Annotated in this window: 38 protein-coding genes and 1 pseudogene; 26 read left to right on the forward strand and 13 right to left on the reverse strand. The window is 68.6% G+C overall.

Annotation, left to right across the window (positions count from 1 at the left end):
• On the reverse strand, positions 1-854 hold an 854-nt coding region (locus tag ACEU5R_RS20570; protein ID WP_392411440.1), incomplete at its 3' end, for a ThiF family adenylyltransferase.
• A gap of 224 nt (positions 855-1,078) precedes the next feature.
• On the opposite strand from ACEU5R_RS20570, the gene ACEU5R_RS20575 reads away from it, so the two are divergent.
• The 5 genes from ACEU5R_RS20575 to ACEU5R_RS20595 all read left to right on the forward strand — a co-directional run bounded on the left by ACEU5R_RS20575 (position 1,079) and on the right by ACEU5R_RS20595 (position 6,404).
• Complete coding sequence (locus tag ACEU5R_RS20575) at positions 1,079-1,810, forward strand: ABC transporter ATP-binding protein (protein WP_392411441.1); 732 nt, start codon at positions 1,079-1,081, stop codon at positions 1,808-1,810.
• Positions 1,803-3,002 carry an ABC transporter permease gene (locus ACEU5R_RS20580; RefSeq protein WP_392411442.1) on the forward strand — a complete coding sequence of 400 codons (1,200 nt, stop codon included), beginning with the start codon at positions 1,803-1,805 and terminating at the stop codon, positions 3,000-3,002. Before ACEU5R_RS20575 ends, ACEU5R_RS20580 begins: the two co-directional genes overlap by 8 nt.
• Positions 2,995-4,476: a TolC family protein gene (locus ACEU5R_RS20585; RefSeq protein WP_392411443.1), complete on the forward strand. Its 1,482-nt coding sequence runs from the start codon at positions 2,995-2,997 to the stop codon at positions 4,474-4,476. The genes ACEU5R_RS20580 and ACEU5R_RS20585 overlap by 8 nt, the downstream gene beginning before the upstream one ends.
• On the forward strand, positions 4,469-5,743 hold the full coding sequence (locus ACEU5R_RS20590; RefSeq protein ID WP_392411445.1) for an HlyD family secretion protein: 1,275 nt from the start codon (positions 4,469-4,471) through the stop codon (positions 5,741-5,743). Before ACEU5R_RS20585 ends, ACEU5R_RS20590 begins: the two co-directional genes overlap by 8 nt.
• A gap of 241 nt (positions 5,744-5,984) precedes the next feature.
• The gene (locus ACEU5R_RS20595; protein WP_392411446.1) at positions 5,985-6,404 is read left to right on the forward strand and encodes a hypothetical protein; all 420 of its coding nucleotides are present in this window, start codon (positions 5,985-5,987) and stop codon (positions 6,402-6,404) included.
• Positions 6,405-6,447: 43 nt separating this feature from the next.
• Here ACEU5R_RS20595 and ACEU5R_RS20600 read toward each other — a convergent pair whose 3' ends face one another.
• Genes ACEU5R_RS20600 through ACEU5R_RS20610 form a run of 3 tightly spaced genes read right to left on the reverse strand, consistent with a single transcriptional unit; the run spans position 6,448 to position 10,990 of the window.
• Positions 6,448-7,842 (reverse strand): efflux transporter outer membrane subunit, encoded by a 1,395-nt coding sequence (locus ACEU5R_RS20600; RefSeq protein WP_392411447.1) that lies wholly within the window; start codon positions 7,840-7,842, stop codon positions 6,448-6,450.
• The gene (locus tag ACEU5R_RS20605) at positions 7,839-9,797 is read right to left on the reverse strand and encodes a MacB family efflux pump subunit (protein WP_103272598.1); all 1,959 of its coding nucleotides are present in this window, start codon (positions 9,795-9,797) and stop codon (positions 7,839-7,841) included. Before ACEU5R_RS20605 ends, ACEU5R_RS20600 begins: the two co-directional genes overlap by 4 nt.
• Before the next feature lie 2 nt (positions 9,798-9,799).
• Positions 9,800-10,990 (reverse strand): efflux RND transporter periplasmic adaptor subunit, encoded by a 1,191-nt coding sequence (locus ACEU5R_RS20610; protein ID WP_103276322.1) that lies wholly within the window; start codon positions 10,988-10,990, stop codon positions 9,800-9,802.
• A 468-nt stretch (positions 10,991-11,458) separates the two neighbouring features.
• On the opposite strand from ACEU5R_RS20610, the gene ACEU5R_RS20615 reads away from it, so the two are divergent.
• The 6 genes from ACEU5R_RS20615 to purU all read left to right on the forward strand — a co-directional run bounded on the left by ACEU5R_RS20615 (position 11,459) and on the right by purU (position 16,801).
• Positions 11,459-12,670: an MFS transporter gene (locus ACEU5R_RS20615; protein WP_369869757.1), complete on the forward strand. Its 1,212-nt coding sequence runs from the start codon at positions 11,459-11,461 to the stop codon at positions 12,668-12,670.
• A gap of 2 nt (positions 12,671-12,672) precedes the next feature.
• Positions 12,673-13,332, forward strand: coding sequence for a gamma-glutamylcyclotransferase (locus ACEU5R_RS20620; RefSeq protein WP_103272596.1), 660 nt, complete (start codon positions 12,673-12,675; stop codon positions 13,330-13,332).
• Between the two features lie 160 nt (positions 13,333-13,492).
• Positions 13,493-14,122 (forward strand): pyridoxamine 5'-phosphate oxidase, encoded by a 630-nt coding sequence (gene pdxH, locus ACEU5R_RS20625; protein WP_392411448.1) that lies wholly within the window; start codon positions 13,493-13,495, stop codon positions 14,120-14,122.
• A 102-nt stretch (positions 14,123-14,224) separates the two neighbouring features.
• Positions 14,225-14,749, forward strand: a complete 525-nt coding sequence (locus tag ACEU5R_RS20630) for a flavin reductase family protein (RefSeq protein WP_103272594.1) — start codon at positions 14,225-14,227, stop codon at positions 14,747-14,749.
• A gap of 49 nt (positions 14,750-14,798) precedes the next feature.
• Positions 14,799-15,911, forward strand: a complete 1,113-nt coding sequence (locus ACEU5R_RS20635; RefSeq protein WP_103272593.1) for an NAD(P)/FAD-dependent oxidoreductase — start codon at positions 14,799-14,801, stop codon at positions 15,909-15,911.
• Positions 15,912-15,946: 35 nt separating this feature from the next.
• Positions 15,947-16,801, forward strand: a complete 855-nt coding sequence (purU, locus tag ACEU5R_RS20640) for a formyltetrahydrofolate deformylase (protein ID WP_103272592.1) — start codon at positions 15,947-15,949, stop codon at positions 16,799-16,801.
• Between the two features lie 45 nt (positions 16,802-16,846).
• Here the strand turns inward: purU and ACEU5R_RS20645 are convergent, their stop codons facing one another.
• On the reverse strand, positions 16,847-17,752 hold the full coding sequence (locus ACEU5R_RS20645) for a LysR family transcriptional regulator (RefSeq protein ID WP_392411449.1): 906 nt from the start codon (positions 17,750-17,752) through the stop codon (positions 16,847-16,849).
• A 127-nt stretch (positions 17,753-17,879) separates the two neighbouring features.
• On the opposite strand from ACEU5R_RS20645, the gene ACEU5R_RS20650 reads away from it, so the two are divergent.
• From ACEU5R_RS20650 to ACEU5R_RS20660, 3 genes are all read left to right on the forward strand, one after another.
• Positions 17,880-19,568, forward strand: a complete 1,689-nt coding sequence (locus ACEU5R_RS20650) for an acyl-CoA dehydrogenase family protein (RefSeq protein WP_392411460.1) — start codon at positions 17,880-17,882, stop codon at positions 19,566-19,568.
• 58 nt (positions 19,569-19,626) lie between these two features.
• The gene (locus ACEU5R_RS20655; protein WP_392411450.1) at positions 19,627-20,604 is read left to right on the forward strand and encodes a Bug family tripartite tricarboxylate transporter substrate binding protein; all 978 of its coding nucleotides are present in this window, start codon (positions 19,627-19,629) and stop codon (positions 20,602-20,604) included.
• A 180-nt stretch (positions 20,605-20,784) separates the two neighbouring features.
• Positions 20,785-21,915, forward strand: a complete 1,131-nt coding sequence (locus tag ACEU5R_RS20660) for a CaiB/BaiF CoA transferase family protein (RefSeq protein WP_392411461.1) — start codon at positions 20,785-20,787, stop codon at positions 21,913-21,915.
• 45 nt (positions 21,916-21,960) lie between these two features.
• On the opposite strand, the gene ggt is transcribed toward ACEU5R_RS20660, so the two are convergent.
• Positions 21,961-23,715 (reverse strand): gamma-glutamyltransferase, encoded by a 1,755-nt coding sequence (ggt, locus tag ACEU5R_RS20665; RefSeq protein WP_392411462.1) that lies wholly within the window; start codon positions 23,713-23,715, stop codon positions 21,961-21,963.
• A gap of 146 nt (positions 23,716-23,861) precedes the next feature.
• Between ggt and ACEU5R_RS20670 the strand changes: the two genes are divergently transcribed.
• On the forward strand, positions 23,862-24,758 hold the full coding sequence (locus ACEU5R_RS20670; protein WP_103272586.1) for a LysR family transcriptional regulator: 897 nt from the start codon (positions 23,862-23,864) through the stop codon (positions 24,756-24,758).
• A 109-nt stretch (positions 24,759-24,867) separates the two neighbouring features.
• Here ACEU5R_RS20670 and ACEU5R_RS20675 read toward each other — a convergent pair whose 3' ends face one another.
• Positions 24,868-25,860 carry a tripartite tricarboxylate transporter substrate binding protein BugE gene (locus ACEU5R_RS20675; RefSeq protein ID WP_103272585.1) on the reverse strand — a complete coding sequence of 331 codons (993 nt, stop codon included), beginning with the start codon at positions 25,858-25,860 and terminating at the stop codon, positions 24,868-24,870.
• Positions 25,861-26,104: 244 nt separating this feature from the next.
• On the opposite strand from ACEU5R_RS20675, the gene ACEU5R_RS20680 reads away from it, so the two are divergent.
• Positions 26,105-26,998 (forward strand): AEC family transporter, encoded by an 894-nt coding sequence (locus ACEU5R_RS20680; protein WP_103272584.1) that lies wholly within the window; start codon positions 26,105-26,107, stop codon positions 26,996-26,998.
• Between the two features lie 177 nt (positions 26,999-27,175).
• Here ACEU5R_RS20680 and fumC read toward each other — a convergent pair whose 3' ends face one another.
• Positions 27,176-28,570, reverse strand: a complete 1,395-nt coding sequence (gene fumC / locus ACEU5R_RS20685) for a class II fumarate hydratase (protein WP_103272583.1) — start codon at positions 28,568-28,570, stop codon at positions 27,176-27,178.
• 170 nt (positions 28,571-28,740) lie between these two features.
• On the opposite strand from fumC, the gene tsaE reads away from it, so the two are divergent.
• Both tsaE and ACEU5R_RS20695 read left to right on the forward strand, forming a co-directional pair.
• Positions 28,741-29,289: a tRNA (adenosine(37)-N6)-threonylcarbamoyltransferase complex ATPase subunit type 1 TsaE gene (gene tsaE / locus ACEU5R_RS20690; protein ID WP_392411451.1), complete on the forward strand. Its 549-nt coding sequence runs from the start codon at positions 28,741-28,743 to the stop codon at positions 29,287-29,289.
• A complete protein-coding gene (locus tag ACEU5R_RS20695; protein WP_158658328.1) occupies positions 29,220-30,602 on the forward strand; it encodes an N-acetylmuramoyl-L-alanine amidase in 1,383 nt (460 codons plus the stop codon). Before tsaE ends, ACEU5R_RS20695 begins: the two co-directional genes overlap by 70 nt.
• 82 nt (positions 30,603-30,684) lie before the next feature.
• Here the strand turns inward: ACEU5R_RS20695 and ACEU5R_RS20700 are convergent, their stop codons facing one another.
• Positions 30,685-31,320, reverse strand: a complete 636-nt coding sequence (locus ACEU5R_RS20700; RefSeq protein WP_103272581.1) for a VTT domain-containing protein — start codon at positions 31,318-31,320, stop codon at positions 30,685-30,687.
• A gap of 77 nt (positions 31,321-31,397) precedes the next feature.
• Between ACEU5R_RS20700 and mutL the strand changes: the two genes are divergently transcribed.
• On the forward strand, positions 31,398-33,464 hold the full coding sequence (mutL, locus tag ACEU5R_RS20705) for a DNA mismatch repair endonuclease MutL (RefSeq protein ID WP_392411452.1): 2,067 nt from the start codon (positions 31,398-31,400) through the stop codon (positions 33,462-33,464).
• Between the two features lie 2 nt (positions 33,465-33,466).
• A complete protein-coding gene (gene miaA, locus ACEU5R_RS20710; protein ID WP_392411453.1) occupies positions 33,467-34,432 on the forward strand; it encodes a tRNA (adenosine(37)-N6)-dimethylallyltransferase MiaA in 966 nt (321 codons plus the stop codon).
• Between the two features lie 116 nt (positions 34,433-34,548).
• Here miaA and purM read toward each other — a convergent pair whose 3' ends face one another.
• On the reverse strand, positions 34,549-35,598 hold the full coding sequence (gene purM / locus ACEU5R_RS20715; RefSeq protein WP_103272579.1) for a phosphoribosylformylglycinamidine cyclo-ligase: 1,050 nt from the start codon (positions 35,596-35,598) through the stop codon (positions 34,549-34,551).
• 443 nt (positions 35,599-36,041) lie between these two features.
• Between purM and hda the strand changes: the two genes are divergently transcribed.
• From hda to ACEU5R_RS20735, 4 genes are read left to right on the forward strand one after another with little or no spacing between them, the layout of a single operon-like run.
• Positions 36,042-36,743, forward strand: a complete 702-nt coding sequence (gene hda, locus ACEU5R_RS20720) for a DnaA regulatory inactivator Hda (RefSeq protein WP_103272578.1) — start codon at positions 36,042-36,044, stop codon at positions 36,741-36,743.
• The gene (locus ACEU5R_RS20725) at positions 36,740-37,438 is read left to right on the forward strand and encodes an HAD family phosphatase (protein WP_103272577.1); all 699 of its coding nucleotides are present in this window, start codon (positions 36,740-36,742) and stop codon (positions 37,436-37,438) included. The genes hda and ACEU5R_RS20725 overlap by 4 nt, the downstream gene beginning before the upstream one ends.
• A 6-nt stretch (positions 37,439-37,444) precedes the next feature.
• Positions 37,445-38,812 carry a polynucleotide adenylyltransferase PcnB gene (pcnB, locus tag ACEU5R_RS20730; RefSeq protein WP_103272576.1) on the forward strand — a complete coding sequence of 456 codons (1,368 nt, stop codon included), beginning with the start codon at positions 37,445-37,447 and terminating at the stop codon, positions 38,810-38,812.
• Positions 38,813-38,815: 3 nt separating this feature from the next.
• Positions 38,816-39,298 carry a 2-amino-4-hydroxy-6-hydroxymethyldihydropteridine diphosphokinase gene (locus tag ACEU5R_RS20735; protein WP_392411455.1) on the forward strand — a complete coding sequence of 161 codons (483 nt, stop codon included), beginning with the start codon at positions 38,816-38,818 and terminating at the stop codon, positions 39,296-39,298.
• 160 nt (positions 39,299-39,458) lie between these two features.
• Here ACEU5R_RS20735 and ACEU5R_RS20740 read toward each other — a convergent pair whose 3' ends face one another.
• Positions 39,459-40,349, reverse strand: coding sequence for a sugar kinase (locus tag ACEU5R_RS20740; RefSeq protein WP_392411457.1), 891 nt, complete (start codon positions 40,347-40,349; stop codon positions 39,459-39,461).
• Between the two features lie 299 nt (positions 40,350-40,648).
• Between ACEU5R_RS20740 and nadA the strand changes: the two genes are divergently transcribed.
• Positions 40,649-41,776 (forward strand): quinolinate synthase NadA, encoded by a 1,128-nt coding sequence (gene nadA / locus ACEU5R_RS20745; RefSeq protein WP_103272573.1) that lies wholly within the window; start codon positions 40,649-40,651, stop codon positions 41,774-41,776.
• Positions 41,777-41,786: 10 nt separating this feature from the next.
• Complete coding sequence (gene nadB / locus ACEU5R_RS20750; RefSeq protein ID WP_392411458.1) at positions 41,787-43,376, forward strand: L-aspartate oxidase; 1,590 nt, start codon at positions 41,787-41,789, stop codon at positions 43,374-43,376.
• A gap of 130 nt (positions 43,377-43,506) precedes the next feature.
• Here nadB and ACEU5R_RS20755 read toward each other — a convergent pair whose 3' ends face one another.
• Together ACEU5R_RS20755 and ACEU5R_RS20760 are read right to left on the reverse strand one after the other, a co-directional pair.
• Positions 43,507-44,334, reverse strand: a complete 828-nt coding sequence (locus ACEU5R_RS20755; protein WP_392411459.1) for an HpcH/HpaI aldolase/citrate lyase family protein — start codon at positions 44,332-44,334, stop codon at positions 43,507-43,509.
• Positions 44,331-44,537: pseudogene (locus tag ACEU5R_RS20760) on the reverse strand (CoA transferase); the annotation flags it as partial. The gene ACEU5R_RS20755 and the pseudogene ACEU5R_RS20760, both read right to left, overlap by 4 nt.

A 44,537-nucleotide genomic window follows, 5' to 3' on the forward strand; every position in this document is an offset into this window, starting at 1 on the left:
GCCGACGCCGGCGCGCTCAGCGCCAGGCGCAGCGCCTCGTTGGCGGCGGCCATGCCCATGGCCGCCGTCACCGTGACCACCGAGCCGTAGCCGGCGCAGGACAGGCCCTGCGGCGCGATGGCCTGGCCGGCAGAGCCCACCGCGTCCTCGCCTTCGGTCGGACGGGTCCAGGCGTCGGGCAGGATGGCCGGCTGGTCGAACCACAGCGCATGCACGCCCATCTTCGGCACCCGCTTGAGCGCCTTGCCGTTGCGATCGGACGCGCGCGCAAAGCCGTGCTCCTTGCGCAGCTTGTTGCGCAGCTTGGACAGCAGCGCGTCGTTCACCGCCGCCGACAGGTCGCCGGCGCGCAGCGCCAGCGGATCGGTCTTGCCGCCCGCGCCGCCGCATAGCAGCATGGGCGCGCCCAGCGCGCGCGCGTGCAGGATCATGGCGATCTTCGCCGCAGCCTGGTCGGTGCAATCGATGATGACGGTATAGGGGCCGGGCAGCACCTGCGCCACATTCTCGGGCGAGACGAAATCGTCGACCAGGGTCAGCACGCATTGCGGATTGATGGCCTGAACCCGCTCGGCCATGGCCTGGACCTTGGACTGTCCCAGCGTCTGCGTCAACGCATGGATCTGCCGGTTGACGTTGGATTCGGCGATGTGGTCCAGGTCGATCAGCGTCAGCGCGCCGACGCCGCAGCGCGCCAGCGCCTCCACCGTCCACGAGCCGACGCCGCCCAGGCCGGCCACGGCGACGTGGGCATCCTGAAGGCGCGCGGGCGCCTGCTGTCCATACAAACGAGAAAGACCGCCGAAGCGGCGGTCGAGGTTGGCGGTATCGCCGGGGGATTCGAGCGAGGTCATGGGCCTATTTTAGGGCAGACGGCAGCCACTCCCCCACGGGACCACGCAATATGCACCGGGATTATGTTCCAGCGCCTGCCAGCATTTATTGTTCAAACCATATTGTCGAACGCAGATAATCCACTGCCACTGCAAAAACGGCCGAACTTTGCCGCACTTCCGCCGATTGTGGCGCGCGCCCCGCGGTTATCGTTGGCGCAACGCCTTAACGCGTGGGACAGACTTTGACCGGCACGCAAAGAATCCTTGACCAACCCGCCCTGATTGCATTGGAGGCCATAGGCAAGTCTTACCGGATGGAAAACCGGCTCGTCCCGGTCCTCCACAATGTGAGCCTGACCATCCACAGGGGACAGACTTGCGCATTGCTCGGATCTTCCGGATCGGGCAAGAGCACGCTGCTGAACATACTCGGGCTGTTGGATCCCCCATTGTCTGGCCGTTTCCATTTCAACGGCCAGGATATGCTGCGCGCTGCGCCGGACGAACGGGCCCGGATCCGCAATCAGCACATCGGCTTTGTATTCCAGGCATTCAACCTGCTGCCGCGCCTCACCGCGCTGGAAAACGTGGCCTTGCCCCTGGCCTACCGCGGCATGCCCCGTGGCCAGGCCCGCGAACTGGCGACGGAGCAATTGGAACGGGTCGGACTGGCCGACCGTTCGGGCCACCGCCCCGCCGACCTGTCCGGCGGCCAGCGCCAACGGGTGGCGATCGCCCGCGCGCTGATCTGCAATCCCTCCGTGATCCTGGCGGACGAGCCCACGGGGAACCTGGACAGCGCGACCGCCCATGACATCATGACATTGCTGCTCGACCTGAACAGGGAGCATGCCGTCACGCTCATCATGGTCACGCACGATGCCGGGCTCGCCAGCCTGTTCCAGAGACGGCTGCAGGTCAGGGCCGGAGCAGTGCTTGAAGCCGGCCAGGCGCCGGTCGCCGCCCATGCCTGACATCACGCATGGCCCGTCCTTCGCATGGTTGCTGGATGAGGCCGTCCACAGCCTGCGGTCGCTGGGCCGGCGGTCCATTCTCGCCTTGCTGGGCATCATGGTAGGCAGCGCGGCGATCATCGCGCTGCTCAACATCGGACACAATGCGGCCGAAGACGTCATGCGCGCGTTCAGGCAGATGGGCACCGACAGGCTGGTGGTGAACTTTCCCATCGTCCAGAACGCGCGCCCGCTACCAGCCACATTGGATACCGCCGCCTTGCGCCAAGCGGTGCCGGCGCTGTCACGTGTCGCGCCATTATCCTTTTTCGCGACTACCGTCCGCCATGGCGGCAAGACCGCGCACGCCAGGCTGATCGGCGCGACCGCGGATCTGGCGCCGGTCATCAATCTGACCATGGCAACGGGACGCTTCTTGTCCGAATTCGACCAAAAGAGCACCTTCGCCGTCGTCGGGGCGCAACTCGCGCGGGAGCTCGGAGGAGAAGGCCGCCCGCTGCAGCCTGGCGACCGCCTGCAGATCGGATCCTATCTTTTCGACGTCATCGGCGTCACCCGCAATCTCGCCCCCAATTCACTGATACCGATCATGGCGGACCTGTCCATCATGGTGCCCATCGATGGACTCCGACGCCTGCATTCCTCGCCGGAGGTCGGCAGCATCCTGGCCAGAGCCGACCCCGCCGCGGATCTGGCGGTGACGGCCCATGATCTTCAACAGTATCTGCAAGACCAGCTGGGAGGCCGCCCGGTGGATGTGCAGATACCCAGGCAGCTGCTGGACGGCCTGAAGCATCAGGCCGATACGTTTTCATACCTGCTCGCCGGACTGGGCGGCATCTCCTTGCTGGTGGGCGGTGTGGGAGTCATGAATGTCATGCTGATGAACGTCGCGGAACGACGCCGGGAAATCGGTGTCCGTCTGGCGCTGGGCGCGCGCCCCAGGGACATCCGTGCCTTGTTCCTGCTCGAGGCGGGCGCCCTGTCCATTGCCGGCGCGCTACTCGGCGCCTTGCTGGGACTATTGAGCGCCTATGCTTTCTCGCGGTACTCGGGCTGGACGTTCTCACTGGCCCCCTACTCCCTGCCCCTTGGGGTGGGAAGCTCGCTCCTGATTGGTGTTTTCTTCGGGATTCACCCCGCGGTATCCGCGGCAAGGCTCCATCCGGTCGAGGCGCTGCGCGATGCTTGAAGTCCGACTGCTTTGCGGCTGCCTGCTTGCCGGCGCAACGATCCTGCATCCGGCCTGGGCAGAAGATGCCTTTACCCCTTCGCGCGCGACGTTGCGCCAGCCCGCGACGACATCGTTGAACGGAAGGCTGATAGACCTCAGCCTGAGCGACGCTGTGTTTCTCGGATTGCGTGGCAATCGCACCATACAGAGCGCTTACCTGGACCGCATCGCCCAAAAGTACGATCTGCGCGTCGCCGAAGACTATTTCAATCCCAAGCTGGTACTCGGCGGGCGGTATGTGGCGACCAAAGGCAGCGATGACGGCACCCGCGAGGGCGTGATCGCGCCGGTCGCCCGCATGGTCAGCCCGATCGGCACGCAATTCAGCCTGAGCTGGAACTCCCAGATCAATCGCTCCGACCGGTACGGCAATCAGCGCAGGAACGGCGTGACCTTCACCGTAATACAGCCCTTGCTACGCGGCGCGGGCCACGACGTGGCAACCGCGCCCGTCCGGCTGGCGCGCCTGATGGAACAGAACAATCGGCTGGGGCTGCAGGCCACGGTTTCCCGGACGGTCACCCGCATCATCCTTGCGTATCGCGACCTGCTGCGCACCCAGGAACAATTGACCATCGCCAGCGATTCCCTGGCCAGGTCCCGGCAACTGCTGGACATCAACAAGGCGCTGATCGCCGCCGGCCGCATGGCGCAATTCGAGATCATCCAGACAGAGGCGGACACCGCGAATCAGGAACTGGGGGTGGAAGAAGCTCGCAATCAGGTGGAGGCAAGCCGGCTGGCGTTGCTGCAATTGCTCGCGCTCGATTTGAGCAATCCCGTCAAGGCCAGCGACACCCCGAAAGCAGAACCCTTGCAGATCAACGAGCTGGAAGCGCAGCGACTCGCACTGGAACACCAACCGGACTATCTCAGCCAGGTCATCGCGGGAGAGCAGGCGGAAATCAATCTGACTGTGGCGCGCAACAACAGCCTGTGGGATGTCTCGTTGGTGGGCGGCGCGAATCAGGCGCGGGACCAGTTCAGTGGAGGATACGAGGGCCGCGCCAATCGGAATTGGCAAAGCTATGCCGGCATTCAGATCGAGGTTCCCATCGGCAACCCCGCCACGCGCCAAGGCGAAGTGCAGGCGAAAGTCAACGTGGACACCCAGGCTGTCCGCATCAAGGAAGCGCAACAGCAACTGGAGCGCGAGGTGGCAAATGCGATCCGCGATGTACGGTCGCGCTGGCGACAGTACGAGATTGCCGGGCGCGCACGCGACCTGTCGAGAAAGAAACTGGAGTTTGAACGCGAGAAGCTCCAGGCGGGCCGCTCCAGCAACTTTCAGGTGCTCAGCTTTGAAACCGACCTGCGCAACGCCGAAAATGCGCGGTTGAACGCCCTGATTGGTTATCTGAATGCGCAGACGGAATTGGATCAGCGGCTGGGCATGACGTTGAAGAGCTGGGATATCGCACTCAATGACTAAGTCTCGATTCGACTGGCAACGAACCGCCGCGATCGGTGCCGCCGCCGCGGCACTCTGCGGACTCGCCTTGGCCGCCTGGTCGCCCTGGCGCCCGGCCCTCCCGGCAACCGCGCCCGGAACGCATTGGCAACTGGTCCGGCCCGAACCGTTGACCCTGCGCCTGGGCTTGGTCGGACGGCTGGAGGCGGACATGACTCTGACCGTCAGCGCCCCCTTCGACGGCACCATCCAGGACAAGCGGATCACGGTGGGACAGCGTGTGGAGCGCGATCAGCTCCTGTACACCCTGGACACCGCCCAGCTGGACGTGCAGGTGCGCCAGGCGCTGGCGGAGCTGTTGAAGGCGAAGCGCGCCGTCCAGGATCTCGCAAGCTGGGAGAGTGGCCAGGAAGTGGGCCGCGCACGGCGCGCCGTGGCGACGGCGCGCATGGGCCTGGCCGATACCGAACGCAAGCTGGCCGAAACCAGAAGCCTACTGGATCGCGGCATCGTGCCTCGCATGGAAGTCGACGCGCTGGACCAGCAGGCGAGGCAACAGCGGCTGGACCTGGCGTCGGCGCAGGCCGAACTGACAAGCACGCTGGCGCGCGGCCAGGGCGAGAACCTCCAGATTGCCGATATGGAATTGACCAACGCCACCGCCAAACATGGCGATCTGGCGGCTGCCCGCGAACGGCGCACGATCAAGGCTCCCTTTGCCGGCGTCGCGGTGAACGTGCCCGGCCCCGCGACCGCCGCGCCGATGGCGCCGGTCCAGGTCGGCTCCCGCGTCACGCCCGGCCAACCGCTCATTGGCCTGGCCAGCGTCGAACACCTGAAGGCGATCGCCAAGGTCGACGAAGCGGACGTCAATCAACTGCGAGAGGGACTGCCCGTGGAAGTCAGCGGCGATGGCTTCGAGGGCCTTGTCCTGCAAGGAAGCATCTCGGCAGTGGGCCGGCAGTCCATCACCAACGACACGCAGGGCGTTGGCGCCTCGTACCTGGTCACCGTGAGCCTTCCCCTCTTGACCATCGAGCAGCAAGCTAAGGTACGGCTGGGAATGAGCGCCCGGCTGTCGATCATCACCTACCGGAACGATCAGGCCGTGGTCGTGCCCGCTGCAGCGCTGGCCCGCATTGGCGACGACCTGACGGTGGTTCACCGCGACACCGCGGAACAGCCAGGCCGCCGGATCGCCGTGACGGCAGGACGGGCTACTACCGCGGGCGTCGAAGTATTCGGCGTTCCTGCCGGCTACGTCGAAGTACCCGATGACGCCGAATGAACGAGACGTTAATCGCGGCGGCGCTTAGCACCATGCGAGAACATATTGTCGACTGAGCACATTGAATAATCCAAAAAAATTACTGACCCATTTAATATTGCCGTGCGATCTAAATAATTCCAGATAAGCGCCGTTATCAATTGAGGAATACCGCAACCGCATACGCCAGGCAGCATCTGGATATCGGACGATGTTCCTGCATTTGCGCGCCTCACCTATAAACTAGCAACTGGAATATAGAATGAAGAAAATCGTCGCACTCTCGCTTGGCATCCTTTTTGCAGGCGTTTCCCTGCCTGCCTCCGCCGGCAATTGGGTGATGTTGAATCCGGCCCCCGTCGTCAACACTCCCAACACCTACGTCAACAGCTCCAATTTCTTCGCGTCCTACACGCCGCCGGCCAACGCGGTCATCACGTATCTGTCGTGGGACCTGAGCCCGTACGGCAACGGCAATACCAGCGCGACCTACGAAATTTGCATGCTGCCGGGCACGTCGCGCTGCTTTGACGTCTCCAAGAATCTCCAGTCCCGCACGACTCACTTCGGTGGCTACAAGGCCTCCAGCTCCTTCATCGTCCGGGTCAAGCTCAATGGCGGCACCTACCCCGCCCAGCCCACGTATACGGGCAACCACATGATCTACGTGGAATGGGAGTAAATCCGCCTGTGGGATTCCCGGCGGAGCGCGTCCCGGCTCAGGCCTAGACGTCGTCTCCGCCGAGCGCCTGGTAAACCGTCACCTGGTTCACCAGGCGGTTCAACTGATTTTCGTCCCTGGCAATCTCCGCCGTGCGGCGCTTTTCCTGCGCGTCGAGCCAGTCCTTCAGCGGCACCGCACCCGCGCGGTATCTCACCTCGTACAGGCGCTCGGCCTCGCGCGCGGCGTGCAAGGACGCCTCCAGTTGTTCGGCCTGCAAGCGCAGCTGCGTGCGGTTGGACAATGCGGTTTCCACATCCGCCATCGCCTGATACAACGCCTGGCGGAATTTGACGACTCGCTCTTCGTAGTTTGTCTTGGAAATCTTGATGTTCAGCTGCATCTGATTCCATTGCAGGAACGGCAGCGTCAGCCCCACACCCAGCGAGGCGACCGGGTTTTGCAGCATATTCGACAGGGTCGGGCTCGCGCTGCCTATCGCGCCTGTCAATGTCACGGGCGGATAAAGGCTGGCGCGGCTGGCATCCACGTTCGCCAGCGCTTCGCGCAGGCGCAACTCCGCCGCGCGCAGATCAGGGCGGCGGCCCAGCAGATCGGCGGGCACGCCGGCGCGCGCCTCGGGCAGCGGGTACCGTGGGAGGCGAGTCGGGTCGGCCATGCTGCGATCGGGCGGGCCGTCAAACAGTATCGTCAGCGAATTGGTGAATTCCACGCGTTGCTGCACCAGCAAGGCATGCGCGGCCTGCTGGCTAGCCACGGCCTGCTCCGCCTCAGCCAGCTCAAGCGCCGACGCGCCGCCCGCCCGATACTGCGCACGCACCAGGTCTTGAGTGCGGCGGGCATAGGCGATGCTCTCTTCGCTGGTGGAGATGCGCTGATTGATGAACGCCGTCCGCCAATACAACGTGGCGGTGGTGCCAACCAACGAAAGCGCCGTCGATTCGCGGTCCTGTCCGGTAGCCAGCGCCTCCCATTGCGCGGCATCGCGCTGGCGCGACAGCTTGCCCCACAGATCGACTTCATAGCTGACGGTCAGCTCGACGCCATTGCTTCGAGAGATGGCCCGGTCCCCGTACAGGTTGCGGTTTTGACTCAGCTTGGCGGACGCGCCCGGTTGCGGGATCAGCTTGTCCTCGGCCAGGCCGGCCTGATACTGCGCGCGCCGTAGCCGGATCGCGGCGGCAGCCAGGTCGTTGTTGCGCGCCAGCGCCAGCTCGACCAGCCGGTTCAGTTCGGGATCGTTGAAATTGCGCCACCAGGCGCCGCCCTCGGCCAGCGCGCCAGCGGCGGACTCACCCGACGCCCGCGTCCAGGCCGCGGGTTCCCGGACCTCGGGTCGCTGGTAGTCGGTGCGCAGCAGGCCGCCACAACCCGACAGGGCCAGCAGCAGCGCCAACGCCGCCGGTTTGTGCATCATGGAAACTCTCATCGTCCTCATTCCCGGGCCAGGGCCTCTACGGGGTCCAGGCGCGCCGCGTTGCGCGCCGGCAGGTAGCCGAACAACACGCCGATCAGGGTGGAGCAGGTGAACGCCGCCACCATCGACGCCGAGGAATAAATCATGCGGAACGAGCCGCCCGTGGCCTTGGACACCAGCACGCCCAGCCCCAGCGACAGCGCGATGCCGACCATGCCGCCGATCAGGCAGACCAGCACGGCCTCGATCAGGAACTGCTGCATGATGTCGCCGCGCCGCGCGCCGACCGCCATGCGCACGCCGATCTCGCGGGTGCGCTCGGTAACGGACACCAGCATGATGTTCATGACGCCGATGCCGCCGACCATCAGCGAAATCAGCGCGATCATGGACACCAGCAGCGTCATGGTCGCCGTGGTGCGCTCGATGGTCTTGCGCACGGCGTCCGTGTTGAACACGAAGAAATCCTTGGTCACGTGCCGGCGCGTCAGCACCTGCACGATGGCCTTCTCGGCGGCGACCGGCGGCACGTCGTCCTTGACCCGCACCGTGATGCTGCGCAGATGGCGCTGGCCCAGCACGCGCGACAGCGCCGTGGTGTAGGGAATCCAGACGTTCAGCGTCTCGTTGCTGCCGAATACCGTGTCCTTTTTCTGCGTCACGCCGATCACGCGCGCCGGCATCGAGCCCAGGAAGATCACCTGGCCGATCGGGTCGGTATGCGAGCCGAACAGCTTGCGGCGCGTGCTGTCGTCGATCACGACCTCCTGGGCGCGGCGCGCCACGGCGGTCTCGTCGAAGAACTTGCCCTGGGCCAGCTTGAATGCGCGCACGCGGAAGAACTGCTCGCCCACGCCCTGGATCGAGCCGTTGACCGAGACATTGCGATAGCGCACCGTGCTGGTGGTGCCGACTTCCGGCGTCACGCTGTCGACGTAGCTCTCGCGCGCCAGCGCGTCGGCGTCCGACGGCAGCAGGGTATGGATCTGCGCCGCCTTCTCGTCGCCGAAGTCCTTGCCGGGGAAGACCTCGACGGTGTTGGTGCCGATCTCGGCGATGTCGTCCATGATCTTGCGTCGCGAGCCCTCGCCCAGCGCCACCACCGACACCACGGCGGCGATGCCGATGATGATGCCCAGCATGGTCAGCGAGGTGCGCAGCCGGTGCGCGTTCATGGCCAGCAGCGCCATGCGCAGCGCTTCGCCGCAGCGATCCAGGTAAGCCTGCCAGCCGGGCCGGCGCGGCATGGCCGCAGGCGCCTCGCGCTCGGCCTCGCGCCGCGGCGCATCGGGATTGCGGCGGTCGGACACGATCTCGCCGTCGCTGATCTCGATGATGCGCTGGGCATGGCGGGCCACGTTCATGTCGTGCGTGACCAGGATGATGGTGTGGCCGGCGGCATTCAGCTCTTCCAGGATGCGCAGCACTTCCTGGCCGGTGTGCGTGTCCAGCGCGCCGGTCGGCTCGTCGGCCAGGATGATCTCGCCGCCGTTCATCAGCGCCCGCGCGATGCTGACGCGCTGCTGCTGGCCGCCCGACAGCTGGCCGGGGCGGTGATCGGTACGGTCGCCCAGGCCCAGGCGCCCGAGCAATTCGCCGGCGCGCTGGTGGCGCGCCTCGCGCCGCTTGCCGGCGTAGACCGCCGGCACTTCCACGTTGCCCGTCGCGCTCAGGTCCGCCAGCAGGTGGTAGCGCTGGAAGATGAAGCCGAAGTGCTCGCGGCGCAATTCGGCCAGCTCGTCGGGGTCGAGTTCGCCGGTGCTGCGCCCGCTCACGCGGTAGTCGCCGCTGGTGGGGCGGTCCAGGCAGCCCAGGATATTCATCAGCGTGGACTTGCCCGAGCCGGACGCGCCAACGATGGCCACCATCTCGCCGGCCTCGATGGTCAGGTCGACGTTCTTGAGCACCGCGATGGTCTGCTCACCCGCCGGGAACTCCCGGCGCACGCCAGACAGGGAAATCAGGGGACTGCCCATGATCAATGGCCCGCGGCCGCCGGATCGGCCGCCGCGACCGAATCGACCGTGACCACGCGCTCGCCGGGCTGCAGCCCTTCCAGCACCTCGGCGCGCACATTGTTGTTCATGCCGATGCGCACCTGGCGCTCCTCGGTCTTGTTGTCCTTGCCGACCACGCGCACGGCGTAGCGCCCGTCCTGGCCGCGCTTGCCCAGCGCCGAGGACGGCACCACGATGGCGTCCTTGGCCTCGCCGCGCACGATGAAGACCTGCGCCGTCATGGAGATCCGCAGCCGCTCGTCGGGATTGGGCACGTCGAACAGGCCGTTGTAGTAGATCGCCGCGCTGGTCGCGCTGCCGGAGGCGGACGTCAGTGACGCCGTCGTCTCGTCCTTCTGGATCGAGTCCGGCGCCGGCTCCACCGCGCGCAGCGTGGCGTGATAGCGCTCGTCCGGCTCGCCCAGGATGGTGAAGTACACCGGCAGGCCGGGCTTGACGCGGGTGACGTCGGCCTCGGAGATCTGCGCCTTGATGGTCATGGTGGCCACGTTGGCGACCTTGATGATCGTGGGCGCGCTCTGCATAGAGTTGACGGTCTGTCCCTGCTTGGTGATCACGGCCACCACCACCCCGTCGATGGGCGAGACGATGCGCGTATAGCCCAGGTTGACCTTGGCGATGTCCACGTCGACCTCGGCCTGCACGATCTGGGCGTCCAGCGAGGCGATCTCGGCGCGCGTCACGGCCAGCGTGGCCTCGGCCGACTCGAAGGACTCGCGCGAGCTGGCGTCGGCCGCCAGCATCTGGCGCTGGCGGCGATAGGCCAGCTCGGACTGCTTGAGCGTGGCGACCTTGGCCGTGCGGGCGGCGCGGCGCATTTCCAGCGCGGCCTGCTTGTTGCGCAGCTCGTTCTGCTGGGTCATGTCGTCGATCTCGGCGACCAGCTGGCCCTTCTGGACGCGATCGCCCAGCGCCACCTTCAGCGACTTGAGCTGGCCGGACACCTGGGCGCCGACGCTGACGCGCTCGATGGCGTCGATGGTGCCGCTGGCCAGCACGCTGTCCTCCAGGTCGGCGCGGGTGACCTCGGCGGACGCGAAGGTCGGCGGCGGGGGAGACGACAGGAATGCCGCATGCACGCCGTAGGCCACGACCAGCAGGACGCCGGCGATCAGGCCGTAGCGCGCGAGCTTGCTGCGAGGCTGCTTCATCTTCATATTGCCGCCGTCCCGGAACGGAGGGCGCGCCCCGGCAGGGAACGGCAGGCGCATGCGGTGCGCGGAACGGATGATGCGTGGGCGTTGCGGTTCATTGATCCTGGCTTCCTTATGTCCCCCACATCCTAAACACATCGGGCATCCAAAGAACCGGCAATGTGTCTCAAAAGGGTGAAGATCGGTAAAGCCGCCCGCCCGGCCTGTTTTGCGGGGCCGCCGGCCCCGCCGGATTGTTCCGTTGCGAGAACGATACAGCCTGGACGGCGCGCCTGGCGGCCCGGCGGCCCATGGCCTTGCCGCGAACGTGCCGCCATCTTGCGCGCACCTGCCGCCTAACGGCGCGACTTGGCCGCTAGATGGCTCCTAACTTGTTACGCATCTGACAAAGTATTTGCGGCAGCGCAAAACATCCTCGCCTCGACATAGCGCGACGATGCCGACAGAATGAATCCAAGTTACGCCGTGTCTACCTCTCATCGCTCCCCCTCCTCCAAGCCTGTTTCCCCGGAATTTTCCGGGGCGGCGCTGCTTTGCCTGCTGGCCATGATGAACCATGTGGCCCTGACCGGCGGGCGCATCACCGTGTCCCTGACCGCGCTGCAGATGGGCTTGTCGACCTTCAAGGTCGGCACGCTGGTGGCGGTGTTCGCCGTGCTGCCCATGCTGTTCTCGGTACGCGCCGGCCGCTGGGTGGACCGGGTCGGCGTGCAGCGCCCGCTGATCATCGGCACGGCGCTGGTCGCCGTCGGCACGGCGCTGCCCTTCATTTCCCAGACCCAGGCGGCGCTGCTGATCGCCTCCTGTTCGATTGGCATCGGCTTCATGCTGCACCAGGTCGCCACCCAGGACCTGCTCGGCCACGCCGAACCCACGCAACGGCTGCGCAACTTCTCCCTGATGTCGCTGGCGCTGGCCGGCTCGGGCTTTTCCGGGCCGCTGATCGCGGGGCTGGCGATCGACCATCTGGGCACGCGGCTGGCCTTCGGGCTGCTGACGCTGGGTCCGCTGCTGTCGGCTGGCGGCCTGTACCTGCTGCGGCGCCAGCTCGCCGCGATCAACTCCCAGCTGCTGGCCGGCGCCAAGGAAGCCGAGCGCCGCCGCGTGACCGAACTGTTGGCGGTGCCGGCCCTGCGCCGCATCCTGATGGTCAACACCATCCTGTCCGGCGCCTGGGACACGCATCTGTTCGTGGTGCCCATCTTCGGCGTGGCGATCGGTCTGTCGGCCACCACCATCGGCATCATATTGGCGTCGTTCGCGGCGGCAACCTTCGTCATCCGGCTGGTATTGCCGCTGATCCAGCGCCGGGTCCGTTCCTGGACCCTGGTGCGCGCGGCCATGGCCACGGCGGCCGTGGACTTCCTGCTTTACCCGCTGTTCAGCGACGTTAGCGTGCTGATCGTGCTGTCATTCATCCTGGGGCTTGCGCTGGGATGCTGCCAACCGAGTATGCTTGCATTGCTGCACCAGCACTCCCCGCCCGGCCGCGCGGCCGAAGCCGTGGGCCTGCGCATGGCGCTGATCAACGGATCCCAGGTGTCGCTGCCGCTCACGTTCGGCGCGCTCGGCTCGGTGATCGGGGTCGCGCCGCTGTTCTGGGCCTATTCGGTGGCCCTGATGGCGGGAGGCTGGGCGAACCGCAATCCGCCGCTCGAAACCGACGCCAAACCGTAACCATGCAGTCCCCCGCCACCCAAGACGCCGGCGTTTCCGGCGCCAGCCTGCCTTTCCGGCTCTGGACCCGTGAAGAGCGCCAGGCCTCGCTGGACGAGGCGTTGCGCCACTGGCGCAAGGGCGAGGACGTGTGGGTCTATGGCTACGGCTCGCTGATCTGGCGCCCGGATTTCGCCTTCGAGGAACGGCGGCTGGCCACGCTGCACGGCCATCACCGGGCGCTGTGCCTGTGGTCCCGGGTCAATCGGGGCACGCCGGAATGCCCCGGATTGGTGTTCGGCCTGGACCGGGGCGGCTCCTGCCGCGGCGTGGCCTACCGGCTGGCCGGCGACCAGGTGCCCGACTATTTCCCGGCGCTGTGGGACCGCGAGATGTCCACCGGCGCCTATCTGCCGCGCTGGATCAACTGCAGCACCGAGGCCGGACAGGTCCGTGCCCTGGTCTTCGTCATGAACCGCGACAACCCGGCCTACATCCGCGCCCTGCCCGAGCCGGAACTGCTGGCCATCGTGCGCCGGGCCTCCGGCCGCTACGGCCCTTGCACCGAGTACGTGGTGCAGACCGCCCAGGCGCTGCGCGCGGCGGGCATCCATGATTCCCGGCTGGATGCCATCGCCCGCCGCCTGGAAGCCGACAGCCACGCGCTGCCCGAGACGGCCTGACGGCGGGCAGGGCACGCCGGCGCGACGCGTTCCGGCAACAGGCGCCGGACAGGCCGGCTCCCGCCTGCGCCCGATATGAGCAAGCCCTGCGCAGGGTCAATAGGGGAGCGCCCGCCCGGGCGGTATAAACTCCCTGTCATCAACGCTGAATCAAAGTCCCATGTCCGTCTCCGATCTGCGTCAAAGCTACGAAAAAAACGTCTTGCTGGAAAGCCAGGCCAGCGCTTCGCCGCTGGAACAGTTTTCCCGCTGGTTCGACGAGGCCCAGGCCGCCAAGGTGCCCGAACCCAATGCCATGACGCTGGCCACGGTCGACGCCAGCGGCCAGCCCAGCGCGCGCATCGTCCTGATCAAGGGCTACGATGAGCAGGGCTTCACCTTCTTCACCAACTACGAATCGCGCAAGGGCACGGACCTGCTGGCCGAGCCGCGCGCCTGCCTGCTGTTCTTCTGGCAGCCGCTGGAACGCCAGGTGCGCATCGAGGGCGTGGTGGAAAAGGTCGCGGCCGAGGAATCCGACGCCTACTACCACAGCCGGCCCGCCGGCTCGCGGATCGGCGCCTGGGCCTCGCGCCAGAGCCAGCCCATCACCCGCGAAGAACTGGAAGCCCGCGAGCAGGAATTCCGCGCCCGCTACGGCGACCAGCCGCCGCGCCCGCCGCACTGGGGCGGCTACCGCCTGAAACCCACCGCGTTCGAATTCTGGCAAGGCCGCCCGTCGCGCCTGCACGACCGCCTGCGCTACGTCCCCGACGGCGCCGGCTGGAAGATCGAACGCCTATCGCCGTAGAGGCCCCCCCGAGCGCTGCGCGCTTCCCCCAGGGGCGCAGCTGCGGACCGGCGGAGCCGGATCCGCGCTGCCCCGATAAGGGTGGCGCCGCCGTGAACTTACATGACTGTTTCCAAGCCTGACTTCGACGCCGCCTTTTTCCGCACCGCGCTGGGACGCTACGCCACCGGCGTGACGGTGGTCACCGCCGCCGACGCCGATGGCGCGCCCATCGGGCTGACGGTCAGCTCCTTCAATTCGGTGTCGCTGAATCCGCCGCTGGTGCTGTGGAGCCTGTCCGGCGGCTCGTCGTCGCGGGAAGCCTTCGAGCGCTGCGATCGCTACGTCGTCAATGTGCTGAGCGCCCACCAGATCGCGCTGGCGCGCCGCTTCGCCACCGGCAGGACGCCCGACCGCTTCAACGGCCTGACCGTGGCGCGGGCGCCGGGCGGCACGCCGATGCTGGACGGCGGCTGCGCCGCCTGGTTCGAATGCCACAACCGCAGCCGCTACGTCGAAGGCGATCACGTCATCATGGTCGGCGAAGTCGAGCGCTGCGGCCACAGCGGCGAGCCGCCGCTGGTCTTCCATGCCGGCGGCTTCGACCTCACCCCCGCCGGCGCCCACGCCGCCAGGAAAACGCCATGACGACCCGCCGCTCTCGCGCACAGGCATTGTCCGCCGCCGGAGCCCGCCGATGAGCGCCGACATCGACTGCGTCGTGATCGGCGCGGGCGTGGTCGGCCTGGCGATCGCGCGGGCCCTGGCGCTGCGCGGACGCGAGGTGCTGGTGGCAGAAGCCACCGAGGCCATCGGCACCGGCACCAGCTCGCGCAACTCCGAAGTCATACACGCCGGCATCTATTACCCGGCCGGCAGCCTGAAAGCCCGGCTGTGCGTGCGCGGCAAGCATCTGCTCTACGCCTATTGCGCCGAGCGCGGCGTGCCGCACAAGCGCCTGGGCAAGCTGATCGTGGCCACCGACACGGCCCAGGCGGCCCAGCTGGAGGACATCGCCCGGCGCGCGCGCGCCAACGGCGTGGACGACCTGCAATACATTTCCGGCGAAGAGGCCATGCGTCTGGAACCGGCGCTGCGCTGCACCGCCGCGCTGCTGTCGCCATCCACCGGCATCGTCGACAGCCATGCCCTGATGCTGTCCTACCAGGGCGACGCCGAGAACGCCGGCGCGCAGTGCGTGTTCCACACGCCGCTGGAATCCGGGCGCGTGCGGCCCGAGGGCGGCTTCGAGCTGCGATTCGGCGGCGCCGACGCGATGCGCCTGAGCTGCAACATCCTGATCAACGCGGCCGGCCTGCGGGCGCCGGCGCTGGCGCGCCGCATCGACGGCGTGCCGGCCGCCAGCATCCCCGCCAGCTACCTGTGCAAGGGCAGCTATTTCACGCTATCCGGCCGCGCGCCGTTCTCGCGGCTGATCTACCCCGTTCCGCAGCACGCCGGCCTGGGCGTGCACCTGACGCTGGACCTGGGCGGTCAGGCCAAGTTCGGTCCCGACACCGAGTGGGTCGACAGCGAGGACTACACCCTGGACCCGGCCCGCGCCGACGTGTTCTACGAGGCGGTGCGCAGCTACTGGCCCGCCCTGCCCGACCACGCGCTGGCGCCCGGCTACACTGGCATCCGCCCGAAGATCTCCGGCCCGCGCGAGCCGGCCGCCGATTTCATGATCGCCGGCCCCGCCGACCACGGCGTGCCCGGCCTGGTCAATCTGTTCGGCATAGAATCCCCCGGCCTGACGTCCAGCCTGGCCCTGGCCGACGAAACCCTGGCGCGCCTGGCCGCCGCCTGATCCGACCTTCCTTCCATCCACGCATCCTCCAGACCATGCAGCACAACGACTACATCCTGACCCTGTCCTGCCCCGACCGCACGGGCATCGTGTATCGCGTCAGCGGTTTGTTGTTCGAACTGGGCTGCAACATCCTGGATTCCCAGCAATTCGGCGACGACGAAACCGGCCGCTTCTTCCTGCGCGTGCACTTCGACCTGCCGTCGGACATCCAGCCCGATGCGCTGCGCGCGCGCCTGGACACGCTGTCGGCCGAGTTCGGCATGGACCTGCAGCTGCACGACGCCCGCCGCAAGGCGCGCCTGCTGATCATGGTCAGCAAGCAGGGCCACTGCCTGAACGACCTGCTGTTCCGCGTGCACAGCGGCCAGCTGCGCGCCGAAGTCGCGGCCATCGTCTCCAACCACAACGACTACGCGCCGCTGGCGGCCACCTACGGCATCCCCTTCCACCACCTGCCCGTCACGCCCGACACCAAGGCGCAGCAAGAACAGCAGGTGCTGGACCTGGCGGCCCGCGAGCACATCGACCTGGTGGTGCTGGCCCGCTACATGCAGATCCTGTCGGCGGACATGTGCCGCGCGCTGAACGGCCGCGCCATCAACATCCACCACAGCTTCCTGCCCAGCTTCAAGGGCGCGCGCCCCTATCACCAGGCGCACGCGCGCGGCGTGAAGATCATCGGCGCGACGGCCCACTACGTGACCTCGGACCTGGACGAAGGCCCCATCATCGACCAGGACATCGAACGCGTGGACCACACCATGACGGCCGCCGATCTGACCCAGGTGGGCAGCGACATCGAATCGCTGGTGCTGTCGCGCGCGGTGCGCAGCCACGTCGAGCACCGCATCCTGCTGAACCGCAACAAGACCGTCGTCTTCCGCTGATCGCGCGGATCCGGCCGGCGGCGGCCTTGCCCTTCCGGCCCTGCCCTAGCCCGCTTCAGGCCGCAACGTCGGCATGCGCGCCATCACCAGCCGCATCGCGCTTTCCTGCAACGGCGTGCGGCCCCCGGCCGGCCAGATCGCCTGACTGACCGAGCGCGCCTCGTGCTCGAAGCCGATGAAGCGCGTGCCGGCCAGCCCGCTGCGCGACAGGCAGGCCGGCACGATCGCCACCCCCAGCCCCTGCGACACCAGCGCGGCCACGCTCAGCCAGTGACGCACCTCGTGCCGCACCAGCGGCGTGAAGCCGGCCGTCACGCACAGCGACAGCACCGTCTCGTAATAGCTGGGCGAGGCCGCGCGCGCGAAGAACACGAAGTCCTCGCCGGCCAGCTCGACCAGCGCCAGGCTGCCGCGCCGCGCCAGCGCATGGCCGGACGGCAGGCAGACGACGAAGGGTTCCGCCACCAGGTCCTGCGCCTGCACGCCTTCGGGTAACGGGTTGGCGTGGATGAAGCCCAGGTCCAGCTCGCCGCGATGCACGGCCTCGATCTGGTCATGGGAATTCAGCTCGGCCAGCACGTGCTCCACCTCCGGCAGCTCGGCCCGCATGGCCGCCAACAGCGCCGGCAGGCCCCGGTACAGCATCGAACCGACGAAGCCGATGCGCAGCCGCCCGCGCAGCCCGGCATCGACGCGCCGCACCAGCACGCGCACGTCCTCGGCCTGCCGCAGCAGCGCCTGAGCCTCGCGGTACAGCACCTTGCCCGCCTCGGTCAGCGCCACCTGGCGGCTGGTGCGCTCCAGCAGGCGCGCCCCCACGCCCTGCTCCAGCTGGCGGATGGCATAGCTGAGCGGCGGCTGGGAAATATGCAGCCGCGCCGCCGCACGGCCGAAATGCCGCTCCTCGGCCACGGCGATGAAATAGCGCAAGAGGCGCGGTTCCAGGTCCATCGCCTGTCTCCCATCATCAATATTTTTTTTGGATCAATCCAGACAAATCAAGTATTTGCATAGATTAATCCAGCCGCGCACCATGCAGCATCCCTCCGCTGCCCAGGACCGCCCCAAGGACACCGCCATGCCTGCCCCGCCGACCGCCGCCACGCCCGTGCCCGATTCGCGCGGCCTGAACCTGTTTCGCGCCGATCCCTACGCGGCCGCGCTCAGCCGCCTGTACCTGCCTGCGGCGCTGCACGCGCACCTGCTGCCGCACCTGGACCGGCTGGGCGCGCTGGCCGGCGGCCGCATGGACGAGCTGGCCGCCGACGCCGACAGGCATCCGCCCACGCTGTCGGTGCGCAACCGCGCCGGGGCCGACGAATCCCGCATCGACAAGCACCCGGCCTACGTCGAGCTGGAGCGCCTGGCCTACAGCGAATTCGGCCTGGCCGCGCTGTCGCATCGCGGCGGCGCGCTGGGCTGGCCCGAGCCCATGCCGGCGGCGGCCAAGTACGCGCTCAGCCATCTGTTCGTGCAGGCCGAGTTCGGCCTGTGCTGCCCGGTCAGCATGACCGATTCGCTGGCGCGCACGCTGCGCAAGTTCGGCGCGCCGGAACTCGTCGACAAGGTGCTGCCGCAGGTCACGAGCCTGGACTTCGACAGCCTGCGCCAGGGCGCCATGTTCATGACCGAGCAGGGCGCGGGCTCCGATGTCAGCGCCACCGAGGTCGTGGCCGAGGCGCGGCCGGACGGCAGCTGGCGTCTTAGCGGCGACAAGTGGTTCTGCTCCAACCCCGACGCCGGCTTCGCCATGGTGCTGGCGCGCAGCGAGACGCAGCCCGGCCTGAAGGGCGTGTCGCTGTTCCTGCTGCCGCGCGAGCTGGACGACGGCAGCCGCAACCGCTACCGCATCCTGCGGTTGAAGGACAAGCTCGGCACCCGCTCAATGGCCAGCGGCGAGATCCGCCTGGAAGGCGCCACCGCCTGGCTGGTGGGCGAGCGCGGCCGTGGCTTCAAGCAGATGGCCGACATGATCAACAACTCGCGCCTGTCCAATGGCATGCGCGCGGCCGGCCTGATGCGCCGCGCCGTCACCGAGGCGGTCTACTTCTCGCAGCAGCGCCGCGCCTTCGGCCAGCGCCTGATCGACATGCCGCTGATGCGCCGCCAGCTGGCCAAGATGACGGTCTGGGCCGAACAGGCCCGCAGCGTGATGTTCCAGACGGCGCGCGCGCTGGCCGAGGCCGACCAGGGCCGCGCGGACCCGGCGCTGGCGCGCATCCTGACGCCGCTGATCAAGTTCCGCGCCTGCCGTGATGCGCGCAAGGTCACCGGCGACGCGATGGAGGTACGCGGCGGTTGCGGCTACATCGAGGAATGGACCGAGCCGCGCCTGGTGCGCGACGCACACCTGGGCTCGATCTGGGAAGGCACCAGCAACATCGTCGCGCTGGACGTGCTGCGCGCCATCAACCGCGAAAACTCGCTGCCGGCCCTGCGTCGCCACGTCGACCAGCTGCTGGCCGAAGGCGTGCCTTGCACGGACGCGCTGGCCGCCACGCAGCAGGACGCCATCGAGCGCAGCTTCGCGTTCGCCGCCATGGCGGCCGAGGGCAACCGCGCGGAACTGGCGCGGCAGGCGGCGACGCTGCTGTATCACGCCGTGTCCATCGCCGCCCTGCGCCGGGAAGCCCGCGAGCCGGGCCTGGAAACGCGCGCGGTCCTGGCCGACCTGGTGTTGCGGCATCGCCTGGCCGCGCGCGACCCGTATTCGGCGCCCGCGAACGAAAGCGCCGACTGCGCCGCCATCCTGCAATACGCGCTGTAGCACCGCGCGCCCACGACGCCGGCGGCACAGCCGGCGCGCCACCACAATGGAGACAACCATGAAACGCCTGCTCATCCCGCTGCTGCTGGCCACCGCCACGCTCACCGCCGCCGCGCCAGCGTCCGCCGCCGACGCCTACCCCACGCGTCCCGTCACGCTGGTCGTGCCCTTCCCGCCCGGCGGCCCGACCGACGCGATGGCGCGCCGCCTGGCCGAAAAGCTCAGGCAGCCGCTGAACCAGAACGTCATCGTCGAGAACCGCGCCGGCGCCGGCGGCAACATCGGCTCGGAATATGTGGCGCACGCCAAGCCCGACGGCTACACCATCCTGTTCGGCACCTCCGGCCCGCTGGCGATCAACATCAGCCTGTACAAGAACCAGGGCTATGACCCCGAGAAAAGCTTCGCGCCCGTCATCCGCATCGGCCACCTGCCCAACATCCTGGTGGTCCACCCCTCGGTGCCGGCGACCAACGTGCAGGAGCTGATCGCCTACGCCAAGCAGCACCCGGACAAGCTCAGCTACGCCTCGTCGGGCAATGGCGCGTCCTCGCACCTGGCCGGCATCCTGTTCAACCAGATGGCCGGCACGCAGATCATGCACATCCCGTACAAGGGCACCGGCCCGGCGCTGAACGACCTGCTTGGCGGCCAGGTATCCATGTCCTTCACCGACATCCTGACGGCGCTGCCCCACATCAAGGCCGGCAAGCTGCGCGCCATCGGCCTGGCCAGCGCGCAGCGCTCGGACGCGCTGCCCGACCTGCCCACCATTTCGGAACAGGGGCTGAATGGCTATGACGTCAGCGTGTTCTTCGGCATCGTGGCGCCCAAGGACACGCCGGCCGCGACGGTGAACCAGCTCAACCAGGCGTTCCGCGCGGCGCTGGCGGACCCCGACGTGAAACAGGCGCTGCAAAGCCAGGGCATCGTTGCGGCGCAGGACCAGAGTCCGGCCGCGCTGACGGGCTTCATCGCCGAGGAAGTGCCCAAATGGCGCGCGCTGATCAAAAGCGCCAACGTCTCTATAGATTGAGCCCCCCCGAGCGCTGCGCGCTTCCCCCCAGGGGGCGCAGCTGCGGACCGGCGGAGCCGGATCCGCGCTGCCCCGATCTTGGGACAGCCGTTGGGTGCGGAGCGCCGGGGGTGTGGCGGCAGGCGCATGACGCATCTGCTCCCCAGGGAAGCAACACTGACCACGAACCAGCGAGTACCTATGTTCCCCAAGCTTTCCGACGCCGGCGCGCTTGCCGGCTGCACGGTGATCGACCTGTCCCGCGTGCTGGGCGGTCCGTATTGCACGCAGATTCTTGCCGACCACGGCGCCGACGTGCTCAAGATCGAGCCGCCGGGCGGCGACGAAACTCGGGGCTGGGGGCCGCCGTTCCTGGGCGAGACGGCGTCCTACTTCATCGGCGTGAACCGCAACAAGCGCGGCATGGCGCTGGATCTGTCGCTGCCGGCGGGCCAGGAGCTGCTGCGCGCGCTGCTGGCCGACGCCGACGTGCTGGTCGAGAACTTCAAGCCCGGCACGCTGGAGAAATGGGGCTTGGGCTACGAGACGCTGAGCCAGGCGTTCCCGAAGCTGATCCATTGCCGCGTCAGCGGCTTCGGCGCCGACGGGCCGCTGGGCGGCCTGCCGGGCTACGACGCCTGCGCCCAGGCCATGTGCGGCCTGATGAGCGTGAATGGCGAGGCCGATGGCGAAGCCACCCGCGTCGGCCTGCCCGTGGTGGACATGGTCACCGGCCTGAACGCGGCCGTGGCGGTGCTGCTGGCGCTGAACGAGCGCGCGCGCAGCGGCCTGGGGCAGTTCCTGGACATCACGCTGTACGACTGCGCGCTGTCGCTGCTGCACCCGCACGCGCCCAACTATTTCTACAGCGGCAAGGCGCCGGCCCGCAGCGGCAATGCGCATCCCAACATCGCGCCCTATGAAACGCTGCCCACCGCCAGCGGCCCGATCTTCCTGGCCGTGGGCAACAACCGCCAGTTCGCGCAGTTGGCCACCGCGCTGGGCGCGCCCGAACTGGCGCGAGACCCGCGCTACGCGGCCAACGCCGACCGGCTGGCCAACCGCCAGTCCTTGCGCGACGCCCTGTCGGCGCTGCTGGCGACGCACGAGGCCGCTGCGCTGGCGGACCGGCTGCTGCGCGCGGGCGTGCCCGCCGCCGCCGTGCAGACCGTGGACCAGGCCCTGGCCCATCCGCATACCCGCCATCGCGGCATGCTGCTGGAACAGGGCGACTACCGGGGCGTGGGCTCGCCGATCAAGCTGTCGCGCACGCCCGCCAGGCTGCGCAGGCTGCCGCCGGCGCTGGGCGGCCTGGAACCAGAGGCCGGCTAGCGGATCGAGCTGGCGACACGGCGTAGGGCCGCGTGCGCGGCGCGCCTAGCCGCCCTGCGCCAGGCCTTCGCGGCGCGGATCCGCGCCGCCCTGCAAGCCGTCCGGTCCGATCACGATGCCGTGGATGCCGCTGGGAAACTCGGTGATGCGCAGCGGATGCCCCATCGCTTCCAGCGCGGGCGCCAACGCCTCCAGCGCCGTGCCCTTTTCCAGCTCGGTGTCCTTGTTGCGGCTGCCCATGTTGGGCAGCGAGATCGCGGCCTGGATGTCCAGGCCCCAATCCAGCACGCCCACCAGCGTCTTGGCCACGTAGTTGATGATGGCACTGCCGCCCGGCGAGCCGACCACCATGTAAGGCTTGCCGTCGCGCAGCACGATCATGGGCGCCATGGCGCTGCGCGGGCGCTTGCCCGGTTCGATGCGGTTGGCCACAAGCCGGCCCTCGGGATCCTTGAACGCCGACGAGAAATCGGTCATCTCGTTGTTAAGCAGGAAGCCGCGCACGAAGATCTTGCTGCCGAACTCGTTCTCGATGGTGGTGGTCATGCTGATCGCGTCGCCGCGCGCGTCGACCGCCACCAGGTGACTGGTGGACGGCTGTTCCAGCGCCGCGTCGCGGCCCAGGCCCAGCAGCTTGCCCTCGGGGTCGCCGGGCAGCGCGACCTTCATGCTGCGGTCCGGCTGGATCAGCGCGCCGCGCGCGCGCAGATAGGCGGGATCGAGCAGCGCGCGCACCGGCACCTTCACGAAGTCGGGATCCGCCACGTAGAAATCGCGGTCCGCGAAGGCCAGCCTGCCGGCCTCCGCGAAGTAGTGCACGGCCTGCGCGCTATTGGGCGCGTAGCGGGACATGGGGTACTGCTCCAGCTCGCCCAGCATCTGCAACACCGCCAGCGGACCGCTGCTGGGCGGCGCCATGCCGCACAGCTCGTAGCCCCGGTACGCGCCGCAGACCGGCTCGCGACGCTTGGCCTGATAGCCCGCCAGGTCGTCCAGACTCAGATCGCCGGGCTTGGCGTGACCGTGCACGGCCGCGACGATATCGCGCGCGATCGCGCCACGGTAGAAGGCGTCGGCGCCGCGCGCCGCGATCTCGCGCAGCGTTTGGGCGAACTCGGGATTCTTCAGCACATGCCCCACCGGCCAGGGCTGGCCGTCGGGCGCGTAGAAATAGGCCGCGGCGGCCGGCTGCTTCGGCAGCGCCTTGTTGCCGGCCAGCAGCGCGTGCAAGCGAGGCGATACCGGAAAGCCCTGCTCGGCCAGGCGGATGGCCGGCGCGAACAGGTCCGCCCAGGGCAGCTTGCCGTGCTCCTTGTGCGCCAGCTCCAGCCCGCGCAGCAGTCCCGGCGTGGCCACGGCCATGCCGTTGTTGACGGACTGCGCGAAGGACAAGGGCTTGCCGTCGGCATCAAGGAAGCGGTCCTGGCGAGCGGCCGCCGGCGCGGTTTCACGGGCATCGTAGGTCAGGACGCGCTTTTGCCCCGCCGAGTACAGCACCAGGAAAGCGCCGCCGCCGATGCCGGAGGACTGCGGCTCGACCAGGTTCAGCACCAGCTGCGCGGCGATGGCCGCATCCACGGCGCTGCCGCCAGCCCGCAGCATTTCGTCGCCCGCGCGCGTGGCCCAGGGATTGGCCGACACCATCATGAAATGCGGCGCGCGCACCAGCTCGCGTTCGGCATAGCCCGTCGCCGCCTCGGGATTCCGGTCCGCCGCCTGCGGGCCGCGCGCCCACGCGGCGGGCGGGGCTGACACGCCGGCGGCGATAAGGACGGCGGCAAGAACGGCGCGAACGGGCAAGGGCATGGCGGACTCCGGCTGGAAACGGTGGGCGTGGCAGCCCCCAATGATATTCAAATCCGCCAAGGGCGCGGCCGGGGCGCCCTGCAGGCATCCGGCATAGAATCCCGGTTCCGGCACTGCCCGCTCTTCCCGCTTTTCGCGTCATGCGCCTGCGTCACATCGAGATTTTCGAAGCCATCCGCCGCACCGGTTCACTGACCGAGGCCGCGGCCGCGCTGCACATTTCCCAGCCCGCCGCCAGCAAGCTGCTGGCGCATGCCGAGGCCCAGCTGGGTTTCAAGCTGTTCGAGCGCGTCAAGGGCAGGCTGGTGGCCACGCGCGAGGCCGAGATCCTGACGCCCGAGGTGGCGCGGCTGAACCAGGACCTGAACAGCGTGCGCCGGCTGGCGGCCAGCCTGCGCGACCGGCCGCACGGCCATCTGCGGCTGGGCAGCGCGCCGGCGCTGGGGCTGGGCCTGTTGCCCGGCGTGGTGCGCGCCAGCCGCGACGCGCATCCCGGCGTCACCTTCGACCTGCATACCTACCATAGCGCCGAGCTGGTCCAGGGGCTGCTGACGCGCGAGCTGGACGCCATCGTCACCTTCGACACCAATGACTATCCCGGCCTGACCCGCATCGGCCTGGGCCAGACCGAACTGGTGCACCTGAGCCTGGATCCGGGAACGGGTCCGCTGCGCCTGGCCGACTTGCCGCCGGACCACGCGCTGATCGTGCTGGACGCGCGCGACGCCGCCGGTGCGCTGCTGCAGCTGGCGCTGGACGCGCAAGGCGTGGAGGTGAACCCCGCGATCCAGGTGAAGACGCACTACATGGCCTGCGCGCTGGTGGAGGCCGGCTGCGGCGATGCGATCGTCGACGCCATCACCGCCAGTGCGCTGCTGCGGCCGGGCATGCACCTGCGCCGACTGGAACCCGCGCTGCGCGTGCCCATCAGCATCATGATGCGCAACCAGGACCCGATGTCGGCCCTGCACCGCGACCTGATCGAACGGTTGCGCGCGGCCTGCGACACGCAGCTGGCGCGCCTGACCGAAGCCTGATCGCGGGCGCGCCGCCATCGCGACGCCAGGACTGGCCGCAATGAAAACGGGCGCCCCAGGGCGCCCGTGCAAACCCGGGACCGGCCCGGCCGGTCCCTGCGTCAAGCCGTCAGTCCAGCTTGATGTTCTGCTTCTTCACGACGTCCTTCGCCCAGTCGTACTGTTCCTTGATTTCCTTGGCGAACTCTTCCGGCGTATTGCCCGACGGCGCCGAGCCCTGGTCGTCCAGCGCCTTGATGACCTTCGGGTCCTTCAGCGCCACGACGGCGGCGTCGCGCAGCTTGTTCACGACTTCCATCGACGTGCCCTTGGGCGCCAGCAGGCCGTACCAGACCGGCTGGTTCAGCACCGGGAAGCCGGCGTCCTTGAAGGTCGGCACGTCCTTGATGGCATCGATGTTGCCCGGCCACGCGATGGCCATGGCGCGCAGCTTGCCCGCCTGGATCTGCGGCATGGAGGACGGCAGGTTGTCGAAGATGATTTCGATCTGGCCGCCGACGGCGTCGGCCACGGCCGGGCCCGAGCCCTTGTACGGCACGTGCACGATGTCGGTGCCCGTGGCCATCTTGAACGACTCGCCCATCAGATGCAGCACGCCGCAGGTGCCCGAGCTGCCGTAGGAATACTTGCCGGGGTTCTTCTTCAGCTCTTCCAGGAAGCCCTTGAAGTCCTTGGCCGGGAACTTCGGATTCACGGCGACCACGTTGGCCGTGTTGGCGAAGTTGGTGACCGGCTGGAAGTCCTTGATCGGATCGTAGGGCAGGTCGTTCGGACGGCAGGCCGGGTTCACGGCCATGGTCGACACGGTGGCGATCGACAGCGTGTAGCCGTCCGGCTCGGCGCGCGCGGCCTCGGATGCACCGATGGCGCCGCCAGCGCCGCCCTTGTTTTCCACGACCATGGGCTGACCCAGTTCCTGGCTCATGCGCTGCGTCACGAGGCGCGCGATGATGTCGGTGGAACCGCCCGGGGCGAACGGGACGATGACGCGGATGGCCTTGCTGGGATACTTGTCGGCGGCGTGCGCGGCCGAGACGCCCAGCGTGCCGGCGGCGCCGGTGGCCAGCGCGATGGCCACGGCCAGGGTGCGAGCTTTATTCATTGGTGTGTTTCCTCCAAGATAGCGAATCCGCCTGTGTGCGGATTGTGTAGCGGGCCGGCCGTCTGTGGACGGACGACGATTGGCGATGGGGGCGCTTAGTTATGCGCGCCGCCGCGTTGTGCGGCGCTGATTATGCGTTGCTGATGGAACACGCGCCCGCCAGAATGTCGGAGAATAGCAGCAAATGCTTACACCCGCCTAGGCAGAAAATCCCCTGCCGGCGCAACGAAAAAAGCCATTCCCCATGTCGGTCGCACTGCTGGTTTTCCCCGATTTCATGCTGGTCGCGCTGGGCTGGGCGCTGCGCCACAAGCTGGGCTTTTCGCGCGAATTCTTCGCCGGCGCCGAGCGTCTCGTCTACTTCGTGCTGTTCCCCGCGCTGCTGTTCCAGGCGATCCTGCGCACCCCCATCAGCGCCGGCAACGCCGCCCTGCTGCTGCAGGCCACGGCCGCCATGATCGCTGTCGGCGTCGCGCTGTCGTGGCTGGCCGGTCCGGTGCTGCGACCCTCGTCGATCGGGCTGGCGTCCGCCGCGCAATGCGGCTATCGCTTCAACACCTATATCGGCCTGGCGCTGTCGGCCAGCGTCGGCGGCGCGCAGGGGCAGACCATCATGGCGCTGATCATCGGCTTCGCCGTGCCCATGGCCAACGTGGTCGCGGTCTATGGCCTGGCGCGCCACAGCGGCGCCAACCTGCTGCGCGAGCTGGCGCGCAATCCGCTGGTGGTCTCGACGCTGGCGGGCCTGGCCTGCAACCTGGCGGGCCTGCAGCTGCCCGGCCCGGTCGACACGGTGCTGGCGCGGCTGGGCGCGGCGGCGATCGCGCTGGGCATTCTGTGCGTGGGCGCCAGCCTGGCCTGGGAAGGCGGCAAGGGCTATGGCGCGCTGATCGCCTGGATGCTGGCCGTGAAGCTGGCCGCGCTGCCGCTGGTGGCCTTGCTGGTGGCGCATCTGCTGGGCATGCCACCGCTGGAATCGCGCATGCTGCTGCTGTTCGGCGCGCTGCCCACGGCATCGGCCGCCTATGTGCTGGCCATGCGCATGGGCGGCGACGGGCGCATGGTGGCACTGCTGCTATCGCTGGGCACGCTGGCCTCGGCGCTGACCATTCCGCTGTGGCTGATGCTGACGCAATAATCGCGGCAAGTCCTTCCAACCATTGCAAGATAACGGACGCCCGCGCCACGCGCGTCGTGGCGCCGGCTGTCCTGGCAACGGCGCACCTTCCGCCTGCTGCGTCCGCGCAAAAAAATGCCGCCCCGACGGGGCGGCATTCGTGCTTTCAGCCTGAGCGCGTCGACCGCGCCTTGGGCCTCAGGGCTTCTTGGCGTTGGTCATGTCGGCCGGCACCACCCACTGGGCGAACTGTTCCTCGTTGAGGAAGCCCAGCGCCAGCGCCGACTCCTTCAGCGACAACCCTTCCTTGTGCGCCTTCTTGGCGATCTGCGCGGCCTTGTCATAGCCGATGTGCGGGTTCAGCGCAGTCACCAGCATCAGCGAGCGGTCGACCAGTTCGGCGATGCGCGCGTGGTTGGGCTCGATGCCCTGGGCGCAGTGCTGGTCGAAGCTGGCCATGCCGTCGGTCAACAGGCGCACCGACTGCAGGAAGTTGTGGATGACCAGGGGCTTGAAAACGTTGAGCTCGAAGTTGCCGCTGGCGCCGCCGATGTTGATGGCGACGTCGTTGCCCAGCACCTGCGCGGCCAGCATGGTCACGGCTTCGCACTGCGTCGGATTGACCTTGCCCGGCATGATGGAGCTGCCCGGCTCGTTCTCGGGAATGCTGATCTCGCCCAGGCCGGAACGCGGACCGCTGGCCAGCCAGCGCACGTCATTGGCGATCTTCATCAGGCCGGCGGCCAGCGACTTCAGCGCGCCGTGCGCGAACAGCAGCGCTTCGTGCGAGGCCAGGGCCTGGAACTTGTTGGGCGCCGACACGAAGGCCGTGCCGGTGGCGTGCGCCAGATCGGCCGAGACCTTGGCGCTGAACTGCGGATGCGCGTTCAGGCCCGTGCCCACGGCGGTGCCGCCGATAGCCAGCTGGTGCAGGCCCGGCAGCGTGGCGCGGATCTGCTGCTCGGCCAGGTCCAGCTGGGCCACGTAGCCCGAGATTTCCTGGCCCAGCGTCAGCGGCGTGGCGTCCTGCAGGTGGGTGCGGCCGATCTTGACGATGTCGTAGAACTCGGCGCTCTTGGCGGCCAGCGTGGCGCGCAAGGCCTTCAACGAAGGCAGCAGATGGTGCTCGACCTGGACGGCGGCGGCCACGTGCATGGCGGTGGGGAAGGTATCGTTGGACGATTGGCCGCGATTGACGTGGTCGTTCGGATGGACCTTGCGCGCTTCGCCGCGCTCGCCGCCCAGCAGCTCGGAGGCGCGGTTGGCCAGCACCTCGTTCATGTTCATATTGCTCTGCGTGCCCGAGCCGGTCTGCCACACGGACAGCGGGAATTCGTCAGGCCACTTGCCGGCGATCACTTCGTCGGCGGCGCGCGAGATGGCATCGGCGATCTTCGGATCCAGCTCGCCCAGGTCGGCGTTCACCTTGGCGGCGGCGCGCTTGAGCTGCGCCATCGCGGTGACCAGCGGCGCGGGCATCTTCTCGGTCGAGATCGCGAAGAAATGCAGCGAGCGCTGGGTCTGGGCGCCCCACAGGTGGTCCTGGGGGACCTCGATGGGGCCGAAGGTATCTTTTTCGATGCGGGTCTTCATGGCGCGTACAGCTCCGTAGCGGCGTCGTTCGCGGGCGGATTCACCCCGACGCATTTGAGAATAGCAATCAATTATGGATAACGTTATAGGTTAGCAGAAACCCGCATTCCTATAATCGCTGACATTCGATATATCCCTGTACCGCTTTTTACCACCTCTGGCCCTGTCCCATGTCCGCGCCCAAGCCTGTCCCCCTGAGCAGCCTGACCCTGCACCTGCCCGACGAATCCGCCACGGAATCGCTGGCGCGGCAGCTCGCGCCGCTGGTTTCCGGCCAGGCCGGCATCCCGGCGGGCGGCGCGATTCACCTGCAAGGCGACCTGGGTGCGGGCAAGACGGCCTTCACCCGCGCGCTGTTGCGCGAATGCGGCATCAAGGGCCGGATCAAAAGCCCAAGCTACGCGCTGCTTGAATCCTATAAAGTTTCTAACTTATACTTCTATCACCTTGATTTTTATAGATTTAGTGATTCGCGCGAATGGTTGGACGCAGGATTCCGGGATTTACTGCGTGACGATGCGGTCGTTTTGATCGAATGGCCGGAGCGGGCAGAGGGTCTCTTGCCCCCGCCCGACCTGCAGATTTCCCTCGCCTACGCGGGCGAAGGACGCGACGCCAGCCTGACCGCGTACACCGCCCGAGGACAAACATGGTTGAACGCGATTGTCCCCCCGCCGCCAGCGCCCTGCCCAAGGCAGGCGCCGCCCGACGCCGCCTGATCAGCGTCGCCGCCACGCTGCTCGTCCTCCCCGTATTGCCACGCCTGGCCCAGGCCGCCACCATCCTCGCGGTGCGGACCTGGCCGGCCGACGAATACACCCGCGTCACGCTGGAGCTGGACAGCGAGCTCAAGGCGGAACAATTCACGCTGGAAAATCCCCACCGCCTGGTGGTGGACATCGAGGGCCTGACCATCAATGCGGCCCTCAATGATCTGGTGTCCAAGGTCCGGCCCGACGACCCCTATATCCAGAGCCTGCGCGTGGCGCAGAACCGGCCCAACGTGGTGCGGATGGTGTTCGACCTGAAGCAGGCGGTGGCGCCGCAGGTGTTCACGCTCAAGCCCGTTGCCGACTATCAGTACCGCCTGGTGCTGGACCTGTATCCCAAGGTCGCGCAGGATCCGCTGATCGCGGTGATCAACAAGCAGGGCGGTCCCGACGTCGACGATCCGCTGGCCCGCATCCTGGAAGACATCCAGCGCAATCCAGGCAGCAAGAACAACCCGCCGCCCGAGCCGCCGCTGGCGCGCGGCCAGCAGCCCGCCGCGCCGATTCCGACGCCCAAGCCGCCGCCCGCCTCCGCCGGACGCGGCAAGCAGCGCATGCTGACCATCGCGCTGGACCCCGGCCACGGCGGCGAGGATCCGGGCGCGATCGGCAGCAGCGGCCTGCGCGAGAAGGACGTGGTGCTGCGCATCGCGCGCCGGCTCAAGGCGCTGATCGACAGCCAGCCGAACATGCGCGCCTACCTGACGCGCGACGACGACTACTTCGTACCGCTGCACGTGCGCGTGCAGAAGGCGCGCCGCGCGCACGCAGACCTGTTCGTGTCCATCCACGCCGACGCCTGGATCAAGCCGTCCGCCAACGGTTCGTCGGTGTTCGCGCTGTCCCAGCGCGGCGCCACCAGCGCGCAGGCGCGCTGGATGGCCGACAAGGAAAACGCGGCCGACCTGATCGGGGGCGTGAACCTGGGCAGCCACGACCGTCAGGTCGCCAAGGTGCTGCTGGATCTGTCCACCACGGCGCAGATCAACGACTCGCTCAAGGTGGGCAATTCCTTCCTGGACGAGATCAAGAAGATCAACCGGCTGCACAAGAACAGCGTCGAACAGGCCGGCTTCGCCGTGCTCAAGGCGCCGGACATTCCGTCCATCCTGGTCGAGACGGCCTTCATCAGCAATCCGCAGGAAGAAGCGCTGCTGCGCAGCGCCTCGCACCAGGACAAGCTGGCGCAGGCCATGATGACGGGGATCCAGCGTTACTTCACCGCGAATCCTCCGCTGGCAAGGCTGGGCGATGTGAGCTGACCGGAACGTCCCATTCCCGCGTCCTGAAAAGAACAGGGCCATGCGCTGACGGCGCATGGCCCTGTTCTTTTGCGCGGCGCGTCTATTGGCGGCGCGAACGGATCAGCTTGAACAGGCCCGCGCCGACCACCGGCACGATGGCGGCGGCCAGGCCCAGCAGCACGATGGTGTTCAGGTGGTCCTTGATGAACGGAATGTTGCCGAAGAAGTAGCCGGCCGCCACCAGACCGCCCACCCAGGCCAGCGCGCCGGCGACGTTGAACAGCTGGAAGCGCCCGAACGGCATCTCGGCCACGCCGGCCACGAAAGGCGCGAAAGTCCTCACCACGGGGATGAAGCGCGACAGCACGATGGTCTTGCCGCCGTGCTTTTCATAGAAGGCATGCGTGCGCATCAGCGCGCCCCGGTCCAGGAAGCGCAGGTTCATCGAGAACACGCGCGGACCGATATAGCGGCCGATCGTGTAATTCAAGGTATTGCCCGTCACCGCCGCGATCAGCAGCAGCACCGACAGCATGACCGGATCGATCTTGCCCGTCGCGCCCAGCGCCCCGGCGATGAAGAGCAGCGAATCGCCAGGCAGAAAGGGCAGCACCACCAGCCCGGTCTCGGCGAACACGATCAGGAACAGCACGGGATACACCCAGGCGCCGTACTGGTCGACCCAGACGCTCAAGGTCTGGTCGATATGCAACACCATATTGAAAAAATCCAGCATCGACGCCATCCTGCCATGCGGTAGTGAAATCCGTCACCGACTATAGCCCAGGCGGTCCTGAGGCTAAAATCGTCACCATGGCCACCCCCGATACCCGTCCCCCGACCGACCGCCGTTCCATCCTCGCGCTGCCCGACCTGCTGATCAGTCAGATCGCGGCCGGCGAGGTCATCGAGCGGCCGGCATCCGTGCTCAAGGAAGTGCTGGAGAACGCGATCGACGCCGGCGCGCGCGCCATCGAAGTGCGGCTGGAAGGCGGCGGCATCCGCCGCATCGCCGTGACCGACGATGGCGGCGGCATTCCGCCCGAGGAACTGCCGCTGGCGCTGGCGCGCCACGCCACCAGCAAGATCCGCTCGCTGACCGAACTGGAATCGGTGGCGTCGATGGGATTTCGCGGCGAGGCGCTGGCCTCCATCGCCTCGGTCGCGCAGGTGTCCATCATCTCGCGCACGCGCGACGGCGAGCACGCCTGGCAGATCGACGGCGGCAGCCTGCAGGTCAGCCCCGCCTCGGGCCCGCCCGGCACCACCGTGGACGTGCGCCAGCTGTTCGACGCGGTGCCGGCGCGCCGCAAGTTCCTGCGCTCGGAAGCCACCGAATTCGGGCATTGCGTGGACGCGATGGAACGCATCGCGCTGGCGCATCCGCACATCGCGTTCCGCCTGTTCCACCACGACCGCGCGCAGCGCCAATGGCTGCCCGCCGATCCGCCGCAGCGCATCCGCGACGTGCTGGGCGCGGAGTTCGCCGAGCACGGCCTGCTGCTGTCGCATGCCGTCGGCACGGTGAGCCTGGCCGGCATGATCACCCGCCCGACCGCGGCCCGCGCGCGCGCCGACCGGCAATACCTGTACGTCAACGGCCGTTTCGTGCGCGACCGCACGGTCAGCCACGCGCTGCGCGCCGCCTACGCCGACGTGCTGCATGGCGACCGCCAGCCGGCCTATGTGCTGTTCCTGGACATCGATCCCGCCGCGGTGGACGTCAACGTCCATCCCGCCAAGCATGAGGTGCGCTTCCGCGACAGCGGCGCCGTGCACCGCTTCGTCTCGCACGCGGTCGGCCAGACGCTGGCGCAGACCGGCGGCGCGTCCGCCGTCACGCCGCAAGCCCATGACGCGGAACCCGGCGCTCTGCCGGCGCAGGACGCTGGCGCAAGCGCCACGGACGCCGCACGGAACGCATCCATCTCCCCGGACGCGGATGCCTCGCGGGCCTCGTGGCATGCGCCGGCCTCGGGCGCGTCCGCCGCCGGCATGCCCGCCGCCGGTACGCCCGCCGCCGGTACGCCCGCATCCGGGATGCACGCATCGGGTCACGCCTCGCAGCCGTCATCCGCGCGCCCGGGCTACACCAGCAGCGGCAACGCCGCGCCCTACGGCCTGCGTCCCTCGCCCGCGCCGCAACGGCCGCATACGCAGGTGCCGTTCCGCCTGCACGCCGAACCCGCCGGCATTCCGGCGGCCGACTGGCAGTCGCTGTACCGTCCGCTGAACGAAGACGCCGCGCCGCGCACGACGCCGCTGCGCGACTCGGCCGCCCTGCCCGCCGACGAGGAACACCCGCTGGGCATGGCCCTGGCCCAGGTCCACGGCATCTACATCCTGGCGCAGAACAAGCGCGGCATGGTGCTGGTGGATATGCACGCGGCCCATGAGCGCGTGGTCTACGAACAGCTCAAGCAGGCGCTGGACGCGCGCAGCCTGCCGCGCCAGGACCTGCTGGTGCCAGTGGTGTTCCACGCCCAGGAAAAGGACGTGGCCGTCGCCGAGGAATTCGAGGAACAGCTCGCCGAGCTGGGCTTCGAGTTGCGCCCGTCCGGCCCCACCTCGATCGCGGTGCGCTCGGTGCCCGCCATGCTGGCGCGCGGCGACATCGAAACGCTGGCCCGCGCCGTGCTGCGCGACCTGGGCGGCGTGGGCGTGTCGCGCCTGTTGACCGAGCAGCGCAACGAGCTGCTGTCCACCATGGCCTGCCACGGCTCGGTGCGCGCCAACCGCAAGCTCACCATCGAAGAGATGAACGGGCTGCTGCGGCAGATGGAAGCCACCGAACGCGCGGATCAGTGCAACCACGGCCGCCCGACCTGGGTGCAGTGGTCGGTGTCCGACCTGGACAAGCTCTTCCTGCGCGGACAATAGCCTTGCCTTCTTCTTCCGCATCCGGCCTGCCGCCGGTCATCTGTCTGGCCGGCCCGACCGCGGCCGGCAAGAGCGCGTCCACGCTGGCGCTGGCAGAACGCTGGCCGATGGAGATCGTCAACGTCGATTCGGCCACGATCTACCGAGGCATGGACATCGGCACCGCCAAACCCTCGCCCGCCGAGCAGGCGCGCGTGCCTCAGCATCTGCTGGACATCCTGGACCCCGCGCAGTCGTACTCGGCGGCCGAATTCCGCGCCGACGCGCTGCGCCTGATCGACGAGATCCGCGCGCGCGGCCGCGTACCGCTGCTGGCCGGCGGCACCATGATGTACTACAAGGCGCTGCGCGACGGGCTGGACGACCTGCCGCAGGCCGACCCGGCGCTACGCGCCGAACTGGAAGCGCGCGCCGCCCGCGAAGGCTGGCCCGCGCTGCATGCCGAACTGGCCACGCTGGACCCCATCACCGCCGCGCGGCTGGCGCCCAACGACAGCCAGCGGATCCAGCGCGCGCTGGAAATCTGCCGCCTGTCCGGCCAGCCCATGTCCGCGCTGCTGCTGCGCGCGCAGCGCAAGCCGGACGAGGACGCCAACCAGTACCTGACGATCAGCCTGGAACCCTCGGACCGCGCCGCGCTGCACGCGCGCATCGAACAGCGCTTCGACGCCATGCTGGCGCAAGGCCTGATCGATGAAGTACGCGCCCTGCGCGCGCGCGGCGACCTGCATCCCGGCCTGCCCTCGGTGCGCTGCGTGGGCTACCGCCAGATGTGGGCGCACCTGGACGGCGAGATCGACCTGGCCGGCGCGCGCGAGCAAGGCATCGCCGCCACGCGCCAGCTGGCCAAGCGCCAGATCACCTGGCTGCGGGCGCAGCCTGAGCGTGTCATCGTCGATTGCCTGGCGCGGGACGCGGTGGCGCGCACGATCGACGCGGTGGCCGCCGCGCTGGGCGAACGCGCCTGACACGTCCACGGGGCCTGCTCCCCATCACAGACGCGTCGCCCTCCGTCTGCCTCCCAAAATGAAAAAGCCCGCCGTAGCGGGCTTTTTCCTGCCGACCGTTCAACGGCCGGTCACGCTCAGACCACGAAAGTCTGCGCCATGCCGTCCTGCTGCTCGACGATCTCGCCGATGCGGTTGACGGTCTCGCCCTGCTCGCGCAGGGTCGCGGCGATGGCGTCGGCCTGGGCGGCGTCCACCACCAGCACCATGCCGATGCCGCAGTTGAAGACGCGGTGCATTTCGGTGTCTTCCACGCCGCCCTGCTGCTGCAGCCACTGGAACAGCTTGGGCATTTCCCAGCCGTCGCGGTGCAGCTTGGCCGACAGGCCGGGCTGCAGGATGCGCGGCACGTTGTCCAGCAGGCCGCCGCCGGTGATGTGAGCCAGGCCCTTGATGGCGGTGCCGTGCTTGGCCAGCGCGGCCAGCACCTGCTTGACGTAGATGCGGGTAGGCGCCATGACCACGTCGACCAGCGGCTGGCCATGGAAGTCCTGGTCGGGACGGGCGTTGGCACGCTCGAGAATCTTGCGGACCAGCGAATAGCCGTTGGAGTGCGCGCCGCTGGACGCCAGGCCCAGCACCACGTCGCCGGTCTTGATCGACTTGCCGTCGATGATGGCCGACTTTTCCACCGCGCCCACCGCGAAGCCGGCCAGGTCGTATTCGCCGTCCGGGTACATGCCGGGCATTTCGGCGGTCTCACCGCCGATCAGCGCGCATCCCGACAGCTCGCAACCCTTGGCGATGCCGCCCACCACGGACGCCGCCGTATCCACGGACAGCTTGCCGCAGGCGAAGTAGTCCAGGAAGAACAGCGGCTCGGCGCCCTGCACCAGGATGTCGTTGACGCTCATGGCGACCAGGTCGATGCCCACGGTGTCGTGACGGTTCCACTCGAACGCCAGGCGCAGCTTGGTGCCCACGCCGTCGGTGCCCGACACCAGCACCGGCTCCTTGAACTGCTTCGGCACTTCGAACAGGGCGCCAAAGCCGCCGATACCGGCCAGGACCCCGGGACGCATGGTGCGGGCCGCGAGCGGCTTGATACGGTCGACCAGGGCGTCGCCCGCATCGATATCGACGCCAGCGTCGCGGTAGGTCAGGGGAGCGGAGGGTTGATTCGTCATGAGAAATGCCGTGGGATATGTAACAATTGCTGGGAATTGGGGTGGGTTGCCCGGTATTTTACGACGCCGCGGCCCGAAGCTGGCCACAAGCCGGTGCCGACGCCCCCCAAACGCCCGGAATCCGCCGGAAGCCAGGGCCTGAACGGCGGACTGGCGCGACACCGCCCCTCAGGTGGTTTAAAGTGTAGGGTTGGCCGATATCGGTTTTGGCCAGCCGTTTTGGTCAACCGATTGACCCGATTCTTGACCCATTCTGTTTGACCTGATTTTTACTGCGGGAATCCGTTGCCGGATCCTGCCGCCAGCGTGGCCTGGCGGCGCCGGCGACGGGCCTGGCGACACGGCGCGCGGCCTGGCCGCAGCCGGGCAGCCCGCGCGAGTCCCGTGGCGCGGATCCGGATGTCCGGACCGCTCCGCAAGCAAGCCTGATTGAATAGCTTCCCATGAACCGCCAGCTGCTGCTCGACGTTCTTCCTGCGCCAGCGCCTTCGCTGAACAATTTCATCGCCGGCCCCAACGGGGAAGCGCTCGCGGCGGTGCGCACGCTCGCCCCCGGCCGGGCGCTCTACATATGGGGCTCGGCCGGCTGCGGCCGCAGCCATCTGCTGCGCGCGCTCACCGCGCGCCCCGACGCCGTCTACATCCACGCCGCCAACGGCGAGAACATGCTGCGCGTGCTGGCCGGCGCCGACTCCAAGTCGCCCATGCCGAAGTTCGTGGCGGTGGACGATGTGCATCGCATGGACGACAACCGGCAGGCCGGCCTGTTCGCCCTGTACAACCGCTGGCGCGAATCCGCCGCCACCGGCCGCGCCTTCGCGCTGGCCGTGGCCGGCGACCGCGCCCCGCTGTCGATGCCGCTGCGCGAGGACCTGCGCACCCGCCTGGGCTGGGACCTGGTGTTCCGCCTGGATCCGCTGTCCGACGCCGACAAGCTGGCCGCCCTGTCCGCCCAGGCGGCCGAGCGCGGCATGCACCTGGCGCCCGAGATCATCAACTGGATGCTGACGCACCATGAGCGCGACATCCGCAAGCTGGCAGCGCTGATCGACGCGCTGGACCGCTATTCCCTGGCCAACGGCCGCCCCATCACCCTGCCCCTGCTGCGCGCCATGCTCGCGGACCCCGACTCGCAACCCAAATGACCTCCCCACGTCTCGCCCTGTTCGACCTGGACCACACCCTGTTGCCGCTGGACAGCGACTATCAATGGGCCGACTACCTGGCGCGCACCGGCCGCGCCGGCGATCCGGACGAGGCCCGGCGCCGCAACGACGAGCTGATGGAGCGCTACAACCGGGGAGAGCTGACCGCCGAACAGGCGGCCGAATTCATGCTGGGCCTGTTGGCCGCGCATCCGCCCTATGAGCTGGCCGCCTGGCACGAGGCCTTCATGGCCGAAGTGATCCGCCCGTCGATCACGTCCGCCGCGCGCGCGCTGGTCGACGAGCACCTGCAGGCCGGCGACCTGTGCGCGGTGGTCACGGCCACCAACGGCTTCGTCACCGCTCCCATCGCCCGCGCTTTCGGCATCCCCCACCTGATCGCCACCGACGCCGAATACCGCCATGGTCGCTACACCGGCCGCATCCACGGCACGCCCAGCTTCAAGGAAGGCAAGGTGGTGCGCGTGGACCAATGGCTGGCCGGCATGGGCACGGCGCTTACGGATTTCCCCGAATCGTTTTTCTATAGCGATTCGGTCAATGATGTGCCCTTGCTCGAAAAGGTGAGCCAGCCGGTCGCCGCCAACCCCAGCCCCGCCCTGCGCAAGATCGCCCAGGAACGCGGCTGGCGCGTGATCGATCTGTTCGATCACATGGAAGATTCCAAGTCCTGAACCCTGATGATTACCGAAACCATAAAAAAATTCGTCGGCCGCCTGTTCGCGCCCGCTAATCGCGGACCGCTGCGCATCGCCCGCGACAAGCACGGCATCGACCGCCGCAACGTCTCGCGCCATGCCATCAAGGTCTGCGAGGTGCTGCGCCAGCACGGCTATGACGCGTATATCGTCGGCGGCGCCGTGCGCGACCTGATCGTCGGGCTGGAACCCAAGGACTTCGACGTGGCCACCAACGCCACGCCCGAGCAGATCCGCCCGCTGTTCCGCCGCGCCCGCATCATCGGCCGCCGCTTCCAGCTGGTGCACGTGGTGTTCGGCCAGGAGATCATCGAGACCTCCACCTTCCGCGCGCCCGCCTCGGAAGACCAGGAAACCGACGAGCACGGCCGCATCCTGCGCGACAACGTGTTCGGCTCGCAGGCCGAGGACGCGGCGCGCCGCGACTTCACCATGAACGCGCTCTACTACGATCCGCACACCGAGGAAGTCATCGACTACCACCACGGCGTGTCCGACCTGAAGAAGCGCCAGATCCGCATGATCGGCGACCCGGCCAAGCGCTACCGCGAAGACCCGGTGCGCATGCTGCGCGCGGTGCGCTTCGCCGCCAAGCTCAACGGCACCATCGACCCGGCCACGCGCCAGCCCATCGGCACCATGGCGGACCTGATCGAGAACGTGCCGGCCTCGCGCCTGTTCGACGAAATGCTCAAGCTGCTGACCTGCGGCCATGCCATGGACTGCCTGCGCCAGCTGCGCGCCGACGGCCTGCACAAGGGTCTGCTGCCGCTGCTGGACGTGGTGCTGGAACAGCCCGGCGGCGAACACTTCGTGGAGCTGGCGCTGGAACGCACCGACGCCCGCGTGCGCGCCGGCAAGACCATCAGCCCCAGCTTCCTGTTCGCCGCGCTGCTGTGGCAACAGGTCGAGGTGCGCTGGAAGCAGTTGCGCGCCCAGGGCGAGCACACCATCCCGGCGCTGTCGCAGGCCGCTGACTCGGTGCTGGACGAGCAGACCGAAAAGCTGGCCATCCAGCGCCGCTTCTCGTCGGACATGCGCGAAATCTGGTTCATGCAGCCGCGCTTCGAGCGCCGCATGGGCAAGACCATCTACCGCATGATCGAACAGCCGCGCTTCCGCGCCGCCTGCGATTTCCTGCAGCTGCGCGCCGCCGCCGGCGAGTTCGACAGCGTGCTGGCGCAATGGTGGATGGACCTGGCCAATGCCGACGACGACCTGCGCGGCGAAATGATCGAGGAAGTGTCGCGCCTGCCGCGCGATCCCGCCGACGCGCCGGCCTCGACCTCGGCCAACCGTCGCCGCCGCCGTCCCCGCCGCTCGCCGCGTAGCGGCTCGGCGTCGGAGTAAGCGATGAGCGCGGATCGCGTGCGCGCCTATATCGCGCTCGGCGCCAACCTGGGCGACAGCGCGGCCACCCTCAAGACGGTGCTGGACGAACTGCGCCAGACGCCTGGCATCGCCGCCGTGACCGCCTCGCGCTTCTACCGCACCGCTCCGGTCGAGGCCACCGGCCCCGACTTCGTCAACGCCGCCGCGGCGCTGGACACCACGCTGGCGCCGCTGGAACTGCTGGACGTGCTGCAGGCCCTGGAACTGCGCCACGGCCGCGAGCGCCCCTACAGGAACGCGCCGCGCACGCTGGACCTGGACATGCTGCTCCACGGCGACCAGTCCCTCGAAGACCCGCGCCTGGTCCTGCCCCATCCCCGCATGCACCTGCGCGCCTTCGTGCTGCGTCCGCTGCTGGACTTGGCCCCCACCCTGCGCGTCGCCGGCCGCCCGGCCGCCGACTGGCTGGCCGACATCCACGACCAGCCCATCTCCCCGCTGTAAAGGCGCCGCGAGACAACCGCCTCCCCATCCCGACATCCAGGCCAGGCACCACGCCCGGCCCCACACCGGCCTCCCGAATCGAGGCCGCACGGTGCCGGCTCGGCCGGTCCGTAGCGGCGCCCTGTTGAAGAGGGAGGCGCGCAGCGCTCGGGGGGACCCTCTATTTGAATTCCATCATCGCGCGTTCAACATCTTCCACGCCGGGCAGTCCCGCCTCGTTGCCCAGATGCTGGATCTTGTGCGCCGACGCCGCGCGGGCAAACGTGAAGTGCTCCGACCACGGCAGTTCAGGACGATTCAGGTACGACCAGACATAGGCGCCGTGGAACACGTCGCCCGCGCCCGAAGTGTCCACGATGCGCTCGGCCGGCACACCCAGTGAAGCCAGTTCGCGGATCCTGCCGTCCTCGCCATACCAGAGCATGCCGCGCTCGCCCAGCGTGACGGCGCCGACGCGGCAACCCCGGGCCTGCAGGAATTCCAGCAGGCCTTGCGGCGACAGTCCCATCTGCTCGCACATGCGCTCGGCGCATACGGCCACGTCGATGTAGCGCAACAGCTCGTCGGTGTTCTCGCGCACGCCGCCGCCGTCCAGCGAGGTCAGGATGCCGGCCTGGCGGAAGGCGCGCGCGTAGTGCAGCGCCGCGTCGGGCTGATGGCCGTCCAGGTGCAGCGCGCGGTAGCCGTTGATGTCCAGGCGGGGGAAATCGTTCAGATAGTCGGCATCGCGGGCGCGCACGATGGCGCGCTTGCCGTGGTTGGGCATGATGCAGGACAGCGAGGACCGGCGCACCTGGCGCGTGTGCAGCGCCACGCCGTGGGCCGCCGCCATGTCGGCATACATGTGGCCCAGCCAGTCCGGCGCCATGGAGCAGATCAGATCGGGCGCGGAGCCCAGCTTGGCGCAGGCGAAAGCCGCCGTCACGGCATTGCCGCCGAAGGACACCGCGTAGTCGCTGGCCACGCTCTTCTCGTCCCCGGTCGGCCAATGATCGGCCAGCAGGGTGACGTCGATATAGGTATGTCCGATGAATAGGGACGTGCAGCTCATGTTCCTGCCTTGTAGGTCGCGCCGCCAAGAGGCGGCGATCGCGTTGCAAAGGGATGATGGTCGTGGCGCTGGCCCGCCTGGCGGAGGCTGGCCGCCCGTGCAAGGGTCGCCTCCCGCGCGAGCCACCCTGCTTCGGGCCGCACCATGCTACGCCATTCCCCGCGCCCGCGCCGTCGCGATGCCGGCCCGGCATGATGCAAGTCTGGAACCGGCGGAATCGGGCATCGCTTTCGGGCGCTTTTCTTAATACTCAATATGAGTATAATTTTCCCGAACCCATTCCGGAACCGGAGACCGCCATGTCCATCAAGTCCGTCGCGTTCGACCACCCGACTTCCGCCGGCGCCTGCGGCGTTGGCCAGGCCTGGGCCCGCGTGCCCGCGCCGCAAAGCCCCGACCAGCAGCGCCAGGCCGCCGACCGGCTGCGCCGCCTGCTGCGTGAGCGCGACGCGGTGATGATCGCCCACTACTACGTGGATGGCCCGCTGCAGGACCTGGCGCGCGAAACCGGCGGCTGCGTCGGCGATTCGCTGGAAATGGCGCGCTTCGGCGCCAACCATCCCGCGTCCACCCTGGTGGTGGCCGGCGTGCGTTTCATGGGCGAGACCGCCAAGATCCTCAGCCCGCGCAAGCGCGTGTTGATGCCGGACGGCGAGGCCACCTGCTCGCTGGACCTGGGCTGTCCCGCCGACGCGTTCAGCCGCTATTGCGACGCCCATCCCGACCGCACCGTGGTGGTCTACGCCAACACCAGCGCCGCGGTGAAGGCGCGGGCCGACTGGGTTGTGACGTCCTCGGTAGGACAGGACATCGTGGCGCACCTGCACGCACGCGGCGAAAAGATCCTGTGGGCCCCCGACCGCCACCTGGGCGCCTACATCCAGGCGCAGACCGGCGCCGACATGCTGCTGTGGCAAGGCTCCTGCGTGGTGCATGACGAGTTCAAGGCCGACGAATTGGCCGCGCTGTCGCGCGAGCATCCGCAAGCGGCCATCCTGGTCCATCCCGAATCGCCGGCCGGCGTCGCCGCGCTGGCCGATGTGGTCGGCTCCACGACGCAGCTGATCGCCGCCGCCGGCCGGCTCGATGCCGACACCTTCATCGTCGCCACCGACCAGGGCATCCTCCACGACATGCGGCAACGCCATCCGGGCAAGACCTTCCTGGCCGCGCCCACCGCCGGCCATGGCGCGACCTGCAAGAGCTGCGCGCTGTGTCCCTGGATGGCGATGAACGCGCTGGACGGCGTGGAGCAGGCCCTGACCTCGGGCCGAGGCGAAATCGCGCTGGATCCGGCCATCGCGCTGGCCGCGCGCCGGCCCATCGAACGCATGCTGGATTTCGCCGCCGCGGCTCGCCAGCCGGTGCGCAGCAGCGGCGACTTCGCGCGCGACGGCGCGCTGTACCGCCACTTCGGCCCGGCCTGAGGACAGGTCCATGCATCCGGAATCGACAGACGTGCTCGTCATCGGCGCTGGCCTGGCCGGCATGGCCACCGCCCTGTCGCTGCCGCCGCATCTGCGCGTGGCCATGCTGAGCAAGGGCCCGGCGGACGATTGCGCCAGCGCCTGGGCGCAAGGCGGCATCGCGGCGGCGCAGGCGCCGGACGACAGCATCGAGGCGCACGTGCAGGACACGCTGGTCGCCGGCGCCGGGCTGTGCGACGCCGACGCCGTGCGCCGCATCCTGGCGCAAGGCCCCGCGGCGATCGACTGGCTGCTCGGGCTCGGCGTGCCCTTCACGCGGGACGAGGATGGCCGCTCGCTGCACCTGACGCGCGAGGGCGGCCACGGCGCGCGCCGCATCGCCCACGCGGCCGACGCCACCGGGCGGGCCGTGCACGCCGCGCTGCTGCGGCAATGCCGCGCGCGACCCAACATCAGGCTGATCGAACATGCGGCCGCGCTGGATCTGCTGCTGGCCGAACCCGCCGATGCCGGCGCGACCCGGCGCTGCCTCGGCGCACGGGTGCGCGTCGGCGACGGCGATATCACGCCCTGGCTGGCCAGCCATACGGTGCTGGCGACGGGCGGACTGGGACAGGTCTATGCCCAGACCACCAACCCAGATGCCGCGACCGGCGACGGCGTGGCCATGGCCTGGCGCGCGGGCTGCCAGGTGGCGGACATGGAGTTCGTGCAGTTCCACCCCACCGCGCTGCAGGTGAATGGCCGCGCGGCCGGCCTGGTGACCGAGGCGCTGCGCGGCGAAGGCGCCGTGTTGCGCCTGCCGGGCGGCGAGCGCTTCATGCCCGCGCACGACCCGCGCGCGGAACTGGCGCCGCGCGACATCGTGGCGCGCGCGATCTGGGCCGAGATGTCGCGTCTCGATCTGCCCTATGTGCACCTGGACATCTCGCACCGGCCGCGCGCCTGGCTGGACCGGCATTTTCCCGCCGTGACGGCGCTGTGCGCCGCGCATGGCATCGACATCGCCACGCAGCCCATGCCGGTCGCGCCCTGCGCGCACTATGCCTGCGGTGGCGTCCGCGCGGACGTGGACGGCGCCACTGGCATCGCCGGTCTGCGCGCCGTGGGCGAAGTCGCGCGCACCGGCCTGCATGGCGCCAACCGGCTGGCCAGCAATTCGCTGCTGGAATGCGTGGTGATGGGACGGGCGGCGGCAAGCGCCATCGCCGCATCGGGCGATGCAGTAAACGCGGGAGCCTTGGCGGCGTCATCGCTGGCGCGGGCGCAACTGCCTGCTCGCCCAGCCACGCGGCCTGCCCCGGAAGTGCCCGGCGCGCCCGACACGATACGCGCTGCACTGCGACGCCTGATGCAGCAGCAAGCGGGCATCATCCGCAGCGATGAGGGGCTGGCCGACGCGGCAGGGCGGATAGCGGCATGGCGCCACGAGTTGCCGCCCGATGCGGATCCCGGACGGGACGCCCGCTGGCTGGCGCTGCGCAACCAGCTGGATGTGTGCGGCCTGATCGTCGACGCGGCGGCGCGGCGGCGGGAAAGCCGGGGCGCGCACGCCAGCAGCGACTGGCCCGCCCCCAGCGACGCGCCGGGCGGCCCCTAGCTCTAGTTCCAGGCGCGGTGGCGGGATACGCGAAGTCGGGACGCGGCTCCCGGTCGCCAGGCCGCGCAGCCTCCCCTCCTGGTCTCGCCCCCCCCAAATGCGCACGCCGAGTGGCCGGCAAGCCCTCGCGCTAAACCGACTCGCCCGCTTGCGCCAGCGTCTGACGCGCTCGGGCGATGACCGGCGCGTCCACCATGCGCCCGTCCAGCATGAACGCGCCCGGCCCGCCATCGCGATGCGCGGCAAGCACGCGCCGCGCCCAGTCCAGCTCGGCCGCGGCCGGCGCGAAAGCCTGATGGATCAGCGGCACCTGGGCCGGATGGATGCAGAGCATGCCGCCAAAGCCCATCTGCTGCGCCCTGGACGCTGCGCGCGCCAGACCGGCGGTGTCCTGCACGCCGGGAAACACCCCGTCCAGCGCCGGCGGCAACCCGGCCGCGCGGGTCTGCAACAGCACCTGGATGCGGGCATGGTCGAGCACGATCCCGGCGCCCGGCGAGTCAGGCGACAACCCCAGGTCCAGCGCGTAATCCAGGCTGCCAAAGGCCAGCCGCGCCACCCCGGGCGTGGCCGCGACTTCCGCAAGATTGAGCACGCCGCGCGCCGTTTCGATGATGGGAATGACCGGCAGCCCCGTCTGTGCCGCATGACGCGCCTGCGCCAGGCTTTCGGCCTTGGGCAGCAGGATGGCGGTCACGCCGGCCTTGCCGCGCAGCGCCTTGAGATCGTCCTCGTGCCAGGGCGTGGCGGCGTCGTTGATGCGCACCCACAGGCGCGCCTGAGGATGCGTGCCCAGGAAGTCGCACAGCGCTTCGCGCGCGCTGTCCTTGGCCAGATGCTCGACGGCGTCTTCCAGGTCCACGATCACGGCGTCCGCGCCGCTGGCCAGCGCCTTGGGGATGCGCTCGGGCCGGGAAGCCGGCACGAACAGCGCGGTACGAACGATGGGATGGGTCATACGACCTCCGCGGCGTGCAGTCGCGCCACCTCGTCGGGCGCGTACCCCAATGATGCTAGCACCGCGTCGGTGTTTTCGCCCACGGCCGGCACGGGATCCATGCGCGGCGCGTAGGCGCTGTTGGTGGCGGGCGGCAACAGCGCCGGCAGCGCGCCGGCCGGGCTGCCGACCTCGGGCCCGCGCTGGCGCGCCTGGAGGTGGGG

Source organism: Achromobacter sp. 413638, from assembly GCF_043119405.1.
Lineage (GTDB): Bacteria > Pseudomonadota > Gammaproteobacteria > Burkholderiales > Burkholderiaceae_B > Achromobacter.

Coding starts and splice junctions, on each gene's coding strand:
- ACEU5R_RS20680 (WP_103272584.1), top strand. CDS start 26,105: ATGTCGGTCGCACTGCTGGTTTTCCCCGATTTCATGCTGGTCGCGCTG.
- ACEU5R_RS20660 (WP_392411461.1), top strand. CDS start 20,785: ATGTTCCCCAAGCTTTCCGACGCCGGCGCGCTTGCCGGCTGCACGGTG.
- ACEU5R_RS20740 (WP_392411457.1), bottom strand. CDS start 40,349: ATGAGCTGCACGTCCCTATTCATCGGACATACCTATATCGACGTCACC.
- ACEU5R_RS20700 (WP_103272581.1), bottom strand. CDS start 31,320: ATGCTGGATTTTTTCAATATGGTGTTGCATATCGACCAGACCTTGAGC.
- ACEU5R_RS20610 (WP_103276322.1), bottom strand. CDS start 10,990: ATGAAGCAGCCTCGCAGCAAGCTCGCGCGCTACGGCCTGATCGCCGGC.
- mutL (WP_392411452.1), top strand. CDS start 31,398: ATGGCCACCCCCGATACCCGTCCCCCGACCGACCGCCGTTCCATCCTC.
- ACEU5R_RS20630 (WP_103272594.1), top strand. CDS start 14,225: ATGACTGTTTCCAAGCCTGACTTCGACGCCGCCTTTTTCCGCACCGCG.
- ACEU5R_RS20670 (WP_103272586.1), top strand. CDS start 23,862: ATGCGCCTGCGTCACATCGAGATTTTCGAAGCCATCCGCCGCACCGGT.
- tsaE (WP_392411451.1), top strand. CDS start 28,741: ATGTCCGCGCCCAAGCCTGTCCCCCTGAGCAGCCTGACCCTGCACCTG.
- nadA (WP_103272573.1), top strand. CDS start 40,649: ATGTCCATCAAGTCCGTCGCGTTCGACCACCCGACTTCCGCCGGCGCC.
- ACEU5R_RS20605 (WP_103272598.1), bottom strand. CDS start 9,797: ATGGGCAGTCCCCTGATTTCCCTGTCTGGCGTGCGCCGGGAGTTCCCG.
- purU (WP_103272592.1), top strand. CDS start 15,947: ATGCAGCACAACGACTACATCCTGACCCTGTCCTGCCCCGACCGCACG.
- purM (WP_103272579.1), bottom strand. CDS start 35,598: ATGACGAATCAACCCTCCGCTCCCCTGACCTACCGCGACGCTGGCGTC.
- ACEU5R_RS20590 (WP_392411445.1), top strand. CDS start 4,469: ATGACTAAGTCTCGATTCGACTGGCAACGAACCGCCGCGATCGGTGCC.
- ACEU5R_RS20635 (WP_103272593.1), top strand. CDS start 14,799: ATGAGCGCCGACATCGACTGCGTCGTGATCGGCGCGGGCGTGGTCGGC.
- ACEU5R_RS20735 (WP_392411455.1), top strand. CDS start 38,816: ATGAGCGCGGATCGCGTGCGCGCCTATATCGCGCTCGGCGCCAACCTG.
- pcnB (WP_103272576.1), top strand. CDS start 37,445: ATGATTACCGAAACCATAAAAAAATTCGTCGGCCGCCTGTTCGCGCCC.
- ACEU5R_RS20595 (WP_392411446.1), top strand. CDS start 5,985: ATGAAGAAAATCGTCGCACTCTCGCTTGGCATCCTTTTTGCAGGCGTT.
- pdxH (WP_392411448.1), top strand. CDS start 13,493: ATGTCCGTCTCCGATCTGCGTCAAAGCTACGAAAAAAACGTCTTGCTG.
- ACEU5R_RS20600 (WP_392411447.1), bottom strand. CDS start 7,842: ATGAGGACGATGAGAGTTTCCATGATGCACAAACCGGCGGCGTTGGCG.
- ACEU5R_RS20675 (WP_103272585.1), bottom strand. CDS start 25,860: ATGAATAAAGCTCGCACCCTGGCCGTGGCCATCGCGCTGGCCACCGGC.
- fumC (WP_103272583.1), bottom strand. CDS start 28,570: ATGAAGACCCGCATCGAAAAAGATACCTTCGGCCCCATCGAGGTCCCC.
- ACEU5R_RS20645 (WP_392411449.1), bottom strand. CDS start 17,752: ATGGACCTGGAACCGCGCCTCTTGCGCTATTTCATCGCCGTGGCCGAG.
- ACEU5R_RS20650 (WP_392411460.1), top strand. CDS start 17,880: ATGCCTGCCCCGCCGACCGCCGCCACGCCCGTGCCCGATTCGCGCGGC.
- ACEU5R_RS20655 (WP_392411450.1), top strand. CDS start 19,627: ATGAAACGCCTGCTCATCCCGCTGCTGCTGGCCACCGCCACGCTCACC.
- nadB (WP_392411458.1), top strand. CDS start 41,787: ATGCATCCGGAATCGACAGACGTGCTCGTCATCGGCGCTGGCCTGGCC.
- ACEU5R_RS20755 (WP_392411459.1), bottom strand. CDS start 44,334: ATGACCCATCCCATCGTTCGTACCGCGCTGTTCGTGCCGGCTTCCCGG.
- ACEU5R_RS20725 (WP_103272577.1), top strand. CDS start 36,740: ATGACCTCCCCACGTCTCGCCCTGTTCGACCTGGACCACACCCTGTTG.
- ACEU5R_RS20695 (WP_158658328.1), top strand. CDS start 29,220: ATGGTTGAACGCGATTGTCCCCCCGCCGCCAGCGCCCTGCCCAAGGCA.
- hda (WP_103272578.1), top strand. CDS start 36,042: ATGAACCGCCAGCTGCTGCTCGACGTTCTTCCTGCGCCAGCGCCTTCG.
- ACEU5R_RS20580 (WP_392411442.1), top strand. CDS start 1,803: ATGCCTGACATCACGCATGGCCCGTCCTTCGCATGGTTGCTGGATGAG.
- ACEU5R_RS20585 (WP_392411443.1), top strand. CDS start 2,995: ATGCTTGAAGTCCGACTGCTTTGCGGCTGCCTGCTTGCCGGCGCAACG.
- ACEU5R_RS20620 (WP_103272596.1), top strand. CDS start 12,673: ATGCAGTCCCCCGCCACCCAAGACGCCGGCGTTTCCGGCGCCAGCCTG.